The sequence below is a fragment of the Cupriavidus sp. U2 genome (genome assembly GCF_009663685.2).
Lineage (GTDB): Bacteria > Pseudomonadota > Gammaproteobacteria > Burkholderiales > Burkholderiaceae > Cupriavidus > Cupriavidus necator_C.
In genome coordinates this window covers 1-57671 of record NZ_RCOG02000021.1, presented here as the reverse complement: position 1 = coordinate 57671, position 57671 = coordinate 1, and the positions used below count along the sequence as shown (strand labels likewise).

Annotated in this window: 48 protein-coding genes and 3 pseudogenes (1 of these 51 running past the window's edge); 35 read left to right on the top strand and 16 right to left on the bottom strand. The window is 61.9% G+C overall.

Going from position 1 to position 57671, the window contains the following annotated elements; genetic code table 11:
* From arsH to D9X30_RS16200, 4 genes and pseudogenes are all read left to right on the top strand, one after another.
* Window positions 1-448, top strand: the 3' portion of a protein-coding gene (gene arsH, locus D9X30_RS16215; protein WP_153949749.1) for an arsenical resistance protein ArsH. It extends 317 nt beyond the left edge of the window; 448 of the gene's 765 nt are visible here — the last part of the coding sequence; the start codon falls outside the window, past its left edge; the stop codon is at window positions 446-448.
* 17 nt (window positions 449-465) lie between these two features.
* Window positions 466-1658: pseudogene (locus D9X30_RS16210) on the top strand (MFS transporter).
* 329 nt (window positions 1659-1987) lie between these two features.
* Window positions 1988-2179, top strand: a complete 192-nt coding sequence (locus D9X30_RS16205) for a hypothetical protein (protein ID WP_029051498.1) — start codon at window positions 1988-1990, stop codon at window positions 2177-2179.
* 66 nt (window positions 2180-2245) lie between these two features.
* A complete protein-coding gene (locus D9X30_RS16200; RefSeq protein ID WP_029051497.1) occupies window positions 2246-2872 on the top strand; it encodes a tyrosine-type recombinase/integrase in 627 nt (208 codons plus the stop codon).
* Between the two features lie 147 nt (window positions 2873-3019).
* Here the strand turns inward: D9X30_RS16200 and D9X30_RS16195 are convergent, their stop codons facing one another.
* The 4 genes from D9X30_RS16195 to D9X30_RS16180 form a co-directional block, all read right to left on the bottom strand.
* Entirely contained in the window at window positions 3020-3394 is a 375-nt protein-coding gene (locus D9X30_RS16195) for a PHA-granule associated protein 4 (RefSeq protein ID WP_153949750.1), read from the bottom strand.
* A 24-nt stretch (window positions 3395-3418) separates the two neighbouring features.
* Window positions 3419-4396 carry a Bug family tripartite tricarboxylate transporter substrate binding protein gene (locus D9X30_RS16190; RefSeq protein ID WP_153949751.1) on the bottom strand — a complete coding sequence of 326 codons (978 nt, stop codon included), beginning with the start codon at window positions 4394-4396 and terminating at the stop codon, window positions 3419-3421.
* A gap of 32 nt (window positions 4397-4428) precedes the next feature.
* Complete coding sequence (locus tag D9X30_RS16185) at window positions 4429-5289, bottom strand: NAD(P)-dependent oxidoreductase (protein ID WP_153949752.1); 861 nt, start codon at window positions 5287-5289, stop codon at window positions 4429-4431.
* A gap of 138 nt (window positions 5290-5427) precedes the next feature.
* Window positions 5428-6111: a GntR family transcriptional regulator gene (locus tag D9X30_RS16180; protein WP_153949753.1), complete on the bottom strand. Its 684-nt coding sequence runs from the start codon at window positions 6109-6111 to the stop codon at window positions 5428-5430.
* A gap of 292 nt (window positions 6112-6403) precedes the next feature.
* Between D9X30_RS16180 and D9X30_RS16175 the strand changes: the two genes are divergently transcribed.
* From D9X30_RS16175 to D9X30_RS16160, 4 genes and pseudogenes are all read left to right on the top strand, one after another.
* Window positions 6404-7045: a 4-carboxy-4-hydroxy-2-oxoadipate aldolase/oxaloacetate decarboxylase gene (locus D9X30_RS16175; RefSeq protein ID WP_153949754.1), complete on the top strand. Its 642-nt coding sequence runs from the start codon at window positions 6404-6406 to the stop codon at window positions 7043-7045.
* A gap of 88 nt (window positions 7046-7133) precedes the next feature.
* The gene (locus tag D9X30_RS16170; protein WP_228771076.1) at window positions 7134-8093 is read left to right on the top strand and encodes a Bug family tripartite tricarboxylate transporter substrate binding protein; all 960 of its coding nucleotides are present in this window, start codon (window positions 7134-7136) and stop codon (window positions 8091-8093) included.
* Between the two features lie 7 nt (window positions 8094-8100).
* Window positions 8101-8991 (top strand): amidohydrolase family protein, encoded by an 891-nt coding sequence (locus D9X30_RS16165; RefSeq protein ID WP_153949755.1) that lies wholly within the window; start codon window positions 8101-8103, stop codon window positions 8989-8991.
* A gap of 1009 nt (window positions 8992-10000) precedes the next feature.
* Window positions 10001-11447 (top strand): annotated as a pseudogene (locus tag D9X30_RS16160) (IS1182 family transposase).
* A 349-nt stretch (window positions 11448-11796) separates the two neighbouring features.
* Here the strand turns inward: D9X30_RS16160 and D9X30_RS16155 are convergent.
* The gene (locus tag D9X30_RS16155) at window positions 11797-11967 is read right to left on the bottom strand and encodes a DNA ligase-like domain-containing protein (protein WP_153949756.1); all 171 of its coding nucleotides are present in this window, start codon (window positions 11965-11967) and stop codon (window positions 11797-11799) included.
* Window positions 11968-11972: 5 nt separating this feature from the next.
* The gene (locus D9X30_RS16150; RefSeq protein WP_153949757.1) at window positions 11973-12194 is read right to left on the bottom strand and encodes a DUF2188 domain-containing protein; all 222 of its coding nucleotides are present in this window, start codon (window positions 12192-12194) and stop codon (window positions 11973-11975) included.
* Window positions 12195-12416: 222 nt separating this feature from the next.
* Here D9X30_RS16150 and D9X30_RS16145 point away from each other — a divergent pair, with 222 nt between their 5' ends.
* From D9X30_RS16145 to D9X30_RS16130, 4 genes are all read left to right on the top strand, one after another.
* Entirely contained in the window at window positions 12417-12641 is a 225-nt protein-coding gene (locus D9X30_RS16145) for a hypothetical protein (protein WP_153949758.1), read from the top strand.
* Window positions 12642-13484: 843 nt separating this feature from the next.
* Complete coding sequence (locus tag D9X30_RS16140; RefSeq protein ID WP_283780793.1) at window positions 13485-14048, top strand: chemotaxis protein CheB; 564 nt, start codon at window positions 13485-13487, stop codon at window positions 14046-14048.
* A gap of 39 nt (window positions 14049-14087) precedes the next feature.
* Window positions 14088-14255, top strand: coding sequence for a hypothetical protein (locus tag D9X30_RS16135; RefSeq protein WP_153949760.1), 168 nt, complete (start codon window positions 14088-14090; stop codon window positions 14253-14255).
* Window positions 14256-15019: 764 nt separating this feature from the next.
* On the top strand, window positions 15020-15448 hold the full coding sequence (locus tag D9X30_RS16130) for a hypothetical protein (RefSeq protein WP_153949761.1): 429 nt from the start codon (window positions 15020-15022) through the stop codon (window positions 15446-15448).
* A gap of 1659 nt (window positions 15449-17107) precedes the next feature.
* Here the strand turns inward: D9X30_RS16130 and D9X30_RS16125 are convergent.
* From D9X30_RS16125 to D9X30_RS16110, 4 genes are all read right to left on the bottom strand, one after another.
* Window positions 17108-18451, bottom strand: coding sequence for an epoxide hydrolase family protein (locus D9X30_RS16125; protein WP_153949762.1), 1344 nt, complete (start codon window positions 18449-18451; stop codon window positions 17108-17110).
* A gap of 33 nt (window positions 18452-18484) precedes the next feature.
* Entirely contained in the window at window positions 18485-18886 is a 402-nt protein-coding gene (locus D9X30_RS16120; RefSeq protein WP_061959249.1) for a cupin domain-containing protein, read from the bottom strand.
* Window positions 18887-18895: 9 nt separating this feature from the next.
* Window positions 18896-19315, bottom strand: a complete 420-nt coding sequence (locus D9X30_RS16115; protein ID WP_061959248.1) for an Ohr family peroxiredoxin — start codon at window positions 19313-19315, stop codon at window positions 18896-18898.
* Window positions 19316-19404: 89 nt separating this feature from the next.
* Complete coding sequence (locus tag D9X30_RS16110; RefSeq protein ID WP_228771077.1) at window positions 19405-20382, bottom strand: alpha/beta fold hydrolase; 978 nt, start codon at window positions 20380-20382, stop codon at window positions 19405-19407.
* A 297-nt stretch (window positions 20383-20679) separates the two neighbouring features.
* Between D9X30_RS16110 and D9X30_RS16105 the strand changes: the two genes are divergently transcribed.
* Window positions 20680-21135, top strand: a complete 456-nt coding sequence (locus D9X30_RS16105) for a MarR family winged helix-turn-helix transcriptional regulator (RefSeq protein WP_228771078.1) — start codon at window positions 20680-20682, stop codon at window positions 21133-21135.
* Between the two features lie 306 nt (window positions 21136-21441).
* On the opposite strand, the gene D9X30_RS16100 is transcribed toward D9X30_RS16105, so the two are convergent.
* Window positions 21442-22023, bottom strand: coding sequence for a DUF1294 domain-containing protein (locus D9X30_RS16100; RefSeq protein WP_153949764.1), 582 nt, complete (start codon window positions 22021-22023; stop codon window positions 21442-21444).
* 206 nt (window positions 22024-22229) lie between these two features.
* Here D9X30_RS16100 and D9X30_RS16095 point away from each other — a divergent pair, with 206 nt between their 5' ends.
* From D9X30_RS16095 to D9X30_RS16070, 6 genes are all read left to right on the top strand, one after another.
* A complete protein-coding gene (locus tag D9X30_RS16095; RefSeq protein WP_153949765.1) occupies window positions 22230-22754 on the top strand; it encodes a DUF3455 domain-containing protein in 525 nt (174 codons plus the stop codon).
* Between the two features lie 360 nt (window positions 22755-23114).
* Entirely contained in the window at window positions 23115-25376 is a 2262-nt protein-coding gene (locus D9X30_RS16090) for a DUF6603 domain-containing protein (RefSeq protein ID WP_153949766.1), read from the top strand.
* Between the two features lie 2 nt (window positions 25377-25378).
* On the top strand, window positions 25379-27949 hold the full coding sequence (locus D9X30_RS16085) for a hypothetical protein (RefSeq protein ID WP_153949767.1): 2571 nt from the start codon (window positions 25379-25381) through the stop codon (window positions 27947-27949).
* The gene (locus D9X30_RS16080) at window positions 27946-31737 is read left to right on the top strand and encodes a hypothetical protein (protein ID WP_153949768.1); all 3792 of its coding nucleotides are present in this window, start codon (window positions 27946-27948) and stop codon (window positions 31735-31737) included. The genes D9X30_RS16085 and D9X30_RS16080 overlap by 4 nt, the downstream gene beginning before the upstream one ends.
* Complete coding sequence (locus tag D9X30_RS16075) at window positions 31734-33353, top strand: hypothetical protein (protein ID WP_153949769.1); 1620 nt, start codon at window positions 31734-31736, stop codon at window positions 33351-33353. The genes D9X30_RS16080 and D9X30_RS16075 overlap by 4 nt, the downstream gene beginning before the upstream one ends.
* Entirely contained in the window at window positions 33346-35757 is a 2412-nt protein-coding gene (locus D9X30_RS16070; RefSeq protein ID WP_194946591.1) for a S8 family serine peptidase, read from the top strand. The genes D9X30_RS16075 and D9X30_RS16070 overlap by 8 nt, the downstream gene beginning before the upstream one ends.
* A 304-nt stretch (window positions 35758-36061) precedes the next feature.
* Here the strand turns inward: D9X30_RS16070 and D9X30_RS16065 are convergent, their stop codons facing one another.
* Window positions 36062-36985, bottom strand: coding sequence for a LysR family transcriptional regulator (locus tag D9X30_RS16065; protein ID WP_153949771.1), 924 nt, complete (start codon window positions 36983-36985; stop codon window positions 36062-36064).
* Window positions 36986-37151: 166 nt separating this feature from the next.
* Here D9X30_RS16065 and D9X30_RS16060 point away from each other — a divergent pair, with 166 nt between their 5' ends.
* The 6 genes from D9X30_RS16060 (at window position 37152) to D9X30_RS29865 (ending at window position 42634) form a co-directional block, all read left to right on the top strand.
* Window positions 37152-38570, top strand: coding sequence for an aldehyde dehydrogenase family protein (locus D9X30_RS16060; protein WP_153949772.1), 1419 nt, complete (start codon window positions 37152-37154; stop codon window positions 38568-38570).
* A gap of 553 nt (window positions 38571-39123) precedes the next feature.
* On the top strand, window positions 39124-39852 hold the full coding sequence (locus D9X30_RS16055) for an oxygen-binding di-iron domain-containing protein (RefSeq protein ID WP_153949773.1): 729 nt from the start codon (window positions 39124-39126) through the stop codon (window positions 39850-39852).
* Between the two features lie 416 nt (window positions 39853-40268).
* Window positions 40269-40571 carry a helix-turn-helix domain-containing protein gene (locus D9X30_RS16050; RefSeq protein ID WP_153949774.1) on the top strand — a complete coding sequence of 101 codons (303 nt, stop codon included), beginning with the start codon at window positions 40269-40271 and terminating at the stop codon, window positions 40569-40571.
* 79 nt (window positions 40572-40650) lie between these two features.
* Complete coding sequence (locus tag D9X30_RS16045; RefSeq protein WP_249640982.1) at window positions 40651-41913, top strand: type II toxin-antitoxin system HipA family toxin; 1263 nt, start codon at window positions 40651-40653, stop codon at window positions 41911-41913.
* A 95-nt stretch (window positions 41914-42008) separates the two neighbouring features.
* A complete protein-coding gene (locus D9X30_RS29870) occupies window positions 42009-42350 on the top strand; it encodes an MFS transporter (RefSeq protein WP_153949775.1) in 342 nt (113 codons plus the stop codon).
* Window positions 42347-42634, top strand: a complete 288-nt coding sequence (locus tag D9X30_RS29865; RefSeq protein ID WP_153949776.1) for a hypothetical protein — start codon at window positions 42347-42349, stop codon at window positions 42632-42634. Before D9X30_RS29870 ends, D9X30_RS29865 begins: the two co-directional genes overlap by 4 nt.
* A gap of 161 nt (window positions 42635-42795) precedes the next feature.
* Here D9X30_RS29865 and D9X30_RS16035 read toward each other — a convergent pair whose 3' ends face one another.
* Window positions 42796-43056 (bottom strand): SDR family NAD(P)-dependent oxidoreductase, encoded by a 261-nt coding sequence (locus tag D9X30_RS16035; RefSeq protein ID WP_228771079.1) that lies wholly within the window; start codon window positions 43054-43056, stop codon window positions 42796-42798.
* A 2115-nt stretch (window positions 43057-45171) separates the two neighbouring features.
* Here D9X30_RS16035 and D9X30_RS16030 point away from each other — a divergent pair.
* The 5 genes and pseudogenes from D9X30_RS16030 (at window position 45172) to D9X30_RS16010 (ending at window position 50703) form a co-directional block, all read left to right on the top strand.
* Complete coding sequence (locus tag D9X30_RS16030) at window positions 45172-45885, top strand: AAA family ATPase (RefSeq protein WP_084004148.1); 714 nt, start codon at window positions 45172-45174, stop codon at window positions 45883-45885.
* A complete protein-coding gene (locus D9X30_RS16025) occupies window positions 45885-46913 on the top strand; it encodes a ParB/RepB/Spo0J family partition protein (RefSeq protein WP_084004147.1) in 1029 nt (342 codons plus the stop codon). Before D9X30_RS16030 ends, D9X30_RS16025 begins: the two co-directional genes overlap by 1 nt.
* Before the next feature lie 1736 nt (window positions 46914-48649).
* Window positions 48650-49960 carry a replication initiation protein gene (locus D9X30_RS16020; RefSeq protein ID WP_153949777.1) on the top strand — a complete coding sequence of 437 codons (1311 nt, stop codon included), beginning with the start codon at window positions 48650-48652 and terminating at the stop codon, window positions 49958-49960.
* Between the two features lie 54 nt (window positions 49961-50014).
* Window positions 50015-50392: pseudogene (locus D9X30_RS16015) on the top strand (toprim domain-containing protein); the annotation flags it as partial.
* Between the two features lie 98 nt (window positions 50393-50490).
* Window positions 50491-50703: a hypothetical protein gene (locus D9X30_RS16010; protein WP_153949778.1), complete on the top strand. Its 213-nt coding sequence runs from the start codon at window positions 50491-50493 to the stop codon at window positions 50701-50703.
* 267 nt (window positions 50704-50970) lie between these two features.
* On the opposite strand, the gene D9X30_RS16005 is transcribed toward D9X30_RS16010, so the two are convergent.
* Both D9X30_RS16005 and D9X30_RS16000 read right to left on the bottom strand, forming a co-directional pair.
* Window positions 50971-51438 carry a hypothetical protein gene (locus tag D9X30_RS16005; RefSeq protein ID WP_153949779.1) on the bottom strand — a complete coding sequence of 156 codons (468 nt, stop codon included), beginning with the start codon at window positions 51436-51438 and terminating at the stop codon, window positions 50971-50973.
* Window positions 51439-51446: 8 nt separating this feature from the next.
* Complete coding sequence (locus D9X30_RS16000) at window positions 51447-52469, bottom strand: PRTRC system protein D (protein ID WP_153949780.1); 1023 nt, start codon at window positions 52467-52469, stop codon at window positions 51447-51449.
* Window positions 52470-53511: 1042 nt separating this feature from the next.
* Between D9X30_RS16000 and D9X30_RS15995 the strand changes: the two genes are divergently transcribed.
* From D9X30_RS15995 to D9X30_RS15975, 5 genes are all read left to right on the top strand, one after another.
* The gene (locus D9X30_RS15995; RefSeq protein WP_153949781.1) at window positions 53512-54642 is read left to right on the top strand and encodes a helix-turn-helix domain-containing protein; all 1131 of its coding nucleotides are present in this window, start codon (window positions 53512-53514) and stop codon (window positions 54640-54642) included.
* A 14-nt stretch (window positions 54643-54656) separates the two neighbouring features.
* Complete coding sequence (locus D9X30_RS15990) at window positions 54657-55295, top strand: hypothetical protein (protein ID WP_153949782.1); 639 nt, start codon at window positions 54657-54659, stop codon at window positions 55293-55295.
* A 155-nt stretch (window positions 55296-55450) separates the two neighbouring features.
* On the top strand, window positions 55451-55744 hold the full coding sequence (locus D9X30_RS15985; RefSeq protein WP_153949783.1) for an HU family DNA-binding protein: 294 nt from the start codon (window positions 55451-55453) through the stop codon (window positions 55742-55744).
* Window positions 55734-56111 carry a hypothetical protein gene (locus tag D9X30_RS15980; protein ID WP_228771080.1) on the top strand — a complete coding sequence of 126 codons (378 nt, stop codon included), beginning with the start codon at window positions 55734-55736 and terminating at the stop codon, window positions 56109-56111. The genes D9X30_RS15985 and D9X30_RS15980 overlap by 11 nt, the downstream gene beginning before the upstream one ends.
* Window positions 56047-56664: a hypothetical protein gene (locus tag D9X30_RS15975; RefSeq protein WP_228771081.1), complete on the top strand. Its 618-nt coding sequence runs from the start codon at window positions 56047-56049 to the stop codon at window positions 56662-56664. Before D9X30_RS15980 ends, D9X30_RS15975 begins: the two co-directional genes overlap by 65 nt.
* 99 nt (window positions 56665-56763) lie before the next feature.
* On the opposite strand, the gene D9X30_RS15970 is transcribed toward D9X30_RS15975, so the two are convergent.
* On the bottom strand, window positions 56764-57671 hold a 908-nt coding region (locus tag D9X30_RS15970; protein WP_502799638.1), incomplete at its 5' end, for a DNA/RNA non-specific endonuclease.

Sequence of the window (57671 nt, the reverse complement as noted above, 5' to 3'; positions counted from 1 at the left end):
TGGCACGGTGACGGCCGTCTTCAAGAACCAGATCGACTGGCTCCCGCTGGAGATTGGCGGCATTCGCCCGACCCAGGGCCGCACGCTGGCCGTCATGCAGGTGTGCGGCGGCTCGCAGTCGTTCAACGCCGTCAACACGCTGCGCGTGCTGGGCCGATGGATGCGCATGATCACGATTCCGAACCAGTCGTCGGTGGCCAAGGCGTACCAGGAGTTCGACGGCAACGGCCGCATGAAGCCGTCGTCCTACTACGACCGCGTGGTCGACGTCATGGAAGAGCTCGTCAAGTTCACACTGCTGGTACGTGACCGCAGCGACTACCTGACGGACCGCTACAGCGAGCGCAAGGAAGCCGCGCCCCCCAACGCGACGGCGCTGGCAGCGGCGGCCATGCAGCACGAGAACGAGGCCCAGACCGGCGACACCGACAGCAACGAAGTGGAATAACCAGGAACGGGACGGCCATGGAGCCAAGCAGTAGCGTGATCGCCAGGCTGGGAATTGCCCAGACGCTGGCCTGGGGTTCGACCTACTACCTGTCGGCCATGCTGGCAACGCCCATGGCAAAGGATCTTGGTGTCTCCGCGCCGACGATCTTTACTGCCTTCAGAATCGCCCTGGTGGTGTCCGAATTGCTGGGACCCGTCTCCGGGAGGATGATCGATCGGACGGGCGGCCGGTCGGTGCTCGTGGCCACGAGCCTGGTATTCGCAGTCGGACTCGCCGGGCTCGGAGTGGCCCAAGGGGCCGTGGGCCTCTTCGCCGCCTGGGTGATCCTGGGTATCGGCATGGGCGCAGGGCTCTACGAAGCGGCGTTCGCCACGCTGGTCGCGCTGTACGGCCACCATTCGCGCGGCGCGATCACCGGCATCACGCTGATCGCCGGCTTTGCCAGTACGGTCGGCTGGCCGCTCTCTGCTTACATTGAGGCGCACATCGGTTGGCGAGGCGCCTGCCTGGCCTGGGCGGCGCTACATCTCACGCTTGGGCTGGCCCTGAACCTGAGCATGCCGCGGATGGCAGCCGGAGCGAATGCGCCCAGCGAAGCCGTGCCATCAACGCGTAGGATAGGCCGCACCCGGGTGACGAGCGTTCGCAGCGGACGGCTTCCTATGCGCTGACCTTCGTTTTCGCGGCGACCTGGTTTATCAGCACAGCGATGGCCGTACACCTTCCGCGGCTGCTGCAGGCGGGTGGGGCGTCGTTGGCCATGGCCGTGATGGTGGGTGCGCTGATCGGACCGGCGCAAGTCGGTGCCCGGATCCTGGAGTTCGGCCTGCTGCGCAAGGTCCACCCCTTGCTGTCGGCGCGGATCGCGGCGGCGCTGCATCCCATTGGCGCATTGGCGTTCGGTGTGGCCGGAGCGCCCGCGGCGGCCCTGTTTGGCGTCCTACACGGGGCGGGCAACGGCATTCTCACGATTGCCAAGGGCACGCTGCCGCTGGTTATTTTCGGGCCGGGCGGGTATGGCCACCGTCAGGGCTTGTTAATGGTGCCGGCCCGCGTCGCCCAAGCAATGGCGCCGTGGCTCTTCGGCATGCTGCTCGATTCCTTGGGCGCTAGGGCGCTCTGGGTGTCGTCGGCTCTTGGATTCGCCTCAATCCTCACGCTATTTCTTCTGCACGGACAGAGGCGCACGGCAGCCGCCGCTGCATAAGCCACGGTTCGCTTGCTTTCGAACGACCGCTTTGCGGCGGTGTGCTGCCTCTGGGAGCGCAGTTGCTGGCTGGCGGGAATAGGCGGTCACCGCCCACTCATCAAGACCCACCTCCGTCCCGGACAGAAGCTCGGCGATTGAATCTCGGCAATCAGTGAATCGGCAAGATCCGAAACTGCCCCCGCACGAAAATGTTGGTCCTATGCTTGCGCTCTTCGGAGCCTGCTGTGCCCTCGCGCGCATCCTGAGAAAGATTGGCAACTCGCTGATCCATGGAGATCTCCGGCCGTCACATGCTGTAATCCCCTTTTCTGCCATGGAGATACGCGATGGATGACCATACCCAAATTCTCGTCTGCAAATGCGGCGTCACCGTCCGGATCCGCGAACTGCACTTTGAGATTGGAGGCAATCAGGCCTTGGACTGGGCGCCATGTCCACTGTGCTATCGGAAGCTCTACCAGATGAGCGTCGAAGGCGTCGTGTCAGCGGAGTTGGTTTCGGAAGCAGAGTGGGACTAGCGCCCGCCACTTGAGAGGTTCCGGCACAGGCGCAGAATGGGCTCCCATCCACTCCAGGAGTGAGTCATGACTACCTCCCAACCATCTGTAAGCCGCCGTGCCCCGTGGAACAAGGGAAGACTGACGGGGCAGAAGCCTCCTCTGAAGCTGTCCGAGATTTGGGCAATCCGTACGCGCCTTCAGCTCGCCGCTAGCACGAGAGATTTGGCGATGTTCAACCTCGCCATCGACAGCAAGCTGCGCGCTTGCGATTTGATTCGTCTCCGCGTACAAGATGTCAGCGTAGGAAGCCAAGTTGGCATGCGTGCGACGGTCATGCAACAGAAGACGCATCGACCCGTGCAATTTGAGATTACTGGACAGACTCGGGAATGCCTCCAGGCCTGGATACGCGCACGGGGATTGAGCTGCGGCGACTTCTTGTTCCCCAGTCGTTTGCGCTCGTCGCCCCATCTATCGACCCGACAATATGCCAGGTTGGTCCATCGCTGGATAGCGTCAATCGGCCTTGACACTTCCGCTTATGGGACGCATTCAATCCGGCGAACCAAGGTCTCGCTAATCTATAGACGGACCAGAAACCTGAGAGCTGTCCAACTGCTCCTCGGGCATACAAAGCTCGAGAGTACCGTCCGGTATCTGGGAATTGAGGTAGATGACGCCTTGGAGATTGCTGAGCAAACTGAAGTCTGACCATACTTCTGGCCGGCAGGCGGGCGCTTGCCGGCCAGGAACGGCCGCATCGCCCAAGCATTCCGATGACCGTTTTGGTAGAGGAATCTGCCCACTGCGCACCGACAGCGTTGTCGTTGTCGTCGGCAGCCGTCAGAGGGCTCGCCCCTAGACCCACGTTTCATTCGGCATGCCGGTCAATTGATCGATACCAAGCAGGCGGTCGCCGAGCGTTACCGCGCGACGCAGGATTCGCGTCAACTGCTCATCGGAAACCAAGCTCCATTCGAAACTGCAATAGAGGTTGCGTTGGCGGTAAGTCGATTTTGCACGGCTGAGACCTGATTCTAGGGCGGACGACGAGACGACAAGAATGTTGTCGACGCCACGCGTTAACACGCGAACGTTGCATTCCAGTCCAAGGCGGCTCAGTTCGGCCGTATCCCGCCACGCGCTGGCATAGTCCAACTCGAGATCAATGCCTCGATGGCCGCGGAGCGCTTTAATCGCCTCGGCCTTCGATCGAACGATAACGCGAGTCATGTAATCCCGTGGACCAGGCCAGGTCTACTCGACCTTCGCGCCCGATTCCTTGATGACGCGTGCCCAGCGAATCGATTCACTCTGCATGTACTGCGTGTACTGCTGAGGTGTTCCGCCAAGAATCTCCGAACCCTGGTCTTGCAGCTTCGTGCGAACCGCCTTGTCTTGCAGGGTGCGTTCAGTGGCGTCGCGTAGACGGGCGACAATGGCGTCCGGGGTCCCCTTCGGCACCAGAATTCCCTGCCAGGCACCCATCACCAGAGAATCGAGACCAGTAGCTTCTTTGATGGTGGGGACGTCAGCAAGGATCGGCGAGCGCTTGTCGCTCGTGAGAGCAAGAGCCTTCAGCTTTCCCGCCTTGATGTGGGGCGTCGCCTCATTGAGCGGCAGGAACATGAACTGCGTTGAGCCGGAGATCAGATCCGTTATGGCCGGTGCGCTCCCCTTGTAGGCCACGTGCGTGACCTGTATGTCCATCTCTTTCGCAAACAGGGCACCTCCGAGATGCAGCAGGGCTCCAGAGCCCGACGAAGCATAGTTCAGCTTGCCAGGGTTCGCCTTCGCATAGGAGACCAGGTCCTTTACGTTGTTCACCGGGAGTTTTGGGGTTGCCACCAGGACGAGTGGGATGTTCGCCGTCAGGCTGATAGGGACGAAATCATTGAACGCATCAAACTGCACGTTTTGATACAGCGATGGTGCCAGTACGATGGCCGAGGTACTGTAGAAAATCGTGTAGCCGTCAGGCGCCGAACGCTTGGCTTCCGTCGCCGCAATATTGCCACCAGCGCCAGGCTTGTTGTCCGGCACGATAGACGTCGACAATTGAGACGCCAGTCCCTGCGCCACGATGCGCGCATTGATGTCGGCCGAACCCCCTGGAGGGAATCCGACTAGCATGCGCACAGGTTTGCTCGGGTATTTGTCCGCTGCATTGGCGGACGGTGCGATGACGGCAAACGAAATGACGGCTGCCGACGCGGCGAGAAGAAGTTTCTGCATTGCTGTCTCCGGATGCTTTTGCATTTTTTCTGTTAAGCGGCCTGCTTGAGCAGCCACTGAAGGGCGTCTTCCAGCGAGGGGTTCTCACCAACTGGATGTGTGTCGATTGCTGCAGCGGTGTTGGCGAAGCGCGCTTCCACGCCGGGCAGCACGAGAGACGTCAGCCCCGCCCCCTGCAACTCCCTTTGCGCCTCTGCAACTTCATGCGTGCGTCGCTTGGCATGAATCGCGTGCGTTCGCACGAGCATGTTGATGAAGTCCTCGAGCGGACTCTCGTCGATGTCCTTCAGGACGCCATATAGCTTGTCGCGAACCCCCTGTTTTTCCGCGGCCATCAGCAATTCCACCGACAGCGCTTCCATGCCCTTGGTAAAAACACTGCGCAACACCTTCAGGGAAATTGCGTCCCCTGCAGCACCACCTTCGACAACGCGAGCGTTACCCCCGGCACGCTGAATGAGTTCAGCGAATTCGCTCGCGCCGTTGCCCGCACACAATAGCGGTGTGCGCGACAACGCCAGTGAGATGGCTCCCATCACCGCAACGTCGGCATATCCAAGGCCCTTGGCTTTGGCGCGCACGGCTGCCACGCGCTTGTCTGCCGGGCTGGCCGTGGTCAGGTCGGCGTATCGTGCGCCCAGCTTCATGTGGTCAAAGCACTGACCTGCAACATCGAGCGATACAGCGCCGAAAACGCAGGAAAGGACCCAGTCTGCATCAGCCAGCCACGGGCCGACTTCGTTGTGAACGGTCAGCTCGAACTTGCTGGCCATGTCGCGCCCGGCTTGCGAAAGATGGGAGTCGCAAAATTGAAAGGTCGTGCCCGGGATGGTTGCGAGTGCGGTCACGTAGCAGCGGCCCACTTCGCCCAGGCCAATGATTGCGATGTTCAAGACTGTCTCCTGGCTAATGAAGCCGAAGAGTACAAAATAAAAACAGTCGGAACAATATGAATTCGCGAAGTCGCGGGTAAACGCGGGTGAATCCGGGCTTCATGGCTAATGAAAGTGTCATTATCGCCACGTGTTGTTCTATTTTTGTATGGGGCCAGTTCTTGATTCAAAACTGTCCAGGCGGCGGCTCATGAATCGCTGGTTCGAAACGAGCAGGTGGACCGACATGAGTTGTTCGGCCAGGTCGCCATCGTGCAACTCGACGGCCATGGCGATGTCCCGATGGTGCTGAAGGCTGCGAAGCAGGTCGTCTTGCTCGTACAGAAAGAACGATCGGGTGATGATCGGCATATCAATCATCGTTTCCAGGATGGTCTTCAGGCGCTGCGACCCAGCCGCGTCGAGCATCAAACGGTGGAAACGACTGTTCGCCGCCTGTATTTCCACGATACCGTCATCGGAGCCGCCGGAATTCGCAATGGCGCGAGCCATTTCCTCGTTGCATTGCTTGAGTTGCGCGATGATCTCGCCATCGGCGCGCTCGGCCGCAAGCCGCGCCGCGAACGGCTCGAGCCGAATACGCAGGCGGAACATGTCCTCGATGTCCCACCTCGTCCATCCAGCCACAAACACCCCCCGGCCAGTCTCCTGAACAGCCAGCCCATCGTCGATGAGACGCTTGAGCGCGGCCCGAACAGGGGTGCGACTGACGCCCATATCCTCAGCGATGTGCTCTTCCTTCAACTGAGTACCGGCCGTGTAGTGGCCCGCCACGATTCGCTTCTTCAGCACTTCGTAGGTCTGCTCGCTGCCCTTTTTCATCGCTGTTCTTTGATTGTTTCAGTGCGTCGGCGTGGCCGCGCCTCCTGCCGGACCGCAATGAGCACGGCTCACGCTGCAATCGTACCAAACACCGGGCGCAACACTTCGATAAGTGGCACTGGAGGCAGTTTACCCCACAAATGTACTTTTGTTGTACGCGACCTCTACTTCAACCCCTCTTTTTTCCACGTATACCCGTATCGCTGTAGATTCGTCTTGCCGCCTCTTGTTTTTATTTTGTACTATCCGCACATCAAACAAGGATTTGATTCACATCGACACAGGAGACGACATGTCCGCCAACAAACAGCAACTCGAGCGTCTGAAAGCCCTCGGCACCGCAACAGTCCATGAAGCCCAAGGCCAAAAAGGCGCCTTGGACTCAGGGCTTAAGCCGCTGGACCCGACGCTGCGCATGGCGGGCCCAGCCGTCACGGTGGACATTCGCCCGAGCGACAACCTAATGATTCACTATGCGCTGACCAAGGCAAAACCGGGCGACGTACTGGTCGTGGACGCAAAAGGCTTCCTGGAAGCCGGCCCCTGGGGCGACGTCCTGACCCTGGCCGCCCTCGAACTGGGCCTTGCCGGCCTGGTCGTCAATGGGTCGGTTCGCGATGGCAACGCCATTATCGAGATGGGCTTCCCCGTGTTCTGCCGCGGGCTTTCGATCAAGGGCACCGGCAAGAACCAGCCGGGCAAGGTAAATGTGCCAGTCCACTTCGGTGGCGTGCAAATCAATCCGGGCGACATCATTGTCGGGGACCGTGACGGCCTGGTGGTTGTGTCCCCGATTGAAGTCGACAGCGTCATCGACAAGAGCGTCGAGCGCGAGCACAAGGAAGAGGGCATGCGTGTTGCCTTGAAGGAAGGCAAGACGATGGTCGAGCTTTTGAACCTGAGTGAAACACTGCATCGCTTCGGCCTGCAGTAAATGCACGCTGCGCCCGGCTGACGGGCACATCTTCCTTATTCGTTTGAGCGCTCGCAGAAGCGCCTTCCCAAACAATCGGAGACATCTCATGCACATTCTCATGCGCATGCTGGTGGCGCTCGCCATGAGCGTCACCGTATCGACTGCAGCGTCCGCTGCCGAATACAACGGTCCCATCCGTATTGTCGTGCCGTTTGCCGCAGGTGGCGCGACCGATGCACTCGCTCGCCTCTTGGCGCCAGGGCTCGCCAAGGAACTCGGTCATACCGTCGTCGTGGAAAACCGACCTGGTGCAAGCGGTCAGATCGGCACCGCTTACGTCAAGAACGCGCCGGCCGATGGCTCAGTCTACTTGCTTGCTCTCGACCACTCGGTTGTCATCGTACCGCTCATGACCCCGTCAGCCGGGTACGACGCACTGCGCGACTTCGCCCCCATAGGTACCGTCGCGCGATTCCAATGGGTGCTTTCCGTGCCCATCTCGAGTCCCGCGACCACCCTCCAACAGTTTATGGACCTTACGAAGAAAGATGCCAGCAAACGCAACTACGGCGTCCCGCTGATGGGCGGTATGCCAGACCTGATTGGTGCCAGCATAGGCGGAAAGGCCGGTGTCGGCATGGAAGCCATCCCTTTCAATGGGTCGGCGCAGATGATGCCGCAGCTAATTGGTGGACAGCTTGCCTCAGGCGTAACAGGTTCTCCCGAGGCAGTCACCATGTCGCGCGCCAGGAAGGTGCGGTTGCTGGCGGTCACGGGCGACAAGCGCTCCCCACTGCTGCCGGAAGTTCCAACCTTCGCGGAGGCCGACGTCAAGGGCTTGAACCTCAACAGCTTCAACGCGTTCTTCGCACCGAAGAATTTGCCGCCGCCCATCGCGGACAAATTCAACGCAGCATTGCGGAAGACCCTGGCCGACCCTGACGTTAGAAAGCAGGTCGGCGACATGTCTCTGGATATCGTGGAGTCATCATCGATTCCAGAAGCCAAGGCGGAACTGGAACGCACTTATCGGTTCTGGAACTCCGCGGCCGCTGCCAAACACTAATCATTCCATGAAGACAGGCAGCAATGGCAGTCTTGTGACCGTAGCCCATTCAGCAGCCAGCGATGCCCCATCGTTTGCACTACCGGCCGACGCATGCGACTGCCACATGCACGTCTTTGACCCCGGCCTGCCATTTGCTGCGAACGCAGTGCTGACGCATGGGGCGGCCACACCACAGCAATATCGGTATTTGCAGCGGCGACTTGGCACAACGCGCAACGTCGTCGTCCAACCCTCCTCATATGGCATGGATCATCGAGCCATGCTGGCAGCTCTGCGGTATTTCGGCGAATCAGCACGTGGCGTCGCCGTTGTGACACCAGATACCCCAGACGCAGAACTGGACCGGTTGGCTGAAGCTGGGGTTGTGGGAGCTCGATTGAACCTAGTCCAACGGGGGGCTACCGAGATTGCAATGGCTCGCCCGTTGGCGTCACGGCTTCGACGAATGGGTTGGCATCTGCAGGTTCATATGCTGCCGGAAGCTTTTCTCAACAACGTGGACTCGCTTCTGGCCCTCGGCATCGACGTAGTCGTCGACCACTTCGCACGGGTATGCAGCGACGAAGCGTTGACGCCTCTGATGGAGCGAGCTGTTCATGAACTGCTCGCAAGTGGACACGGATGGCTGAAACTCTCGGGCGCCTATATGGCAGTACCAGCCGGAAGCCATGACTTGCACCGACTCGACGAGTTCGTCATCTCGATTGCGCAGCAGTTTTCGTCGAGGCTCGTGTGGGGAACCGATTGGCCTCATGCAACCGAATCAGACAAGCCCGATGACACGGCCCTCACGAATCTCTTGCTGCGATGGTTTCCGGCTTCTGACGCAAGAGATCGGTTACTCGTGTCCAATCCGGCCGCGCTATACCAGTTCGACGGCGCCAGAACCCTTTAGCAGCTTGATTTTTTTTGCACGGTGTCCGTGGTGGTACTCCAAAGCGACCGGACACCGTTTTTTGAAAGAGCTCTCCACGCTTCCGTAGTACGCGGTTCAACGCAATTGGCTGTGACTGCAGTGCGCCCCTGTTCAGTCATTCCCACCGCACCAATCGTATGGCTCAAATGGGTCGGCTACGGAAGTTTGGCGCCGCGGCGCGGACAGGTTGCCGTTGGGCTTCCGATCTCGGCCATTTGCTGCCGCTCGACATCCAGTTTCTGCAGTCGGCACTATTGCGTTCATCAGCCATTCCTCGCTCCCACGGGCTTGCGGGGCGTAGGACAGCGTCGGGCATCAACATTGAGTTGCAGCGCGCACGATGTCATGAAAGGGGGGCGATCGACGCTGCCGCAAATGTGACGGTGTGCGTGCCTCGCAAGGACATTTGCTATCGGGGGTCTTTAGTCATGGACACGCTCAACATACGAAAAGTAGAGCAGTATCGGGGACTGATACTGCATATGGCGGTGTTTCAGATTGATGTCGACGATGAGCTACCCGGCCACCACAGTTGGGGATACCGCGTGGCAGTCGGCGAGCCAGCGAATGCAGAGAGTCCGTATTTATGTGGACCTTACTGTCAATCATCTCCATACCCGTCCTCCGCGGAGGCCCATACAGCTTGCCTGCAGCGAGGACATCTTGCCGTTGACCTTCTACTTGGTACTATCTGAGCTTCTCATGCCGAAGCGACGTAGTTCCGCATAGCCCAGGCGCAGACACAGCAGAGTCCGCGGGGGGCCAGTCTCCTGCACGGCAACCTCGCTATCGGGCATGCTCCTCACCGGCCGCTCAGTTGCCTAATCGGACGCAATTCGCCGAGTCGAACCAAATTTCCGCTGTATCGGCCCTCCCCTTGGCCCGTCGTAACCTGCCGCGCTACCTGCGATGACTGCGAGTGATCGAGGCTGTGTGAAAACGTCTCGATCACCTAGACTGAGTCAACGCATTCAGATTGGGGGATCGGATGAAGCGATTCATAGAGGGAGAAGATAGGAAGCAAGCCACACTGCTTCCAGAATGCCTCGATGACTTCATCGCCGAGGACAATCCAGCCAGGATCATCGACGCTTTTGTTGAGGAACTAGAACTAGAATCGCTCGGCTTCGAAGGGGCGATTCCTTCGACCACGGGGTCGCCCCTCGTACCATCCAGCGGTTCTGTTGAAGATATACATCTACGGCTACCTCAACCGTGTCCAATCCAGTCGTCGACTGGAGCGCGAATGCCAACGCAATATAGAGCTGATGTGGCTGACCGGTCGACTGGCGCCGGACTTCAAGACCATTGCAGACTTCCGCAGGGATAACGGTACAGGCATCCGAAACGTCTGCCGTCGTTTCATTGTTCTGTGCCGCGATCTCAAGTTGTTCTCACAGGCACTGATCGCGATTGACCGTAGCAAGTTCAAGGCGGTCAATACCCGGGACCGAAACTTCACAGCCGGCAAGGTCGATAAGCGCCAACAGCAGATCGAGGAAAGCGTCCAACGGTATCTCAGTGCGCTGGAAACTGCTGATCGCACCCAGTCGGAGGATATGCAGCTAAAGACCGATCGACTACAGGAGAAGATCGCACAGCTTCGGGAGCAGATGCACCGGCTTGACCAGATAAAAGACGAGCTCAAGGTGGTGCCTGATGGCCAGATATCGATGACGGATGCCGACGCGCGTTCGATGGCAACCAGTGGTAAGGGTTCGGGAATCGTCGGCTACAACGTGCAAATGGCCGTGGATGCGAAGCACCACCTGATCGTTGCTCATGAAGTCACCAATATCGGCAATGACCGCGCACAGCTCAGCTCGATGGCCCGTGCCGCTCGCGACGCCATGGAAAAGCCTCGGCTTAAGGTTGTCGCAGATCGCGGCTACTTCAGTGCACAACAAATCAAAGCGTGTGCTGATGCTGGCATCGCGGCCATCTTGCCCAAGCCAACCACATCCGGCGCGAAGGCTGAAGGTCGATTCGATAGATCTGACTTCATCTACATCGCCCGCGACGACGAGTATCAGTGTCCTGCCGGAGAACGGGCAATCTACCGCTTCACAAGAGAAGAGCATGGCCTGCAGATACGCCGCTACTGGAGTAGTGCTTGTCCTCAATGTGCGATGAAGGCGCAATGCACGCCAAGCCCTTACCGACGTATCTCGCGGTGGGAGCATGAAGCTGTGCTCGAGGCCGTGCAGCACCGGCTCGACAGAACCCCTGACGCGATGAAGATCCGAAGGCGCACTGTCGAGCATGTCTTCGGTACCTTCAAGCATTGGATGGGCTATACGCACTTCCTAACACGAAGGCTTCCCAATGTCGGTACTGAGATGAGCCTGCTCGTACTGGCCTACAACTTGAAGCGCGTGCTCCGCATTCTTGGATATGCGAAAACGATGAAGGCAATGAGCCTGGTGGGGGCGTAAGCTCCCTTTTGGAGGAGAAAATCCGCCCCAAATGCGGCTCTCCAAGCCGCTCGCCAAAATTGCGCGATCCGTCACGCTCCCCAGCCCCATCGTCTGATATCGCCGTTTGAACGAATATGGACACCTACAAGGAGGTGCTATGCAGTTCCAGCGGCGTTTCCACACGGCCTCGACCCGAAGCAGCCATCCAAAATTCTTTCTGCCACCTTTCGCTGGGAGCGACTCAGAATAACAGAGAGCGAGTTGAACTCACAAACGACACCCGACAGAACAGGCTTCGCCGTCCAGGATTGTGCCGCCCGGCATGTCGGCGACTGCGGCCGCAACCTCGGGAAACCAGCTCGTAGCGTCACCCGCCGCGGCTCTTCAGTCGGGCGGCGGACCCGGTACTGGCCAAGACGCGGTATCCGTCGTACTTGATCTCGTAGAGCCAGTCGCCCTCGCGCGGTATAGCCTTGCGCTCGACCAGCAGCATGGGAGAGAGCTGATCCAGCGTCGGCGCGGGCGTGCCGCGCGGCATGGGATTTAGCCCTTGATGTCGCACGGGTCATGACCGAAGGAATTCCGCTCACGGATCTGTCCATCGCGTCCGTGGATCAGCAGTTCGACCTTGTCGCGCTTCGCTCGTTCGGTGCCGGCAGCAATCGCTTCTTCCTGAGTGAAGAACATGGTGCGTTCGCCACCGCCCGCGACCTCGACCGGCCATTCGTTGCCGGCCGGCACGATGTGAATGTCCTTGTTTGCCATGACTGTCTCCTATGCGTTGTGGTCTGTGGACAGTTTGCTCGCTCGCACTCATGGGGATCTGTCAGCGGACGTCCGACATGGCGTTGACCGCCGCTGTACGGAACGGCTTGGATTTCGACAGGTTTGCGATTACAGCGCCGTAGTACAGTAGATCGTGTTCGGTAATGTTTCACCGAGCTTCGTTCGGCCGCGACTGACGCGGCCTCTTTTTTTGAGACCGAATTGAAGTCGTCCGATTTGCAATCGTTCTACGTGACCCGCAATGCTTCGTTACTTGAGGTGCGAATTGATGCTGCCCGAAAGCGAGTTCGTGCGCAGATCGGTATCGTCCGGGCGGCCCGCGCGGATGGCGGTGATGTCATGTTGGCCGTACGTGTTCTACAAAATCTGCGCTCTGGATATTTGGCGCTGTTGTACCTCCGGTACAAGGAGCCAGAAGCGGAATGATCGGTCTCCCCAGCGGGATAGGGAAGATCAATGCTGGAGATTTTTCGGTTTCGTCCGACCCGGCGGCGCAGGGATGTCTGGCGTCTCGTTCCGCGCCGCCAAGAGGTCTTCGTTCCAGCGAAGGGCCGCCAAGCTACGCAGCATTGAGCGCAGCACCCTTTCGGCCAGAGCACTATCGCCGGCGTCGAGGCGTATCGCTCGGATAAGCTGAATCTGCTCGCGGATTCGCCGCCGCGTATCGACGATGGCGGGGCGCTGCAGGCGCGCTTGGGCCTGGCTCCTACTGGGTTTCATAGTGGTTTTCGTCCCAGCTGGAGAAAGGGTAAGACTAAAGACTACTCGCTATTTGCTCGGCGAGGCAAAAAAAAGCCACGCATCTACTGCGTGGCGGGACGGAAAAATCGCGGGGTCAATGCGCGACTGGTCATTTTGACCACCGAAGGTGATCTTGTCGCCCCTACAGAGGCGGGGGTTAGGTTCAAATACCGCAGACAATCCGCGTCGCGCATCGCCTCAGGTATGGGAAGGTCCATCTTACCAAGCCCGTCTGTCGGCTCGCTCTCGATAACCGGCTCAACCTTTCGCTGGGAGGCCAATTCATTCTCCTTCATTGAAGTCACTGCACGTGCAGTCGTTTCTTAATCCCGTGGACGGTGAGACCTTGTCTCATGCGTGTCGCGTTGCGACGCTAGCCGAATGGGCGGTGCCGCTGCATCGAACGTTCTCACGTGTTATGAGAATTCTCAAAAAGCGTGAGAATAGATGAGAACGACCTTCCAGACCATTGGCATTTTGCTCTTCCGGAGTTAGTTCCGAGACGACCCTTCGTGCGATGTTTGCCCGATCGTCAGAGCCGTGGCCGACGAGGTCATGAAGCGCGGGCATCTCTACCTCGCGCCGCAGAAGTGCCACCTGGTCGTTTCAAGCGGCGGCACGCTGGCGTTGGATGACGGGCCCCGCGTGAACTTCGTGCGTCCGGCCGGTAACCCTCTCTTTGCCTCAGCCGCGAGCGTTTTTGGGCCGCGCGTCGTCGGCGTGGTGCTGACTGGGTGTGATGGCGATGGCGCGGCGGGGCTGCGGGCCATCAAGCGGGCTGGCGGCATCAGCATCGTCCAGCATCCCGGACAGGCCGAGGCGCCCGACATGCCAATGCATGCCCTGAATCACGTCAGTCCGGATTACCCGTCTCGCTGCCCGAACTGGGTCCCCTGCTCTATGCCTTGGCCCAAGGTCGTGACCCCCACGCACATAGAGCGTGAGGCGGGGCGGACGCCCCTCGAAGGCGCGTCGCCGGCGGCGGTCCGGTACTACCGATCGGCAAAACAGGGACGCGGCCCTGATGGCAGCGGGGCGATTCCGCACTCGCTCTTTGTCGGACATGGCGAGTTCCCGCGGGGCACGCTATAACGCAGACGAGACCCAAGTCGGCAACCGGCAGGAGAGACAATGCTTGAGGACGCAGACTTTGTGGTGTACCGCCTTGAGACGGCCATCGCGAACGCGCGCGATGGCGGCGACGTGGCGCTTGCCATGGCGACCCTCCGCTGCCTACGCCAGGCGGCGTCCACGCTCACGCAACTCAGGCGACAACTCCGCGTCCACAGCGACGCATGATGAAAGGACGGACCGGCCAGAAACCCACCCGCTCAAGCTGAGTGGGGTGGCGCAATATTTCCATTCGGCGCATGCCGGGAGTGTCGCTTGAGGGCTTAACACGTGACGGCACGCAGCCGCGGTGCGCATACTAGACTGAGGACATTCCCCGTCAAACGGCTGCCTCGCCATGTTAAGTCGAAAACGAGAACTCGAACACCTGGCGACGGCACAACGATATGTGATCCGATGCAGGCAACTGATACGCCTCCAGATCTCGATTTTACGGTTGGAACGCACACACTGTTGGGACGACCGCGTCTCGCTGCAGTTGGTTGGGGAACTGCACCATTCAAGCTGCGGCCGCGACCATCTACACGCCATCGAGCAAGCGTTTGACAGCCTTGACCGCCTCGGTCGCTGGGGCCGCCGGGTAGCGCGCCAGGTGCCTACGCACAGAGCCATGTGTCCGGCACGCCGCCTCGGTGCCCACCTGCGGTTCGCTTCTGGGGCTCCGCGGACACTGGTCATTGTCCTGTCATGGCACGGCGCCACCGCGTGTTCTACAGTAGAAGTCTCCTAGCCGACTCCCGCCCCCGCAGATGTCTGTTCGTACCCCTACCGAAGCGTTTCATCCGCACGCTGCGGGCCCGCCCCGGGCATCCGTGAGCCCTGTCCCGCCACCGCGTGACACGCGTGCCCTCGTCGACCGTTGCGAGACGCAGGCGTCCCGGGCAGCCGAACACATCGAGGCTTCGAGGTGCCGCATTCGCAGCCAGTTGGCCTTGATCCGCACGTTTCAGGCAAACGGGCATGACACCGCTGGTGCCCGCGCCGTCCTGCGACAGCAACGAACCCTGTTGGCCGCCCAGCGCGGCCACCTTGCGGCATTTCTCCGGCTTGTCGCCACGTTTCAGGCCCAGGCCGGCCGACCGCGCTTTCCCGGGCTGGCCATCACCCTGTACCGCAACGATAACCGCGCGTTGTTGCTGCCGCGTGGCACCTCTCTGGCGTCTTGCCCGGCATGCGTGCGCGACTGGCTGGGCTTTCCCACTTCCGCGGTCCCTACCGAACTGACCCCCGACACGCCCATGCCCGGCATCAACGCCATGCACCTGCGCGAGGATCTGCTGCGCCAAGGCTATTGCGCGCTGGACATGCACGGTGTGGTAAGGACATTCGGGGGGCCGAACTCGGACGGACCACCCGTATGACGTGAAAAAAATCCCCGACGCCGGGGCGTCGGGGTTGCGAGAAAATGTGCGGCACGTCAAGCCGCACTTAACTCTAAAACCGGACACCCGTTTGAAATCAGGTCCGAACGCCACTCTAGGGACGTGCGGAATCGGTCCAATCCGGACGGGGCTGCCCTTAGGTACATCCCGAATGCGATGAACCGGGGGCCGTGCTACAAGGAAATGTGGCCAAGCAGTCGGGGCCCCTTTCTGACTTGTCCGCTCGTGCCCTGCCATGAGCGTTTGTCTAGATGTCTGCCCACTTTTGCAGCTTGGACCGTTTGCACGCGCCATGCACATTGTCCTGTTCCGCCACGGCACCCGCGCGCTGTTCCTGCGTACCGGCAAACAACTTATTGATTGCCCTCGCACGTCCGCCTGTGGCTCGGGGGGCCTGTTACCGAGGACCATACGATACTGACTCTGGACACCCCGATGCCGGGAATTGAGCCGGCCGCCGTACTGCGCGAGTTCCTCGCAAAAGGCTTCTGTGCCCTCGACGAATACGGGGTGGTACACGAGTTTCAAATACCCGTGTCGCAGCGTACTGTAGAACGCAGTGCTACGGATTTTCTACACGACGAAGGTCCGAGAGACCCTTTTGGTTAAGCCAGGGTCAGGCTTACTTTGCACAGGTCCGTCGGTCCGATTTTGACGAGCGTCGTATTTCCAGTGGACATCAGCCTTGCGGAACGTTGCAACGAAAGGCCGAGATGGGTCGGCAGTCGCCTCTGGCGCCGGCGAGCCCCGCCGCCGGTAGCCCTAGGGCCGAGACCGGCCAACTGCAGCCATTGTCCATCGTGCTAAGGTGGCCATTCGAAGGGCAGCCCCGCGTCAATCAACGGACTTTCATGCTGGAGAATCGAAAGATTTATCACCCATTTCCGACACTTTTACTACAATGATCTTGGGCCGACTGCTGGACAACACGCCGACGCGGTCATTGATATCAGAAAGCTGCACTTGCGGGCAGATGCCGTTTTTTGAAGACGTGCTTGATGCCGGCCATCGCAGCGAGTTGCGAGGCACCTGGCACCGGATTGGCCCAAAGCCGATCCGCTGCCGATGGAAAGCGCCAATGGGCCACTGTTGTTGATGTAGCCTGCCGTGGCCGACAACCTTGCCTGCTCACGTTGATCGAAATTCAGACTCTTCAATCTGTGTAGCGCTCCACGATCGGCGAAGCGCGGCTGGTCGCAATAATGGGCGCGCAAGATCGATACCAGGCTGAAGTTCTCGCCGGCAGTTGAGCGAGTATTTGCATTTTGGTAGGAGCACGTGTCGCGAGAACAGGGATTCCGGTTTTCTGTCTGTACGGCAACTGCCGGGTTCAGTTCTTGCGCAAGTTTTGCTGACGATCTTCGCAATGGGCTGCAATCGCGGACCTACGCAAGCAGCCCGCCACATGGACGTGTGGGTGAGAATGTGCAGCTAACGTCCATTAGCACTTGCAGAACGATCCGATGCATCAGGAGGCGTTAGCCGCCTTCCGTGTCCGTACGTATAGTGCAAGAAAAGGCTGCGCCCGATGGCGCAGCCCAGTCTCAGCCGGTGACACGGCAACTACGGGGCTCGGACGCTGCCAAGTGATGCTTGCACCTGCGATGTCGACATGGCAACTGGTCCACAATGGAGGTGCTAACTGTCCTTGCGCATGTAACTGAATGCTGACCGCAACTCCTTGCTGAACAGCTCAGGCTCCTCCCAGGCCGCGAAATGACCACCCTTATCGACGCGGTTGTAGTAGACGAGCTTTGGATAGGTCTGTTCCAGCCAATGTTTCGGCGGTCGATAGACTTCGCCGGGGAAAATTGTAACTGCCACTGGCACTGTGACGGGCGCGCTCTTGGCGCCTGCAACACTCGTTTCCCAATAAATTCGTCCACTTGACGCCCCGGTATTCGTTAGCCAGTAGAACGTGATGTTGTCCAACAGGGCGTCTCGTCCCAGTGCCCGTTCAGGGTCTCCCCGTGTGAAAACCCAGTCCGCCTGCTTGTCGTAAATCCATGCCGCCAGTGCCACAGGCGAGTCTGCCTGACCGTATCCAACCGTCTGAGGTCGCGTTTGCATGATGGCCGCGTAGCCGAACCCCTTGTTCAGGAAATCCCTGGCCTCGTCGAGGACCAGCGTTTCTTCGGCAGTAAGATTCGCTGGGGCGGGGCCCCCGGTCTTCAATGCCATGGCTATGGGGCCCGGCAATGTGGTGCCGCGTTCGATCCGGTTGACGTGGATACCCAGCAACCCTTCAGGCGCAAGTCTTCCGATGGCATCGGAGATGATGGCGCCCCAGTCCCCGCCTTGGGATACATAGCGGTGATAGCCCAGACGTTTCATCAACGTATCCCAGGCATGTGCAATCCGCTCCGGATTCCACCCCCCGTCCATCGGTTTCTGCGAGAAACCGAAGCCGGGGATCGATGGCAACACCAGATGAAAGGCATCCTCAGCCGTACCTCCGTGGGCGGTAGGGTCGGTAAGCGGGCCGATAGTGCCCAACAGTTCAAAAATCGATCCGGGCCACCCGTGCGTCATCACGAGCGGCAAGGCATTGGCATGCCGAGAACGTACGTGGACGAAATGAACGTCCACGCCATCGATTCTTGTGACGAACTGCGGGTAGCCGTTCAGCCGCGACTCGGCCTTGCGCCAGTCGTAGCTGGTGGCCCAATAGCGCGTCAGCGACTGCATCTTGTCCAACTGGACGCCCTGTGACCGATCGGCGACCGGCCCGGCGTCGGGCCATCGCGTGGCGGCCAAGCGTCGCTTCAGATCGTTGAGCGCGGCTTGGGGGAAATTCGCCCGAAACGGACGAATATTGTCCTGAGTCGCGTCGAGGGCTGCCCGGGCAGACGCGGCGATAGCCGTGGCGCCAGGCATCATCGCCAGGGCGCCCGAAGCCATGCCACCGAGCAGCAGCCTGCGGCGCGCGCGATCCGGAGTGCCGACGAGTTCGTCGGCGATGGGGGAGTCGTAGGAAGTCATTCTGGATCCTTCAAGAGATGCGTCTCGCGCCGATTACTTCGCTGGCGTCACCAGCGGCGCGTCTTTCTGGACGATGTACGTGGCAAGCTCCGAGGCTTTCCCTTTGCCAACGTTGCGTGCGGAATGCGGCATCCCTGCCGGGATGAATAATGCGTCCCCGGCCTGCAGCGTTACGGGCACCTGGTTGCCGAGCTGGTATTCCAGCGTGCCCGCCAACACAAAGGCGATTTCCTCGCCGGGATGCACATGCTTCGGCGCAAATGCACCCACATCGAAGTCGACCTTGACTTGCACGCCCTGATGGCCAGGCAGGACGAGGTCGCGCTGGATCAGATCGGTTCGATGGATCCCGGGCGCTTGCGCCAGCCCGGGTGCCGTGTGCAGCGCGCCGGACGCCGCAAGCAATGCCGCAAAGAGAAGCCGTGTCGTTGTCATGTCGCGTCCTCAGAGGATATGGATCTGGACGTCGACATTGCCGCGTGTTGCCTTCGAGTACGGGCAGATCTCATGCGCCCGGCCGGCAAGCGTACGCGCCAAGGCGGGATCGACGCCAGGGAGGCTGACATTCAGCCGCGCAGCCAAATGGAATGCGTCACCGGCCTGAACCAGGTCGATGTGCGCTTCCACCGCTGCGTCGGCCGGCAGGGCGACGTCTGCAACAAGTGCCGCCTTGCCCATTGCGCTCAGGAAACACGCTGACCAACCTGCGCCAAGAAGCTGTTCGGGATTGGTACCCGCGCCATGGCTGCCGAACTTCGACAGCGCAACGGCAAGCCGGCCGTCCGAGCTTGTTGCGCTGCCATTGCGCCCGCCCGTGACGCGCGTGGTACCGGTATAGATAACCTTATCGTTGGAGGTGCTCATGATGGTTTGCAGGGAGTGGATGGGAATCCGCCACGGATTTTCTGAAATCGCGCCGATGTGGCGAGGCCGGCGCGACACGTTTCATGCGTTCAAGGCAATGCCGCCCGGATTTCGCGCACGGTGTGGTGTGGGTGCTGCAAGTGGGGGTAATGACCGGTTTGCGCAAGCAATTCAATCGGCGCACCGATTCGCCGCGCGAATTCGATGCCCATTTCCTTGTGGATGTAGAGGTCTTGCTCTCCCCAGATGACCTTGATCGGCGTTTTCAGCTTGTCTAGCCTCGCCTCGAATGCGTCCTGGTCGCGCGTGAAGTGCGAGTAATAGTGATAAAACGCATCTGCCGAAGTCAGCGCGCCGTTTTGCCACCCGTGCGCCAGGTCGGCCCTGTACGTGGCAGACAACTCGTAGCGCAGTGCAGGGGCGAGGCCGCGCGTGAAGGCGTTCTCAAGGATTTCGTCGCGCGTGGTGTTGAAGGCGTCGCGCACCGCCTTTGCGGACTTGGGGTCCTTCAACGCCTGGAGCCGCTCCTGCATGAACTGGGGGCGATCGAAGGGGGCAAAGTCTCCAACAATGATGGATTTGGCGATGCCAGGGTCGTCCATGGCAGCGATCAGTGCAGGCAGTGCGCCGATATCGGTGGCGTAGATCACCAGGTTGCTTTTGTCGATGCCTGCACGGTCGATATAGACCTTGAGAACCTTCGCGTAGTCCACGGGCGCGTAGGCAAACCGGTCGGGTGTCGGACGCGATGACTCGCCATACCCCGGCCAGTCGAAGGCGTGGACTTCATACTCGGCGCCGAGTGTCTGTGCAATGTCGTCCCAGGCATGCAGGGTTTCCGGGAAACCGTGCAACAGCAATACCGTCCCTTTTGGATGATCGTTGTGCGTGACCATCCTCCGAAGTTGCATATCGTCATGGATTGCCAGATGACTGATGTCGGGCCCTGCGGCGTCCGCATGCGCCGGCGACAAGAGCGCCGCAGCAAGTGTCATCCCGACGGCGGCAGCCGTACGTTTCACAGTGGCAATCGTGCCGTGCAAATTAGCCTGATGTTGCGTAGTCATATCTTTCACCTCGACATACGGCCCGGAACCGAACAGCGTATCCGTCGGAACGCTCGTAATATTGCATATGCAGCATTAAATGAAATCGATGTATCTAGCGTGTGGCATCGACGCACCCAAAACGTATCTGTGTGTATCAGAGGCTAGCTCAGTTACCGTGGCTTACAAGACTGGGCGGGGCGCCAAAGATGAGTCCTGCCTTCGGCGAGCGGCAGCACCCTGCAGAGATCTGCTCTAGACTTACGGGTGTTTGACAACTAAGCGACTGCCGAAATGAGTTCCGCTACGCGACCCTCAATGGCCCAGGAAATCCTAAAAAACTGCCTGATCACGCGAACACGGCAAATTTCCAGAGTGCTGACCGCGGTCTACGACGAGGCGCTACGCCCGTTCGGCATCAATGCCCCGCAACTGACGCTTCTAGTTTTGGTACATGAACTGGGACCTATCAGCCGGGCCGAACTGGGGCGGCGAAACCATCATGACCGATCCACGATGACTCGCAATCTGCGCCCACTGCTTGCACAGGGATGGGTGAGCGAGGGATTTCCTGAGGAAGACGGGCGGAGTCGGCCGCTTTGCATCACAAGGGCTGGAATGTCGCTGTTGGGCCGTATTGGTCCAGCATGGGCGCGTGCGCAGGCAGCGGCCAAGTCGCTGGTCGGTCAGGATGGCGCGGATGCGATCATGCAAATCGCTTCCACGCTTACCCGCCGCGGACAGGGCGCAAGCAGAGGTCCCACGATTAGATGAGTGTCACAGACTCCGTCGGGCGCACCGTTCTTCGCGCTCCCGCAAACGGCTCAATCGGGAAATGGGTAGGAGGCCTATGGCCAGGTTGTCCGTACATAGCCTCGCAATGCTGGCAGTCTTGGAAACGGCCGGAATTCTAGGCATACCAGTCGTACACACTTGACGAATTCGACGTCTCAGATGGGTCGTCATGAGACAACCAACGTCCCCCCAATTCAACGACGAACCACAAAAATGCAGGCTGTGAAGCCTGCCCTCACCGCGATGGTCGATGGCTCCGCCCCATGTCAGGCGCCTGTTTGCCCATCAAGGGGCAACGACTGCCTTCCAAAGGACAAGTGCGCCAATGTTCAGGACCACTGTCGCCCAGAAGACAACCTGAAACTCGTGCTTCCGGTTCTTATGCCGAAGCAGGTGTTGGGCGGCCAGCGCGCCTGGCCATCCTCCGCAAAGTGCAATGAGATGAAGGTTCGCTTCCGGAATACGCCAGGCCTTGCGATTTGCCCGAACCTTATCCTCGGCGTACGCGATGAAGGCTATGAAACTGGCCATCAAGCTGACAATGCCAACGAGCCGAGGAAGATAGCCCTCCAGAGCACCCAGGGAGATCGCCGCCAGTGCCACCATTCCAACGAACGCCGGCAACCAGTTCGCCCCGTCGCCAGAGCCTGGCTTTGGGGCGCCTGCAATGGTGACGTTGATCGCCTGCATGCGACCATCCTTGCCCTTGGCAAGCTCGAAACTCGCGCGGTCGCCCACCTTTGGCTGAACAACCCGCGTCCGTAGCGCACTGACGTGAAAGAACACGTCCTTGAGATCCGCGTGGATGTCGATGAAGCCATAGCCCTTGTCGGCATGCCAGGATTTGATCCGCCCCGCTTTTTTCATGTTCTTTGGGTGGTCTTCTAATTGGTGTTGCTAGTGGGTGTTGCGCTGCAGGCACGCAGTGTACGCGAAGGGCGCCGGTAGCCGGCGTAATCGCGCTCCGTTCTGTGGGCGTCGGCGCGATAAGGCGCTCCGGACGACCTGGAGCCGACTGGCGATGCGCCGCAGCACCGGCTATCCTCCTCCATGGGCCAAAGCAAGGAGCCGACATGGCAAACCCTCAGCATTTCCACGGCGAATGGCTGACTGTGCTGGGCCTGTCAGGCGTACTCGCCTCGTGTGCCACATTCCGGATAGCGGCCCCGCCCGACCTCCAACCCGCCGATGTGCGTGGAACGGTCGCCGTGCTGCATGCCGATGGGACGCAGAACTATCAGTGCAAGCGAGCCAGCGACGGCCGCTTGCTATGGACCCTCGTGGGGCCAGATGCCACCCTGAAAGATGACCTCGGACAGGTCGTTGTCAAACACTATGCAGGGCCAACCTGGGAAGCGCCGGATGGCAGCAAGATAACCGGCAAGGTATTGCGACAGCTACCGAACGCCCAGGCGCCGGATAGCATTCCACTCTTGCTGTTGCAGGCGACCAGCAGCGGTGGACGTGGCCTGCTATCGCCGACGCGTTACGTGCAACGTCTGAATACGCAAGGCGGTCAGGCTCTCCCTCAGACGTGCACCCAGGAGGGACAGGAAAATCGAGTGCCCTATCGGGCTGACTACGTCTTCCTGGAATAGCAAGGCGAATCCAGACAGAACGACAGATCAACCAGAGACTGCCGTCAATCAGACGGGTGGACCTCGACGTCCATACGCCTGAAACGTCATATTCAGATCCTGCAAGCGGCCTCCGGCCGGTCCCCCTGCACAGCCTCGCCCCTCTGCCAACCTTGCCCTTTGCCGGTTGCCAACTACGATGGAAGCGCGATGAAAATGGCGCGACCCTCAGACCTGCATCGTTTTCATTTGCCTTCGCTCGCCCCGTCATCTCAAATAAGGAGTCAACTCAGCAGGCCCTCCACGCATCGCGTGGTCGCCTGGCCGTACCGATGCCGCCGCCGGCGGACAGTTCTCACCCATGCACGCCGAGGCCCTGGCATGGCAAACAGCGAAATCGTCCGGTACGCGCTTGACCTCGGAGACAGCCTGCGGCGCGTGCTTGGGCCCGTGGCGCCCGTCACAAAGCTCGATGACCTGTCGGCCGCCGCGCAGCAACTGGCGAACGTGGCGGACAACCCGCCCTCCGTGGACGTCTGGCAGACCGCCGTCACGGCATGGGAGACTGCGCGCAACCAGCTTACCAGTGAACTTCGTCAGTACCTGCTCGAAGGCCTTCCCGACATCCCCGGCCTCTCCGATCTCGCCGGCTCGCTCGAGTGGAATAGCCCGCAGGGTATGAGCGGCACCTTGCCGCTCGGGCCGCTCACGCTGACCTTCGCGTCGTCGTCGCTCGTGCTCCAGCCGAAACTGCCGGATGGCACGATACTGCCACCGCTGACGGTCGGACCGTTTCAACCGTCGGGGATTGCGGCGTCGCTGGCCTCGCCGTTCGGCGGAAGCATGCCGGGAGGGGGTTCGATCGTACGGTTGGCGCCGGGTCCAGGTTTTGGCGGCACGCTCAACATTCCCCTCGGTGCGGTGGCGGTCAGCGCGTCGGCGGTGCTGGAGCGCATGCCCGACGGGCTGCCCTCGTTCATTGCGCTGATGGGCGTGCAGTTCAGTTCGCCAATCCAGCTTTCGTTCGGCTTCTCGCTTGACCGCGTGGGCGGGCTGGTGGGCGTGCATCGCCGCGCCGACACCGATGCCCTCGCCCTCGCCGTGCGCACTGGCGCGGCGGCCGACACGCTTTTCGCGATCCGCCCGCCCACTAACCCCAATGCCTTCATCGACAGCCTGCGCCGCTTCTTCCCGGCAATGAACGGCCGTCACCTGATGGCGCCCACCTTGCGGCTCGCGTGGCTGTCGGCAGGAGCCGACAGCTTCCTCTCGCTCGACCTCGGCGTGGTGGTGGAAATCCCCACGGGCAAGGTCGCCCTGCTCGGCGTGGCGCGGGCCGGCATTCCGGGCGCGCCCGGACTGGTGCAACTGCGGCTCGACGTACTTGGCCTTATCGATCCCGCGCAGTCGATGGTCTCGGTCGATGCGAGCCTCGTCGACAGCCATGTACTCGGCATCTTCTCGGTCTTCGGCGACGCGGCCATGCGCCTGAACTGGGGCAGCCAGGCGTACTCGGTGCTCTCGGTGGGCGGCTTCTACCCGGGCTTCAATCCCGAACCCGCGCAACTGCCGGCGCTGCGCCGCGTCGGGCTCTCGCTCGACATGCCCGGAGGCCTGATCGAGATCCGTGCCGAGGGCTATCTCGCCATCACCACCAACACCATCCAGCTCGGAGGCCGGCTCGACATCACGATCTCGATGGGCCTGAGCGCCCACGGCTTCCTGCAGGTCGATGCACTGGTGCAGTTCCGTCCGTTCGCCTTCATCGCCAGGGCCGCAGCCGGCTTCGACGTACGCGCCGGCGGCTTCAGCTTCGGCGGCGTGCGGCTCGACGGCACGCTCTCCGGCCCCGGACCGCTAGTTGTGCGGGGCCGCCTCACCATCGAGACCTTCCTTTTCGATATTTCCTGGGACGAGACCTTCACCCTCGGCTCCGGCCCCGGCGACATGGCGCCGAACCCGGGCGATCTGCTCGCCATCCTCCAGTCCGAAATCACGCGTCCCGGCAATGTGAGGGCGACTTCGGTGAACGACCCCGCCGTGGTGCTCGCGCCGCGCCCTACCCGCCCCGGCGTCGCCGCGATACCGCCCACCGGCGCGCTGCAATGGTCGCAGCGCCGCGCGCCGCTCGGTTTCCCGATCGACCGCCTGGACGGCCTGCCGCTGCCGGCCCCTGCGGGCGCACGCGTGACCACGGCCGGCGCGCCGGTGACCGAACGCTTCGCACCCGGCAACTACTGCAACCTCAATGCCGCCGAGCAACTCAACCGCCCGCCCTTCGACATGCTCGACGCCGGCCTCGTGCTCGGCAGCGGCGCGGCGCAAGCGAGCCCACCGCACGACGACTCACGCCAGGTCGACGTCATTGTCATCCTGCCCGCCAGCTTCCTCACGCTCGCTTGCAATCCCACCCTGCTCGGGCCGGCCAGCGCCTTGGTCACCGCAAGCCAGCGCCCACCGGCGCTTGGCAGCAGCGATGCGCTGATCCAGGCCACGCGCGAGACATGGGCCACGGTGCCGCCGACCAACTATCCGGCCTACGCCAGCGCCACTGCCGCGCACGCCTTCGCGCGACGCAACGATGCGGGAGGTGCGGTGCCGATGGCCGACCTGCAGGCGCCGGTCGATCTCGCGGGAGTCTGAACATGGCCAATTTCCACGCCTGGTGGGTTTCGCCGCTGCGCCATGGCGCAACCGCCAACGTGGTGGCGGGCCGCCTGCAGGCTGGCGCCACCGTCACGCTCGAAGAGATCGTTGTCGGTGCGCCCCGCACGGTCACGGCGCCCGCGCCGTACGAGCTGTTCGGCCCGGGCGACGTGCAGCGGCTTGCACCGGGTGTCATCACACGACGATTCCCCTCGCCAGGCGCCGTCGATGCCGAGGACACCAAGCGGGCGCTGGTCGAGTTTAGCCACGACGACACGCTCGACCTGCCGTGGCGCTATTCGCCCGATGCCGGCCTGCCTGGCTCAATCCGTCCGTGGCTGGTGCTGGTGGTCGGCAAGCCGGCAGACGTGATGCCGGGCCTCGATGGCCGCGTCACGCTGTCCGCTACCGCGCAGTCCGACCACCCGCTGAATCGTTCGCACCGCTGGGCACACGTGCACGAAGTCGACGGCACGCGCTACAGCCGTGTGCTGAGTCCCAAGCTATTCGAGGCGAAGACGGCCTACAACGCCGTGCTCGTCCCCGCATGGATTGTCGAGCCCGACGGCACGCTGCGCGACGCATGGCCCCTCAACGGCGGGCCGCCGGTGCGGCTGCCGTGCTACGACCAGTGGGGTTTCCGCACAGGCGAAGACGGCGATTTCGGCGACCTCGCACGCCGCCTGCGCACGCCCGCCGCAAGCGAACTGAAGGAGACGTTCGGACGGGCTGCGCTGCACTACCAGCGGCGCGGCCAGCCCGCGCCCGGCGAACCGGCGAGCGTCACATTGGCGACGGGGGGCGCACTGCAGCGTGTGACGACGGCCGGCACCGCGCCGGCACCGGTCGACGCCTGGCTGGCCGCCGAAACCGCCGCACTCGCCAGCGTCCTGCCTGCGCCCGGCGGCCGCTGGATCCTGACCTCCCCCATCTATCACGCCCCGTTCACCGCCCCCGGCACACCTGCCGCCGCCGGCTGGAGCCGCCAGTTCCTCACCGATCCGCGCCATCGCGGCACGGCCGGGCTGGGCGCGTGGGCCGGCATCGCCTGGCAGGACCGCATCGCGGCAGCCGCCGCCACGCGCGCGGGCGATCTCGCTATCGCACGCGAACGGGTCGGCAACGTCGCACTGGGCGTGGAGGTGTCGCGCTCGCTGTGGGTTCGGCGCATGCCCGCCGACGACATCGACAAGCTTGCCGTGCTCAGCGCGATGCTCGGGCGCATGCCGGCCAGTGATCAACAGACCGTCTCGATGGCACTCGACGGGCGCACGCCCGGCATGAGCCCCGCAATCTGGTCGTCGGCGGCCCGGCGGGCGCTGCGCCCCGGTCCGGCGCGCTCGGCGTGGACACGCGACGGCGTGATTCCGTGGCGCTGGCTGCTGGAAGCGGCGGCGGCCTGTCCCGACGACCCAGACGACCCGGACAACCCAGACGACGTATGGGGCGCGCCGCGCACGGGCGACCCCGCGAAGGTCGTCGGCGAGGCGCTGCGCAGGGCGCTGCGCGATGACGACGAGGCCGACGCCTTCCTGCGCCAGCTCACGCAGTCCGGCGCGCTCGCCAGTCTCGATCGCCTGGCCGGCGTCTTCAATGCCCTGACGCCCGATGTCAACGGCAATATCGACCGGGAGCGTCTGTTGCGCGTGCTGCGCAAGCCCCCCGATCTGATCGACGTGCAGAGCGTCGGCCCGTGGATAGAGCGCATTGGCGGCACGCGCCTGCCGTGCCAGCCGGTCGATCTCGGCAAGCTCGGCGGGCGCATCGCGGACGCCGTCGATCCGTTCGCAGAGCGCCCGCCCGCCGTGATCCGCGTGCTCGGCACGCTGCCGGGCATTGCCGATATCGGCCCGATCGAGATCGAACCCGAACTGGACCTGCCGCTCTGGCAGTTCCTGCGCGACGCGCAGCCGGACTGGCTGCTTCCCGGCGTGGGCGACCTGAAACCCGACCGCGTGCTTGGCCTCGCCACGCATCCAGCGTTTGTCGAAGCCTTCCTGGTCGGTGCCAACCAGCAGGCACTGGGCGAACTGCGGTGGCGCAACATGCCAATCGGCACCCGCTGGTCGCCGCTGCGCAAGTTCTGGCAGCGCGCCAGCGGCGAGATGGACATCCTGCCCATCAAGGGCTGGCCGGTCGGCACCGAACTCGGCGGCGCGGGCCTGGCCCCTGCCGGGCTCGACACCGAGGCCGTGGTACTGTTCCGCACGCCCCTGTTCCGACGCTATCCAGCCACGGTGGTCTACCTCTACAGGAATACCGACGGTTGGAAGGTGCCCGATCCAGACACGGCGCTGGACGAAGGTCGCAAGTCGTTTCCCACGTTTGCCGGGCGCATCGGCGACGACGTTACGTTCTTCGGCTTCGGGCTGGCGCCGGCGGAACTGGCCAACCACTGGGTGGTGCTGGAGGAGCCGCCCGCCGGCTATCGCTTCTACGGCATGCATCTCGGACAGGTCATGCCACCCGGCGATCCGCCCAACCCGGGCGACGGCGACGGCGCCACGTGGGGCTCGGGCACCTTCGCGCCGCCGGTGCGGGTGATGATCGGCAAGCTGGAGCTGGCATGAGCAGCGTCGAGGTCCTGGCGCCGCTGCGCATCGAAACGCGCTTCTACGCGCCAGGTCCCGGCCATGCCGGCTGGCGGCTACGCCTGCGTGTCTGGCCAGATGAATTCTCGATGGCGCGGCGCCCCGCGCCACCCTCATCCGCCGAACTGGACCTGTTCGACGACTTGCTGCGCCAATACCCCGACGATGCCGGCACGCAACTGCACGTGCTGGCCGCGCGCCTGGGCATGGAGCGCGCGCTGTGGCTGCGCCGCACGGTCGCCATCATCGCCGGCATCGACCCGCCCCGTACGGACCGCATCGCCACGCAGGACCGCAACCCGGCGGACTACCCCGACGTCCACCAGCCCTACGGCCTGCCGCCCGCCTTGCAGGTCTGGTTCGTTGCGCCCGGTGCGGGGCCCGTGCTGGCTACGACGATGTATCCGGACCGCGAGCGCATTGCCGCAGATCTCGGCCTTTCCGCCTTCGCCGGTCCCGCCGCCAGTGGCGAACTGCCACAGACGTGGTGGACCTCATTCAACGTGGCACTGGCTGCCGGCCTGGCCATCGAGATTCCGTTTGCCGATGGCGCGCCGCCGCCCGTGCTGGATGCCATTGTCGTTACGGGACTGGGCGATGCCGAACCCGCCACGCTCGCCGCGATGCACGCCGCCACCGGCCGGCTCTCTGTGCTGCGGCCCGGCACGCCCACCAACACCGTGGACGGCGAAGCCACCGCCGAGACCGGCGCCGATCCGTCCGCGTGGCAGGACGTCGATGGCAGGCCACCGGACGCGGACAGCGCGTCCGTGGCAGTGATGCAGGCGCTGGCCGGCCCCGACGCCGAGCCGTTCCGCCTGCAGGGTGGCGATGTGCCGGCGGCGGGCTACGGCCACGTTATCGTGCGTGGGCTTTGGCCGGTGCTGTGGGGGCATGCCATGCGCGATGTGACCGGCGCAGGCGAAGCCGAACCGCACCTGGCCGAATGGGCGGCCGACTGGCTCGCACCCCAGGGGCCTTATCCGGCCATCCGCGTCGGCCCGCAGCCATACGGGCTGCTGCCGGCAACGCTGCTCGCGGCGCTCGATGGCATCGACCAGGCTTCCTGGCAAATCCGCGAATGGGCCGTGCCGTGGCGCGATGCCGCTGCGCTGGACGCCGCCGCGAGTCCAGGCACCGTGGTCGGCGCCACACCTGAGCAAGCCATCGATCTGTTCGGGCAGGACGCGCCGACGCGGCGCTGGGCGCTGCGCCTTGTCTCGACGCTGCCCGTGGTCAACGCCATGCGCGCCCTGCGCGGCCTGGCGCCGCGAGCGCCGTCGGCGTGGGACGGCGACACCGCAGCCGCACTGGCCGGCCGCAAGTTGCCGCTCGCGCCGCTGGCCGCCTTCGCACGCCAGTCTGCCCTGCCCGCCAGCACCCCCGAAGCCGATTACGACGATCCCGATTCCCTGCGCCGGTTGCTGGAAACCGAAAGCGAAGCCTTCCCGCAGCGCTGGGACCGCAAGCTCGGGCTGCTTGGCCATCTGGTCTTCGACTCGCTCTGCCTGCTGCGCGCCACCGTCGGTCTGGCGCGCGACACCATCGACGCCGGCCAGCCCGTCGATCCCGCCGCGCCACTGCCGGTCCAGGCCGGCATCGATGCGCTCGTCGCGCTGGTGCGGCGTGGCCGTGCGGGAACGCCCGGCGATCCGCAGGTCGACGATCTGCTTGCTGCCGACGCGGGCGCGCAGCAGGTGGCCAAGCGCTGCATTGCCGGCCTGCAGGCGCTGCGCGAACTGGTGGAAGCCTATGCGGGCGATCCGTCCGGCGTGTTCGAAGGCGTGCTGGCCGCGCTCGATACGGCCAGCCATCGCGTGGACCCGTGGATCACCGGCCTTGCCCACGCGCGCCTGCGCGCGCTGCACGATGCCGGCGCGCGCTGGTGGCTGGGTGCCTACGGATGGGTGGACGCCCCCGCGCCCTACGATCCCGCCAACCCTGGCCACGGCTTGCCGCCCGGCCCGACGGTGGCCGGCCTGCTGCACGCGCCGTCGCAGACGCAGGCCATGACCGCCGCGCTGCTGCGCGACGCCGCCGTACGCTATCCGGGCGACACGCGCTGGCAGTTGCGCATCGATTCAGCCGGCGTGCGCGCCGCGTTGCGGCTGGCCGAGCGCGTGCGGCTCGGCCTGCATCCGTACGAGGCACTCGGGCTGGAAGTGGAACGCATCGTCGGCGACTGGGACACCGTGCGCCAGTTGCGGCAGGACTATCCGCTGCGCGCCACGCACGCAGGCCAGCGCTGCTGCGACGGCGCGCGCGTGCTGCGCCTGTTGTTCCGCCACCGACCCGGCGATCCGCCCGCGCCCGCGTTGCCGGCGGCGGTGCGCGACGCGCTGGCGGTCTGCAACGTCGCGCTCGACACCTATGCGGACCTGCTCGTCGCCGATGGCATCCACGCGCTGGTGTCCGGGCAAGGAGGCCTCGGCAACGCGGCCATGGAAGCCGCCGCCGGGCTGGGCACGCCGCCCGAACTGCGCGCCGTCCGCACGCCGCGCGAATCGGCCAGCGCGCGCGTGACGGTGTGGGCAGTACTGCCGCCCGGCCGCACGCCTGACGATGCCGCACCGCCGGCCGTCGTGGCGGACCCCGCCTTCGCCGCGCTGCTCGACCGCGAACTCGGTCCGCCATCGGCATGGACGTGGACGGTCGCAGACGCGGCCGGCGACAGCACCGTCAGCCTCGCCAGCCTCGGCCTACATGGTGCCGAAGCCCTCGCCCTTGGCGATGGCGAACTCGTGGACCGCCTGCGTACCGGCCGCGACCCGGCCGCTGCCATCGCGCCGCTCACGGGTGCCGACAAGCTCCAGCGCGCCGGCCGGCTGGCCGATCTGCTCGGCGGCGGCGACGCCAATCCGCCGGTGCCCGGCGCAGCCGACGGGCGCGACGACGATGGCGCCGCCGCCTCGCCCTTGCGCGATGCCGCGTTGGCCGACCTGTCGGCACGACTCGACCGCGTGCGCACGCGCCTGCAGGCGCTGGTGAGCACGTTCGATGCGCTCGACCTAAACGACCCGACCTCGGCCACGTGGTGCCTGAACCAGTGCCGCGCGTGGCGAGCGGTACAGGCTGACGACCTAGAGCCGCTCGCCCAGGCACGCGCCCGCTTGCAGGCGCGGCTGACGGCGGCCACGCCGGCCGGCGTCAATGGCATCCGGCAGTCCATCCGCGCGCTGGCCGGTAACGCGCGCCTGCCAGTGCTGGCGCTGGTGCCCGTGCACGTCGTCGGCACGCTGCGGGCAGCGGCGCTCGGCACCGATGCGCGCCCCGCCACCGACCGCGACTGGCTGGAGATCGTCGCCGCGGTGCGGCCACGCGTGGCGCTGCTCGAAGGCCGTCAGCTCGACCCCGCCGCCACGCCATGGCGCGCCGCCGTCCGCAATGCCGACGGCACGGCCGACCCGTGGCACGCGTCCGGCGCGGTGGTGGCGTATGGGCCGGACCCGGCCGCGCTGGCGGGCAACGTGGGCAGAGTCGCGCTCACCGTGATCGATGCGTGGCAGGATGCAATTCCCTCGACACGGCACACCACGAGTGCCGCCTTCGGGTTCAACGGCCCCAAGTCGCGCGCGCCGCAGGCCGTGCTGCTGGCTGTACCGCCGGATGCCGGCCAGCGCCTGACTGACGACCAGCTCGCGGCGCTGGTGCTGGAAACGCGCCAGTTGGCCCGCGCGCGGGCCTGCCGGCCGCACCCCGGGCATCGCGTGGCCACGCCGGGCGCGCTGTCGTCTTTCCCCGCGCAGTTCTGGAGTCCATGGACATGACCAGCCCGTTTCATTTTCGCCTTGAACCGCTGACCCCGCTGGCGGACTTCCGCAACGGCCTGCGCGCCCGCGTGGCTGATCCGGCCTGGTTTCTCGCGCGCCAGTGGCAGCTTGGCGAACTGCAGGGCGAAGACGCGTCCAGCCCGGTCTCGGTGGCCGTCAGTGTCACCCATGAACCGCTGCGCTACGCGCCGCGCCGACCCGACCTCGATCCCACGCGCACGGCCGCCGAGCCGCTGGTGGAGGCGGAGCCCGGCGACTGGTGGACCATTGGGCGCCGCGTGCGCTTGGGCCGTGCCGCCGCGCCACTGCTGGCCGCGCTGGTGCCGCCGCTGCCGGCGCAGCGGCTGGCGCTGCTGCGCTTTGGCGAACTGCCGACGCCCTACGAGGCGCTGGCGGGAGAAGTGGATGGCCGCGCGGTGTTCACCGCCGGGCTGCTTGCCGGCAACGCGTTGTGGGACGAAGTGCCATCGCCGCCCGCCGACAACTGGTCCTCGCGCCGCCTGACCCACGATGCGCGCTTCAATGCGGGATCGCGCGGGCTCGATATCCGCGATCACGATGGCGGCGATCTCGACTGGTTTTCCGCCGATGCCGGGCCCGACGTGGTGCGGCCGGTCGGCAATACGCCGGCCGAGCCGCCCCCGCCGCGCAGCGTGCTTGCGAGCCGGCTGTCTTATCCTGGCGCGCCCAATCCGCGCTGGTGGCAGATCGAGGATCAGGCGGTGGACCTTGGCGCCTTCTCGCCCGACCGCTCGCACCTGGGCACTGCACTGCTGCTCGACGTGGCGCTTGCCCATGCCGATGACTGGTTCTGGTTTCCCGTCCCGCCACCGCTGCCCGATGCGGACGGGAGCGAGCCGCCCTCGGCCGGCGTGCTCGTCACGCTGCGTCAGACCACCGTGCTCGACAGCTTCGGCGACACATGGCCCCTAGCCGCGCCGCCCGTCGATGGCCCGCAGGGCTGGTCGCTCTTCCATACCCGGGGCCTGGATGCCGGCGCCCTGCTGGTCTGGCCGGTGGCCGTGGCGCCGCATGCGGGTCCGCTGCTCGATGAGGTCTCGCTGGGCATCGACGAGGACGCAAACGCCGCCTGGGCCGTCGAACTGCGCGCCGATGGCCGCGTGCTGCTGCCCGACGACCGCAGCGACGCGGCGCTCGCGGAAACCAGGCGCACCGGCACGCGCGCGTTCCGCTACCTGCCGTCCACCACGCTGCCTATCCATTGGCACCCGTATCGGCGCGCGCAAGGCAGCGGGCTGTACGGCGACTGGCAGCAGGGCTTGGTGGCCGACCTGACCGTGGCGCTGCCGCGCCTGCGCCCGGGGCCGCTCTCGCGGCTGATCGGCGGGCCGTCCGGGCCGGGCTTCGGGCGCGGGCACGAGATCGCCGCCGAGGCCATCGCCAGCAGCGGCGTGGCGCTGCGCCGCCGCGCACGCCTGGCGCGCGATACCGACGGACGACCAGTGCTGTGGGTGGAACGCAGCCGCGCCCCGCTGGCCGGCCCGCCAGTGTCGCACCTGCGCTTCGATGTGATGGCGGAGGACTATGTGGCACCCGCAGCCGGCGATGGCAACGGCGACGGCAATGGCAATGACGGAGGCGGCCATGGCTGACGCGCTGATCGACGTGAAGCTGGTCGAAGGCTTCGTGCTGCCCTACGAGAGCGGCGCCGAACAGTACCTTGGCGATTTCAAGACAGTCTGGGACCAGTTCTTCGCCGACTATCCGGACCTGCATCTAGATCCCGCCTTTGCCGCCGAGGAAGTGCCGCTGCTTGCCGACATGGTAGACGTAGCGCGCACGCTCGACGGCGAGCCGCCCGATCCGTTCGCATGGTTCGCCGTAACGTGCGACGAGGCAGTGGCATCGACCGTTGCGGACCTGCTGTTCGGGCTGCCCTTCGTGGAGTCCGCGCATCCGCGTCCGCCGAGTGTGCCCGTCGGGCGCATTGCTTACGGCACCAACGAATACGCCGTCTTTGCCAGACAGGTGCGCGAGGCGCCAGTCGGCATTGGCGCGCGTTTCGCGTGGCGCGTGCCGGGCGGCAGCGGGCGCGGCGTCCGGGTGGCGATCATCGACCAGGGCTTCGGCCTGGCGCACGAGGACCTCGTGACGGTGCCGGTCACGACGTCGATCTTCGGCGCGGCCGACCTCGACCACAGGAATCACGGCACCGCGGCACTCGGCATCGTGGTGGCCGCCGACAACGGCGCGGGCATCGTCGGCATCGCGCCGGACGTCGATCCATATGCCGTGAGCGATACGCGCGAGGACGGCGTATCGCGGTTCCATAGCGCCTTCGGCGTGGCCCAGCGCTTCGTCCAGCCCGGCGGCGTGGTGTGGTTTCCGCTGGCCTTCCCGGTGCCGGGAGCGCCGGCGAACGCCCCCGGCGCGTATCCGATGGAAGGCCAGGACGTCATACAGGACGCGATCCAGTTGGCGTCGTTCTTCGGGATTGCCGTGGTGGAACCGGCCGGAAACGCCGGCGTCAATCTGGATACCCTGCCCGTCGCCCAGCGCCTGAACCCTGCCAGTTCGCGCTTCCACGACTCGATGGCTATCGTGGTCGGCGGCGGCCAGCGCCAGGACGATGGTACGTGGATACGCGACCCCGGATCGACCTTCGGGACACGTGTCGACTGCTTCGCCAGCTTCAGCCACCTCCAGGCGCCCATCGACAATCCCGCGAACCCGGCGGTTCCCTATACCGAGTTCGCCGGGACATCGGGCGCGTCATCGGTCATTGCCGGCGTGGTCTGCGCGATCCAGGGCATGTGCCAGGCGGCCACGAACGGACAATGCCTGCATCCGATTACGATCCGTGCCTTGCTGCGCGACCCGGCGCTCTGCACGCCGGCCGATCCGCCAGGCCGTATCGGCGGTATGCCGGACCTGCGCCGGATTGCGGCGCGCATGGGCTGGGCGCGCATCCTGCCCGCACCGGCAGCAGTGGCCGTGGCCGGCGACAGCGCCCTGCTCGTCACGACCGGCGACGACGACCAGCTCCGCTTTCGCATCTGGTCGCGCCTGACCGGCCTCGATACCGAACTCCTGCATCCCGTTTCCGACGATCGCCACACACGCTTCGACGTCCAGCCAGCCCTGCTGATGACGCTGGAAACCGCACCGCTGCTACGCACCGTGTTCGAGGTCTTCATGACCGCAGCGAACGGCTCGCTGCGCTACTACTACTGGGACACGCTCGGCAACACCGGCGACATCGAGCGCGAACGCACACCGCCTTTTACTTTCGCCCCGGGATACGACGTGGCCGCCTGCCATCCGTTGTATGAGATCACGACGATCGTCGGCACCCAGATGACCGGCAAGCTGGTGGCCGTGGACTATGACGCCACGGTGATGGGTGACCATGACTTCTCCGATCCCGTCGCGCTCGACGATCCCAGCACCTACCGCCGCGCGCCGGGTCCGGCGATGTTGAGCCGCAAGCCGCGCACGCTCGACGTGGCCGCCATCGACGACGCCGGCGCGCTGCGCTGGATCGCCGGCACGATTCCCGCCGACAGTTTCACGACGTTCTGGCGCGCGCCGGTGGCGGCGCAATGCGGCGTAGCGATGGACCCGGGCGCGAAGCCGGGCATGGCCGGCAATCTCGGCGGCGTAGCCGTGCTGGCAGTGGGCGTGGACGGGTTGCTGTATGCCTGCGGCTTCGGCCTGCAACCGGCTATGATGGAGACGCTGACGACGGTATCGCAGGCCATTTCCTTCGCCGCGCAAGGCCCGGTGGCGCTGGCGATGCTAGCCGACGATATGCTGCTGGCGGCTGCCGTGGGCGGCGACGGCCTGGTCTATGCGTCGACCCGCGCGCTGGTGATGGGCGGCCGGTGGTCGGCGATGGTGGCGGTCGATCCCGCCCAATCTGTCAGCCCGGCCGGCGGCGTCACGCTGGTCGCTCAGGGCAACGCCGCGATGCTGTTCGCGGTGCTGCCCGACGGACGACCGGGGCGAGCCGATTTTACCGTGGCAGGCGGGTGGTCGACGATGACGGCGGGTTGAGATGGGGCTCTCTCTGCTCACACCCGAGGCGGGTCGGCCATGAGTGGCCACGGGACATCGTGACGGTTGGGTCGTGCAGGCTCGCAGGGGCAGAAGCGGGCCATCATGCGTCATTAACCGTGAAAATCAACTGGACATTCCGGCGTCCGCGGCAGCCGGAACGCGGACACTCGATCGGGTCGCGTGCAAATGCGTTTCCACCTCGGTTGAGCACGCGTATCGCTGCGACGAGAAACTCTTCGGCGCAGCGTGGCGGAGGCGGTCCTGGGCCTAGCCGTCGACTTTTCTAAAGGCCATTTTAAGGTCAGCGTTTTTTCGGGGTACGCACGCCCCCGGCTGGACGCAGTTCGTGAACCAGTTCGATGAGTGCGCGCAGACGCGCGGGAACGAAGCGGCGTCCTGGATAGTAAAGCCGCAATCCGCCAAAGGGCTGACACCATGGCGTCAGCACCGGCACTAGCGCGCCTGAGGCCAGCTCCCGCTCGATAAACCATTCGGTGATAAAACCGATCCCGTGCCCCTGCAGCACTGCTTCCTTAATGGCCGGCGATTCGTTGAACGCCATCCTCACCGGCAAATCCATCTGCAGCTTCTCGCCGTCGCGCTCAAGCTCCCAATGGTAGATACCGCCGTGCGACATGCGCATGCCGATGCTCTGATGTCTGAGCAATTCGCCTGGATGTTTCGGTGTGCCATGGCGCTTCAGGTACTCGGGCGTTGCCACAATTAGCATGCGGAAGTCGCCAGTCAGCGGCACCGCAATCATGTCCTGCGGAACTGACTCGGCGAGGCGGATCCCCGCGTCAAAGCCCTCGCCGATAATATCAATCATCCGCGACTCGCCCACGATATCCACGCGCACCTGTGGGTACCGCCGCACGTACTCGCCGATCAAGGATTCCATCAGCAGAAGCGCCACGCCCTGCGGTGCGTTGATCCGCAGCGTGCCGCTCGGCGCATCCGGCCCGCTACCCGCCTCTTCACCGGCGCTTTGGATTTCTGCCAGTGCCGGCGCAATTCGCTCTACATAACGCTGCCCGGCATCGGTCAGCGCGACACTGCGCGTCGAGCGGTTGAACAGGCGGACCTTAAGGCGCGCCTCCAGCCCGGCCACAGCGCTGCTCACCGCTGTGGTGGACATGCCGAGCTCCTGCGCAGCGCCACGGAAACTGTTGCGACGCGCGACTGCTAGCACAACTTCCAGCTCCGTCATTCCTGTGCGATGCATTCGATTATCCTGATTTTCGGCATACCTCATCCAGCATAAGGTGCCTTATCAGGACAATAAACCATGCCTAGACTTCTTTCCACCCCATCCATCCCATCCATCCCCCCAACCCAAGCTCAAGCACCGTCTGCCGACGGGCGAAACGCGGGTCCCCAAAGGAGTCGAGATGCAGCGCATTGAACATATCTATATCGACGGCGAATTCGTGACGCCGCACGGCCTGGAGTGGTTCGATCTTTACAACCCGAGCACCGAGGAAGTCATTGGTCAAGTGCGGCTTGGCGACGAGCACGATGCACAGCGAGCTATCGCAGCCGCTAAGGCCGCCCTGCCGGCTTGGTCACGGACCACACGCGAAGAGCGTCTGGCTGCGCTGCGCCGCATGCATCAGGCCATCGCCACACGCCAGGATGCTCTGATGGAAGCGATCGTGAAGGAGTACGGTGCGCCCGTGACTCGCGGACGCTGGATGGCGACTTACCCGGCCGATGTGATCGCCCAGGCCATCGAGACGCTGGAGTCCTTCGAGTTCGAGGAACACGTCGGGATCGCCCGCGTGATCCTCACGCCGGTGGGCGTGGCCGGTCTGATTACGCCGTGGAACAGCAATGCGGGCTTCATCTGCAACAAGCTTGCGGCCGCGCTCGCAGCGGGCTGCACTGCCGTCATCAAGCCCAGCGAGATGAGCGCCCTGCAGACGCAAATCGTGATCGAGGCGCTGCACGAGGCTGGCTTGCCCAAGGGCGTCTTCAATATCGTCAATGGTCGTGGCGACGTGGTTGGCGAGGCAATCGCGCGCCATCCGGATGTCGCCAAGATTTCGTTCACCGGTTCGTCCGCGGTGGGCCAGCATCTGGTGGCAACCGGTGCGGCCACCATGAAGCGTGTCACGCTGGAACTCGGCGGCAAGTCGCCGACCATTGTGCTCGACGATGCCGATTTCGCCAGCATCATGCCGCTGGTGCTGAACGCCGGCTTCATGAATAGCGGCCAGGCCTGTATCGCAGGCACCCGCATCCTGGTGCCGCGCAGCCGGCTCGCCCAATTCGAGCGGGCCGTCAAAGACGCTCTCTCGCAGTTCAAATCCGGCGATCCGCGCGATCCGGAGACCGCTATCGGCCCGATGGTGAGTGCGAAGCAATGGGAACGCGTCCAGAACTACATTCGGATCGGCATCGACGAAGGCGCGACGGTGCTTGCGGGCGGCGAGGGAAGGCCCGACGGATTGCAGGCCGGCTGGTTCGTCAAACCGACGATCTTCACAAACGCCACCAACCAAATGCGTATTGCGCGCGAGGAGATCTTCGGTCCGGTGCTAACAGTGATTGCTTACGAGGACGAGGCCGATGCGATTGCGATCGCGAACGACACGCGCTACGGTCTGAACGCGATCGTGCTGGGTCGGGATGTCGAGCGTTGCGAACGCGTGGCGCGTCAGATCGATTCAGGGCGAGTGCTGATCAATACGCTTGCGCATGAACCACGCGCGCCGTTCGGCGGTTTCAAGCTTTCGGGGCTTGGCCGCGAAATGGGCAGATGGGGAATGACCGCGTATCTGGAACCGAAAGCGCTGCTGAAGGCATGAGGTGGGTCAGCCGAACTCGCGCTGCGCGTCAAACCCCCAGAGCCATGGTCATGGGACCAGGACCCCTGACAATCGTGCGTCCCACTCGCGACGAAGTCGGCCAAATCTGGGTCGGCGGCAATACGCGCATGCATGTCGAAGGCCGGCTCCACGGCCTTTGAAAACGGCCGACGAAAAAGAGGCAACTGGATGCTCGGGGTGCTGGCGACATTAAGCCGATCCCGATCGCCCCATACGCCGGATAGCTTGCTCGCAAACAGATTGCCGGCGCGACGCGACAGCATCGGATCAGCTCGATCAGCATTTTGACATTCGAAAACACACCAGGATTCTCACCACTCTTTCATGATTCGGCGGCAAGCCGGTCGGGAATTGAACTACGCGATTCGGATTTCCTCCCGCTACCGGGTCGGCCTAGGCGCCTCATCCGAGACGTCTGGCTCACGGATTTCTAAGAGGGCGTACCCGCTGTCAGCCGTGTGACCTGCTTGCAAGTCGCCTACAGTAGGGAGCAGGCGCGGAGATATCGACGCATACACAAAAGGAGCGCGGCATGGCGACACTCACCCTGTCCAGCGGCACGACGATCGACGAGATAGCAAACCAGATCTATCGGATCGCGACCCCGGTCACGCTCCCTGACGGAGACGGATTCTCCTTCAACCAGTACTTAATTGACGACGACGCTCCGCTACTATTCCATACCGGTCTACGCAAGCTCTTTCCTGTCGTTAGGGAGGCGGTCGAGCGTGTGATGCGCCTCGAGCGCCTGCGCTACATTGGGTTTTCGCACTTCGAAGCCGACGAGTGCGGTTCGCTCAATGCGTTTCTCGCTGCGGCGCCGCGCGCCGAGGCACTGTGTGGCCAGGTCGCGGCCATGGTATCGGTGAATGACTATGCCGATCGACCGCCGCGCTCGCTGGCCGATGGCGAGACCGTCTCGCTCGGGAAGCACTGCGTGCGCTGGCTGGACACCCCGCATTTGCCTCACGCATGGGAATGCGGGTTCCTGATGGAGACCATATCGGCCACCTTGCTTTGTGGCGATCTATTTACACAGCCAGGATCCCGTCATCCCTCGCTGACCACGCACGATATCCTCGCGCCAAGCGAGGCCTTTCGGCGCGGGCTGGACTATTTCTCGCACACGAAGCATGCCAGGACAATGCTAGACCGTCTCGCGGGGCTACAGCCCACCACGCTTGCCTGCATGCACGGCAGTGCATGGCAGGGCGACGGGGCGGCCTTGCTGCGCGCATTGGCAGACAGCGTCGAGGTATAAGCGCGGGCGTCCCGCGCAAATTGATGACGCCCTTCGCCAAGGCCCTCCTGCAATGAACGCAATCTCTGTACGGTCCTCCGACGCGCGACATGCGGTGCCGACTCTCGCGTTGAGACACTGAAATCCGTCGGACTGGACGCCCGCGGCCCTTCGGCAAGTGCCTCAGGCGCCATGTGGAACTGCTCTAAAGTCGGGGCCATTTGCATCCCGCTGACGCGCAGTTTAATACGTCTTAATGCATCCAATACAGGGCCTTATCCGCATATCGACACCATAATGAAGCCTTTCGGGTGCATTATGGTCTTGACAGAAAGCGCGTAGGGACGTAGTGTTCATAGCGCAGCCTATTAAGTGCATTAATGACATTTTTTGTCGATAACTCACTCTATAACGTGCACTACACTACAGCAGCGTAGATGACGACGATTCGCAACTCTTCGACGGGTGACGAGATTGCCGCAGAAATCGGCGCTCGATTACGACTTAAACGCCTAGAGCGAAACCTGACCGCCGATGAACTGGCCAAACGGGCTGGACTCGGACGAAACGCGATAGGCGATATCGAGGCAGGCAAAGACGTGCGGGTTTCCACCCTCATCAAAGTTATGCGCGCGCTCAGCATGCTAAGCAATCTTGACGCTGCTTTTCCGGATGCCTTACCTACGAGCGAAGCGCTCAACAAACGAGGTCAGGTCAGGGAACGTGCTCGCAAAACCTAGGAGATACTGATTGGCTACTGCAAAGAAGTCCGCCCAGCCAGCGCGCAAACGAGTCTCTCGCCCAGCCCCGGGAGTCTCGGTGAGTGCACAGGTGCGGATGCATGGCCAGACTATCGGCACCGTCACGGAATTTGACAGCGGGCGGATCGGGTTTAACTACGACCCCGAGTACCTCAGCACCGGCGGTACCAGCATCTCGCCTGAATATCTGCCGGCTGAAACAGGCTCGTTTGAGTTTCCCGAACTAAGGCGAACCGAGGCCTTTCTTGGCCTCCCCGGCGTATTGGCGGACGCGTTGCCCGACACCTTCGGTAATCTCATCATCAAGAAGTATTTCGCTGATCGCGGCGAGCCTGAAAAGGCGATGAGCCCAGTTCAACGACTGCTCTACATTGGCGACCGCGCCATGGGCGCGCTCGAGTTTCTGCCCCGGATCGATCGCACGCCCACAGCCAACGAGGCCGAAGCCCTCGAAGTCGGCGCCCTGGTTGAGGCCGCTCGAAAGATTGTGGCCGGCGAACAGGACGGCGCGATCGCAGAACTCATGCGTATTGGTGCGAGCGCCGGCGGCGCACGGGCCAAAGCCCTTATTCTCTGGGACCGTGAAAACAAACAGATTCGCTCTGCTTTCGTCGAGCCACAGCCTGGTGAGGAACATTGGCTGATCAAGTTCGGCGGCGTGGAGTCCGCCAACCCGAAGGACCACCAGGCACAACCGTTCAATCGGGTCGAATACACGTACGCACTCCTAACGAAAGAACTCGGCATCGACATGGCGCCAGTGGACTTTATCGAGGAGCCGAGCGGTCGATTCCACTTTTTGACGAAGCGATTCGATCGCACTGCGGATGGTGGCCGGATCCATATGCACAGTCTGGCAGGCCTCGCACATATCGACTACAACATCCCACGCGCATACAGCTACGACCAATACTTCCGCTGGATTCGCACCTTCCTGATGCCCCAGCGCGCGATCGACGAGGCGTACCGCCGGATGATCTTCAATGTTGTGGGCCGTAACCAAGATGACCACGTAAAGAACTTCGCTTTCCTGATGTCACCTGCCGGCGAGTGGAGCATGTCACCGGCCTATGACCTGACGTTCTCCGCAGGCAACGGATACACGCTGCAACATCAGATGACGATCAACGGCAAGGCGGATGACTTTACCGTCGAGGAACTGATAGCCTTCGGCGACAAATTCCAGGTCACAAAGCCGAGGCAGATCATCCAGCGAACAGTCGAGGCGTTCAGCGGCTGGGCCGCCCTGGCTGCTCAGTGGAACGTTGCCGCCAACGAGATCCAGGCGCGTGCCAGCCGCCTTCGGCTGTTTAAGACCTGACTAGCTAGATGTGACGTCGCGACGAGCAGCGTGTTCTTTCTCGCGATCCTGGTCTTCACGGTGGCGTCCCTGCTGTGCGGACTGGCCAACAACGTGTGCCACATTTCGTCGCGGCGCGGTTGCTGCAAGGCATCGGCGGTGCGATGATGGCGCCGATCGGCCGGCCGATCGTGGTGCGCAGTACCATGCTGCTTGCCACCGCACTCGGCAACCTCGGCATGAAGGCGGTGACCAGCCATATCCTGCGGCGCCGGGGCTTCAACAAATGGGCGTCGGTAGTTGATGTCATCGTCGCCCCCATCTTCACGATTCTCTGCGGGGTGTTGACGCCGGATACGCCGCTCGTCTGGAACCTGATCGTCGTCTTTGTCTACGATCTGGCCCGCGCGATGCATTTCACCACGCTGGCGTATGCCGACGTGCCCCTGCGCAGATGAGCGGCGCCAGCACGCTCTGGAGCGTGGCGGGCCAGATGATGATTGGGCTCGGGGTTGCTTTAGGCGCCGTTTCGCTGCGCCTGGCACCCGAGTTCCACGGCGAAAAACGGCATGGACAACTCGCATTTCTCGTTGCCGATTTTCGCATTGCCTTCTTGTTGTCGGGCGCGCTGACCCTGGTTTCGCTGATCGGATATCCTGGATTGGCCAACGACGCCGGCCGGAACCTGGCCGACAAGACCGGTGGGGAGCCGACCGGGACGCCGAGCAAGGCTGCGAACTGATCCCCTGCCGTTCGGGCCGGGCTCAATGAGCTCGGCCCAGCTGGGTAATTACGCCGTGGTCAGCGAGCGGGGTTCCCAATATCGCCGACCCTTTTCAAGGTGGCTCGACATAGCTGACGAGCGGGGCGAACTGGTCGCGGCCTCCTCTGCATATTTGCGGCTCACGTTAACAGCTGCCCGCCGTCGACCACCAAGGTCTGACCGGTGATCCAGCCCGCGTGTTCGCTGGCGAGGAACAGCACTGCGCTGGCGACCTCGCCGGGTGTCCCGAGCCTGCCGAATGGGACCGAACGTAGTGTCCGATCATAGAGAGCGGGATCGGAGGTCTTCCGCTGCTCCCACGATCCGCCCGGAAATTCGATCGAGCCGGGCGCCATCGTGTTGACCCGGGGCACGCGGAGCACGATTTCCTGCTCGGTCAACGCAATCGCGCTCTATAAAATGTCATGTGGGATGTTTCGCTAACTTTCACACTTGAAAGTGCTCCGGTTTTCGAAGGCTAGATTTTTCTCGCACCCGAGTCGCCTTTCATCTAGCCCTGCGACTCGTAAGCGCGCCGCGAGGCATAGTTGGCCCGCTCTCTCTTCCTCAAGGTCTCGTCGACAATGGCTCTTTGAGCTTGCTCCCGCCTGAGCAAGGCGAGGCCCGCAACGCGCGCCGGCAAGAGCGTGTGAAAACACGGACCCGCCCCGTATCTATATGGAAGGAAGGCGCGAGATGCCCTATTGAGGATGCTTATACCTAGCTATACGCGGTATAGCACCCCGGTTGGCTCTCGATAATCATTCTCGTAAGAACCGCTACGCCCTGCGGCGTAGTGCCCTAAAATAATTTGCATTGCATTTCACTCTTCCAAAGTGACCAGATCGACGTGCTGCCTGCCACTTTTCGCGGTAAAGCCTTGATTAGCAAAGGCTTAAGCGGGCTGGCGTTCCCGGGCCCAGATGTCGACTATCGCTGGCTTCCGGGTCGCATTGTCAGCCTGACGGTCGTCGTACTTGGGCTAGGTCGATCGAACAAGCGGTTGGCCCGGTCATGCCGCTACCGCATCGGAAAAGCGCGCCGCGCTTCGACCATGCCAAGGCTACCTCTGTTTCGGCATCCCGTGGCACCGCGCGCTACGGCCGGGTAAGGTCGCCTATAAGCGTATGGGGTCGGCATACTGCCAAGGTCCTATCCCGAGACTCATAGCGGAGCAAAAAGCAGGCACTGCACGCTGTGTCGTGACGAGGCATAAGCGATGTATGCGAACACAATCGAGCAGATCGTGCTGAAGCTGGATAAGTTTAGCTGGGCTCTCGTGTATCTACACCGGGCACCGGCAAAATGTGTTTTCGCCCGCCCCTTCCAAAACATGGGATGTCCGTAATGATGCTGGGGGAAGGTCAGGCGTCAGGCCGGACCAGCGGCGAAGGCTTACGCCCTCAGCGGATGGTCGACATGATTACGCCGCGCCGATAGCTGCACGACGCGACGCTGCTAAATAGCAATTTATTATTTTTATAAAATACTTACCGCAAGCTCTTCGTGAACGCTCCGCCCCGCCTCGCCGAGACTTCCGGCTCAGAATATCCCGGTCTGTATTTCGACCACAACCGCAGCGCTCGCAGACTTAAGCACACGATGATCTGGCCCGCTCGGGACTTTCACGCTTGAAAGTCGCCGGGCTCAGGCAGCCAGCTATTCCGCCGTATCGCTAGTCTCATTCGAATCCCCCGTTTGTCACCCAGCACATTGCGACAACGCAATGGCAAGTCGCTATACAGCTGCCCAAGGCCACGTCGGCCCGCTTAGCAGAGTCTGGACCTTCCTTTGTCGGGAGTAATGCCTGCCGCGCTCCGAAACGCTTTCATGCTTGAAAGGACGTAGAGTCGATTCCATTAAGAAAAACGAGACCCACGGAGTTAGCCACCCGCATACGCTTCCGTCGAGATCAACTTTCATACGTGAAAGTTGCTTAAGACCTAGTGAGCTTAAACCGATCTCCAAAAATCTCCGGAGCGGAATTTTGACTCACAGCATCGGACATTTCGAGCGCGGGAGTAAGAAACGATAGACGCGGCCACGAGACTTGCAACCATCGGAAGGTCCGCCCAGCATCCTACCCACGCAGTGGTTGTCCGGCGACGACTAACGAACCGACGCGACTTTCATGCTTGAAAGTCGCTGAGCCCGGTCTCACGCAATTTCGCGTCTCATCTAGCCGAAAACGTAACCGCTGAACGTAAGGTGGCGGCGCCAAACCCTCATGAGGCGCTGGAAATCTTTGCTCGCACAACTTCCCTTCGAACGTTGCGCGACCACAGACCTAGGGCAGTTAGCAGGTAGTCAAGCCACCGGACTTCATCCCAACAACTTTCATACTTGAAAGCCGCCCTTCAACGACGAGCCCCGGACAGAAAGAGCGTCGCAAAGCTGCAACGGCAATGTGGAGTTTTCCTTGTCTTAATGCAATGGGATGGTCTATTACCACAAAGACTCGCGTAGGACACATCAGTTGTGATATTCTATAATATATATTTTTTAGGGGGAAATTTATGGCAGCTAAGATTGTTACTGTCTTCAATCAGAAGGGCGGCTGCGGAAAAACCATGACGTGCATGCAGTTGTCGGCCGCCTTTTCGCTGCGAGGTTTTCGCACCCTGCTTGTCGATATGGACAAGCAAGGGACAAGCACAATTTGGGCAGGGCAGGGGGGTAAGGAACGCTCATTCCCCGCAGAGGTAATAAGTCTGGCCCCCCTGCGCGAAAAAATGCTCGGCGAGATCGAAAAGCGCGCCGACGTCTACGACTTCATATTCATCGATTGCCCTCCTGCGATCGAATCGTCTATTCCGTGGGCGGCGCTGAACATTTCCGATATCGCGTTGATTCCCGTCATTCCGCTGATGGACAACGTCTGGGCAAGTCGCGAGGCAAAGGAACTTGCACGCCGGGCAAAGTCGGAAAATCCGACGCTATTGACCTATTGCATTCCCTCGATGTCGCGCCGAGGGAACGTGTTCAAGGCATGCACCGAGATTCTTCAAGATGATCAAGAGATTCCGTTGCTAGATGCAGGCCTTCAGCAGCGCAATGCATATGGTGAGTCTCAAATGTTTGGGCTCAGCGTGCACGGTGTATCAGGAGCTTCGGCGGCAGTAAAAGAAGTCGAGGCGCTTGCCGACGTCGTTCTTCAAAATCTCGGATTCACGGTGCAGAAGAAGCAGAGCAAAGGCAAGACCGCAAAGCAGAAAGAGGAGGTGGTTTGATGGCAAAGAGTCGACTCGAACAGATGCGAGATCAAGCGGCTAAAGCCCTGTCGGCGGCGCCACCAGCAGATCGATTTGCGCGCGCCCAGGCACTGGTAGAGCGTCAGCCAAACGGCTTTGCTGAAAAGCGGCCTGAAGAACAGAACACGAGCGTCGCCGTAGCCCCTCCGCTTACCGCTACGGTAGTCAATTTGCACACAGTCGAAGCGGAAGCCCCAAAGGATGGTGAGCCATACTTCGAGGAAGTCGATATCGGCTTGATCGATGAGAATCCGTTTAATGCTAGACGGCTCTATCGCCCCGAACGTGTTCATGAACTCGCCGGTGAAATTCGGGCAGACGGACAGCTGGTCCCAGGGCTTGCTACCATCAGGAATGGGCGACGCGTGCTGGCCGGTGGCCACTATCGCCTTCGAGCCCTCAAGGCAGCAGCGAAGACGAAGATGAAGCTCATGATTCATCCGAATCTGACCGACCAACAGCTCTATCAAATTTCCTACAAAGAGAATGCAGAGCGCGAACAGCAGTCGCCACTGGACAATGCACTGGCTTGGAAGGCATTGATTGACGAGGGAGTCTACCCGAGCGAGTCCGCCATTTCTGAGGCCACTGGCATGTCTCTGCCAAATGTCAACAAGACTATGGCCATCCTCAAGCTGTCGGAGGGCATCCTAGATATCGTCAAAGAAAGACCCGAACCTTTCGCATTGTCGACCCTGTATCAATTGACGCTGCTAGAACGAGTAGCAGGCGTGTCGGTTGCAGCTGCCATGGCCGCTAAGGTGAAAGACGAAGAGGCAGTGTGTCGAGATGTCGAGGACGCACGTGCGCGGTATGAAAACAAGCCTGCGCGCAAGCAAAAGGAAACCTCGAGGCAGCATAAGTTGCATGCTGCTGATGGAGCTCCGCTGGGCGTTCTCAAAGACTGGGATTCGGGCAAGGTTACCTTCGAAATTACGCTCCAAGACCCAGTTAAGCGCCAAGCGCTGGTCGATGAACTGAAAGCAAAGTTTTCGGCGATGCAATGACATCGACCCGCGGCTGTATCAAACCAGCCGCGCCGTTCCTTGGCGACAGGCCAACGAGTATTCGATTTGCACGGAAGACGGACCCAGCATTTGCATCGAAGATTGACCCACCCCCGAGGGTCGTGCCTTCTGTTGAGATGGTGTTTGCTTGTCGGTTCGTTTTTCCTCCTTGGGTTGGAGCGCTGCTGCGCGCGAAGCGATAGCTGTAGTCGCCTGTCTCCGCGATGCGGCAGCGATGTGTGAGACGTCCCAGGCGGTGGCGATCTTGCCGCCACCGAACGCGGCTGCCCCCCCGCCAAAGCTCAGAATCGTCGTGATGACACACTTATGCACTCGTTGAGCTTGCTGATGGGGTGAAACAGCATGGCGTCTCCCGCCTGGCTGATTGGTGAAAGCCCAATTCGCCCAGGATCACCAGTTCCGTGCAAGTGAGTCGCGTTGCCATCTGGCCCTAGTCTCCGGTCGACTTCTCTAGCTCCGGTAGGTGTCCGGATCGACCGTCGATAAGATCCTGACTTGGCGACGATTTGTGCGCGCCACTCGCCGTGCTGAACGCAACCTGTCGTGTTTGTGGAACAGGCCGCCGATGTTTCGTGAAGGACTCTATCGGGTTGAACGGATGGGCACCGTAACGCGGCACGCATGTAATGGCGAACTGTCTTGCGCGAAGTACGCATCGGGATCTCGCGAAGCGGAGTGCCAGCTGCCTCGTCGATCACTCCGAGATCCCTCCCGTTGGGAAGGCACCTATTCCAGGCGTGGGTCAACATTCGATGCAAATTTGTCCGGTGCGGTGTCAGTGGTCGATTCCAACGGGTCTTTGTGTTCTGTTCCCCCAATCTTGTTCACCCTTTGCTAGAGATCTCTGGGAATGCACCTGACGTTTACGTGCTTTAGTAAGCACTGTAAACCCTTTAGTAAACCTTTAGCTTGTCTAAGTCATTGATTTCAATGAAATTCTAGCTCTCAAGGTGAACATCGGTGGGGATTTGGTGAACCCCTTTGGGGCGAAGGGGGTGTGGATTTGGGGAATAGGTGAAACCGTATGAGGCCAAAGGGTTGTGGATTTGGGGAAAGGGTGAAGGCGATTGGGGAGCGGGGACTACCTTAGAAATGGTGAACAGTTTTGGGGTCGCTTAAGGTGAACCTTATTGGGGCCGTCTAGTGCCTGGCGTCGCACCTCTAGTTATGAGGTGAAGATCTTTGGGGTAAAGCAAAGGTGAAACTCTTTGGGGCGTTGAGTGAGGCCGGCTCTCCGGAAGCGGCTCCAATATGCCAAGGTGAACATTTTTGAGGCGCTCATAGGTGCAAAGATTTGGGGATAGTATAGTTGGTGTGTACTTACTTACTGTGCGAATAGACTCAAAGGTGCATAGATTTGGGAACTCTCAGGTGAACGACTTTGGGGGCGTGTCCCTGGGTAACCCAGCGCTCCATAGGCCCGTCAGCATCAATCCTCAAATTGATTCACCTTTTCCCATTCACTGGCCTCAAATGAGTTGCCCTTTCCAGCGCGTTTCAGCCTTCGAACTCGAAAGGTGCATGAATTTAGGGAGCTTTCGCTGCTATCAGGTGAACGCTTTTGGGGCAGCGGCACCTTTGATCTCTAGCTGCAGCTTGCTGATTCGCAACAGTTTTTCGCGCCAGGCGCGCGTCTGAGTAGAAAACTGCATTTCCGCTTGATAGGTGAACGCGAGGAGACTAAGATTTCACCAATTCAAAGTTCGGAAACAGTGATGACGCGAGCGAAAGCGCCTTCCAAAGGGTCCCAGATTGCGCTGTTCCAGCAGCCCGAGGTGCCGGAGCCCTTCAAGAAGGCGGTTCAAGCCATCCACGTTTCACCTGTCGGGGGCGCGCTAACGCTGCAGCAGCGCAGGCTTTTCAATGCCCTGATCAAGAATGCCATCGAGCACCGGCTAAGCCAGCAAGGCGCGGTGGACACATTCCAGATTTCGATACCGGAAATGATGTCCAACCTGGCTCTCACTACCAAAGACACCGGGTATATCAAGGAAACGGCGAAGTCGCTAATGAGGACCGTCGTCGACTGGGACCAGTTGAATAGCGATGGAACAGCAACGTGGACAGGTTCGACTTTGCTGGCTGGGGCGAAGATCACTGGGTCACAGCTATCGTATTCATTTGCCCCGCAGATCCGGGAAGAGCTGCTAAACCCGGAACGCTATGCCATGATCGACATGCGCATCGCGAAGCTGTTTCGCCGCGCCCATTCGCTAGCATTGTGGGAAAACACGGTCCGCTACGAGCGGGTCGGAATCACGGCGCGAATCCCTCTGCCAGTTTTCCGGAATCTGATTCTGGGGCGCGAAGAAAGCGAAACAAAGTATAAGGAGTACAAGATCTTCAAGCGTGCAGTGTTGAATCCCTGCATCGCGGAGATATGTGACGTCTCGGATCACATGCTTGAACTCATCGAACACAAGGTTGGTAGGTCAGTAGCCGACCTTCAGTTCAAGATCACGCGGAAGGAGCAGGCTGTCACAGAGGATGACGTCGCCGGAGGCGAGCTTGTGCAAGCTATGGTCAAATTGGGACTACCTACTAGCGAAGCCCGCAAGCTAGCCAAGACTCACAGTCATGGTTCGCTGCGCGATGCTTTGGCCTATGTTCGCGCGAGGCTTGCAAAGAAAAACGCAGCGCCAGTCGAGAACGTTCCCGCCTATTTCCGAAAAACGCTAGCCGAAGCTTGGGGCCGAGGAATGGACGCCGAGGAAGTTACGGAAGAGTCGGCGAGTACCGCCGTGCCGAAGGCGAAATCCGCAGCAGAGGCAATGGAAAAGTACATCGCAGCCCGATTGCCTGTGGCCCAAGAGTACTTTGCCGAATTGTCTGCGGAAGAACAATCGACATTGATCGATCAATACAACGAGCAATGCGTTGCCATAGATCTGAAGCTGGCCGCAAACAAGCGTCCTTCGAAGCTGGCCCAGACAAGTTTCTATAAATGGCTTTCCGACCATACTTGGGGCGTTCCGACGTCGGAAGATATTCTCTCCTTCGTGCTCACGGGCAAAGTCGCAGGTTGATCATTGGAACGGTCCGAAGCAGCGCGAACGGCGAACCGGTCCAAGGCCAATCGCGGCGGAGCAGTGCGGCTCATGCCGCCACGCGACGGCGAGCTCGGCATTGCGGAAGGGCTTGAAACGGCGTACGCCGCATACATGCTTTTTGGCATCCCGACCTGGTACAGCCTGAATCGTGTGTTGCTGAGTCAGTTCGTGGTCCCGGATGGCTTTGGGATTCACACCATTCACATCTTCGCTGACTTCGATGAGATCGACGTGAAGACTGGAAAGTCGCCCGGAATGGCCGATGCGCTCAGGTTGCAAAAGCGCCTTCGCAGCGAAGGCTATAAGGTCGTACTGCATCGCCCCAAGGTTCGCGGAACAGACTTCTGCGACGAGTGGCGGACTGCATATCAGCTGCGGCAATTGTCTGAACAGGCGATCGCCGCCTAATTTCAGCCGCCGGTAACGGCGGTTCATTCAAATCTCTGCCCTGTGGGTTCTCCCACAGGGGCGAAATCCATGGTGGCAGATCCTCTCCGGAGAACGCAATGCCACAGAAAGGCTTTACTGTCATCGTCAACAAGCTGCACATCCACGCCATGCGTAGTACGGCCAATCAGGACGTCCAGGCATGGAAGTCCGATGCTCAGTTCTTTCACGTCTACCGAAAGGACGGCAGGGACACCTTCACGCTGCTGGAGAGCAACCTGTCCTTCGATTCAGCCGTGGATTTCTGCCTTGCACCTTGCACGCTTCACTGAAGCATGCCGACCTCTTGAAACACAAAGCCCAGCGATCACGCTGGGCTTTTTTCGTTTCTAGGTCGGTGATTGGTTACGCCGTTCTCCGCGCCTTGATCCCACGGTAGAAGCCGACGCAGGCCTCAAGCACACAGTAGCAAATCACGGTAGCGAAAACGAAGCGGGTGACATCGTGAGGGGTGGAAAGAAACTCAAAGAAGCGCATGGCTGTTTTCTCCTGAACGGTTTGTTATAGATTGCCACAGCAATGTTGTTCGTCAAGTCGCGTCAGTATCGGGCGAGAGCTTGAGTGAGTGCGGCGACGTCGATCCCGGCCAGCGGGTCCGCAGGCGTGTCGGCATCGGCCCGAGTCTGCGCATCAGTGTCCGCCTGCTTCGTTGTTGCCAACGTTGTCGGCGTGACGGCTGGCGGGATGACAGGCGCGATGACGGGCGCTGGTGCTGCGGGCGGTACCGATGCCGGTGCCGACGCGACTGGCAACGGTGCTGTGTCACCCGGTGACGAACGAGCATCGATGGCAAGCTGGCCCTCGAGCACGGCAGACGAGCCCGCCACCCCGAATCCAGGTATGGGCAGCCGGGGTGTGCCGTTAGCTACCGCCACGCCCATTGCCTGCAATCCTTGTCTTGCCAGCATGCGCAAAACGAAGGACCGTTCGCGAGCGGACGGAAACTGCTGCAGGTATGTGATCAGGTCGGACTCGACCAGGGTCACAGTCATCTGGAGCTTTTCCATGGAAGCCCTTACGCGGCGCGCTGTGCTTGGCGCGCTGCCGCGCCGATGGTGTAGAAGCCCCGCACATTCGCAAAGCACGGCGAGTCCATCATGTGGATCGGGTTAAGGGGAAACGCTGCCCGGATCGCCGGTGCATAGAGTTGGGCACCGCCGCCAGTCAGGATGATGGCGCGCAAGTCGTCGGTACGGCCCACGCGGGTCTGCACTTCCTTGACCGGCTGCTGGGTGAGCGCCATTGCTTCAGAGAGATACGGAGTCAGGTCGAGATTCTCCCCAAAATACACGAGTGGTTTGGCCTCGCGAATCGCCTTGTCGATACGCTCGATGCCGGCATCGGGCTGGCCGCGGTCGGCGGAGATGAGGCTCGCGACCTGCTGATAGACACGCGCAGCGCCGCCAGGAACGCCTCCGCTGCGCGTATCGTCGACGGTGTAGCCCCGGGCCACCACCCAGTCGGTCGTGAAGTAGCCCACATCGATGACCAGGTAGGCATTGTCGGGATCGTACTGCTTGCCGCTTTGCTGAATGTAATGAATGAGCGTCCCGAGCGGTTGCGGCAACGGCAGCACGCTGCCGACATGGATGTCGCCCCACCCGAAATCGTGCGTGCCGGCGAAGCGGTCCTTCAGGTGTGACGCGTACTTCTGTGTGTTATGGACGGGAAGGCCGAGCACGAGCCGGTCGACCTCCCTTGCGCCGGCGTAGTGAAGTGCGCCGGCGAGGAGGGCGGCGTAGCCCGGCGTGGATGCGAAATCCTCGGATAGCGAGCGGCCCGTATGATGCGCACCGCTGATTGAGACGTCCGGCCCCACCTCGTAGCGAGCGCCATCCACTTCGACGGTCAGAACATTGCGGCCCTTGAAGACGCCGCCCCCAAATGCGTTGAGAGAGCTGTTCACTGCTAGCGGTGCAAGCGACGGGAACATGTTCGTCGCGATCTCGGAGCCCATCGCCCAGGCGGTCTTGGTGTTGCCATATCCGACGTCGATTGCGATGGTCGGGTGCTTGATGTGGTCGATTTGTTGCTTCATTGTCAGCTACCTTTCAGATGGATTGGCTCGTTTTCGTCGATGTGTCGCGGTCGGAGCTAGTCTTTGCAAGTCCCGGTTGATGGCGCTTGGTCCCACTTAGTGGCACTTGGTGCCACTAAGTCCTTTGAACTCGGGCCAAGGGGTGGCACTTGAAGGGACTTGGTGGGACATGCTCAGGCATGGACCGACTTCGGGGCACATTGCTATCACCAACTCTACCGGCGAAAAAGCGAAGTCAAGTTCCGAAAGCTGGGCGATTTGGCGTGCGAACCGTTGCCCAACAATCGCATCCTGGTTTATTCTTGGTGCACCCACCGCGTCCCCGACGCATCGACCTCGCCGCCATCTATGCGGCAAATCCCCCCCGAATCCGTCTTACACATGGGATCGGGGCGCATCTGTCTGAGCCGCACAATGTCGCGGCATTTTTTTCAATCGGCTCAGGTACATACTGGACCACACTGAGTACCCCGTACACCGCGATACCAATTGGCTTTGCGGTCGGTTTTGGGCAATGAGCTGAAATGAGGACATGTGCAAGCCGGACACCCGGACACATTGGTACCTCGAACTATTCCACTAGCCCAGCGGCGAGAAGCGGGGTGAGCGAACGTTGAGCCCGATACACGGCGGTTCAGATGTCGCTACCTGAAGGGCAGGACGTAGGTTGATTTGATCAACCGGACGCTCCAACACCATACGAACGGCGTGCGCGGCCGTAGAACAGAACAGCGCAACAAGAGTTACGCGGGCGGCGTGGCGTGGTGCTTGCACCAAGCGGCGTTCATGCTGGGGAGCGGTTCCCCTCAGCAACCGGGTAGCCCGTCGAGCGTATTGCGCGAAGCGCAATAGGTTCGGTCGGGACAGTCATGCACGTTTCTTCCACGTGAGGGCTGACCAGCCATGGAATCGCTAAAGGACCTGGAAGAGCAGGGCCACCACTGGTGGATAAAGGGCAAAGTGGGGCGTAGATACGACACGCAGTGTTACGGGGAACACTGTGGGGATGTAGAACGCCGGACGTGGGAAATGGGAGGGAACGATGCGCCAGATGGCGGTATTCAACGTACGTGGATTGTTAGCAAAATACGAACTGCCTACTCGAATGAGGTCGGAGTTAGAGGTGGTATTAACCGACAACCTGAGGAAGATCCTCAGTCAGACGAGAGTGAGTCTGAAAAGCGCGTCGCTGAAGACGCAGGAAAGGCGAATGTACACAGTGTGCCGCTCGTTTGTGGAGTTACGTGAGCGAGGCTTCATGCTTGAGAGCCCGTACTCGCTGCGGCACAAGCACGTCCAGGCACTGGTAAATGGATGGGTGGAAGAAGGGCAGACAGGGGGGACGATCGAGAACAAGCTCAGTCACCTCAAGGCGCTCTGCCAGTGGCTTGGAAAGCACGACCTGATTCGCCCCCTGGGAGACTACACGGACAGGGAGGCGCGTGGACTCGTCCGTTCCTATGTGACGAGGAAGGATAAGTCGTGGGAAGCGAACGGCGTAGACGCTATGGCGGTGATCGCCGACATTGAGAAGGACGACCCACGAGTCGCTATTCAGCTGAAACTGCAGTCCGCATTCGGACTACGCGTTGAGGAAAGCTGGTCGCTCAAGATTGCTACGGCGCTGAAGAATTTGGACACACTAAGGGTGGTCGACGGTACGAAAGGGGGGCGGAAACGAGAGGTGCCCATTCGGCTTCAACTTCTGGTGCTTGAGCAGGCCGCCAGGCTCGTTGATCCGCTGAGCGGCTCGACAACGCCATCGTCTTACAACATCAAGCGATGGAGAAGCCGTTACAACTCAGTGCTCCGCAAGCACGGCGTGTACAAGAAGGGGTTGGGCGTTACTAGTCATGGCTTGCGTCATGGGTGGGCGCACCAGATGTATGAGGAGTTGGCCGGCGTCCCTGCGCCCATTAAGGGCGGCGAGGCGCCTGATCTGGAGGCCCATCGACAGGCTATTCAGGCGATCGTGCTTGCCGCCGGCCATAGCAAGCCGTCCAAAAGTGGTGCTTATCTTTCAACGTTCGCAGCCATGGCTGCGGTCGATAGGCCACAAGTCTCAAAGGAAGATGTTATGGCGGCTCTCCGTCGGCATGGAGGGAACAAGAGCAAGGCAGCTGCAGAGCTGGGAATAACGCGCCAGAGTCTTTACCGACGAGTTGCCAACTGAGTGAAGGAGTTCACGTGCACGAAAACAAGGAATACACACAGGCGGAATTGGGAGCGATTGTGAAGGAAGGCATTTCCGTGGCAGCTATAGACCGTTGGCCTTTTATCAAACTTCCTGAATCGCTGAGCACGGTAGCACGCGCTACCTTAATGGAAGATCCTGACGACGCGAGCGCTCAGGAGGAGCTTGATCGTGCCCTACTCCCTCGGCACGGCCTACGTACCGCCTGGGGCTGTATCGTGGTGGAGTTCTCGGCGTCCGACTTGACGGACGGTACAGTGATGGTTGAAGTGTCCGGATACTTGAATGAGGATCCGTACTTGCAGCTATCTCATTTGCGACAGGGCGTCGAAGAGGTGGGGCTGTTCCTGAGTGACGTTGCGAACGCGATGTTGGAGTCTGAAGCAGAGCTATCGATGTGGGACTGCGATCTGGAATGGCAGGACAACTACACTACGAGCCAGCTTTTTAATCTGTTGGGGTTCATTGGCGTTGCCGACAATGTCGCTTTCATGAGGGCCGGCGGCCAGATCGGTGATTGGCTTGCGAAGACTGACATACATGCGATCTTGCATGCCTGCCGTGATCCGAAACTGCTTTCCTCTCTTGACGACGAGTCTCGCCTTCCGATTACTCGGAGCATCGTCGAATAGTCGTCAACTGACAGCGCGTGATTTTGAGCGGTTTTCTTGAGCGTGCTCATGATAAAAACCCGGAAAGCTCGCGGTTTTGTACCGTCATTCCGGGTGACTTGCCGATGTGGGCATGGTTGAATCGGAATTTCCAAGACCAGTACGGAGAAACTTGCATGACCAAATCTGAACTAATTGACGCTATCGCTGCTGGTGTCGAGGGCCTGTCCAAGGCCAAGGCAGAGCACGCCCTGAACGCCACCCTCAATGCCATCATGGATGCCGTGGCCAAAGGCGACACGCTCACGTTGGTCGGCTTCGGTGCTTTCAGCAAGGGAGAGCGAGCTGAGCGGACTGCGCGCAATCCGCGCACCGGCGAAGAAATCACTGTTCAGGCCGCCAAAACGGTGAAGTTCAAGGCCGGTCAGCGATTCAAGGATGCCGTAAACGGTGACGCCGGTGCAAAGTGACCAGACGGGCGCGGCCTCGCCGCATTACGTGCCAGTCGCACAGCTGCTCGCCGATACCACGGAGCTCCCCCAACGCATCGACGCAACGGTCGTGCGATATCGGGGCGTCACGTGTCACGTTTATGGAGTTCTCCACGGTCTGACCGGCGGCACCAACCGGCAATACAAGGCCCTGGTGGAGCAGGCCATCGAAGATGCCCCGGGCGAGCTAGTCTTTGGCGAGACGAAGTTCGGGAAGCTCTATCGAGGCATCCAGGTGGAGATGGACGACTGGACCGAGATTCCGCTGCGCGACGCCTCGGATGCAATTCAAGGCGGCGCTGACGCCGATGCGAATGTTCATGGTGGCCGCCGGCATGCGTCGTGAGCGCCGAACTGAGGTTGACCGCTTTGGAACGGGCGGTGTTCGTCGCCTGCAGGACATCGGCGGCTCCGCGGCCTTCCATGCCTTGTCGCCCGATGAACGTCGCAGGCTTGCCGGATTTCCCGATCCTTACTCGTACCTGGTGGAGAACTGCCGTCGCCGCGCGGGCGGTGGTGACCGCAACGGACCTGTGTTTCCCGACCCGGATTGGCGTTGGCTCGCGATGATCGAGCCGGAGCTCAACATTCCGTTGCGCAGCGTCTTTATGTTGGAGTTCGCCGTGGAGCGCGCTCGAGTACTCGGGGGCAGCGAGATCTCGATTTTTGTGGGCGAGATTCACAATTCGGACATGGCCTGGCTGGCGGGCTTCGACGAGACCCTGTTGGACCAGTCGGTCCTACGCACGGTGAACGACGTTCGGTCGCGCGCCATAGAACTCGCCCGTGCGCGAGGCCGGCCATCACGCCTCAGGTTCGCCCTCGCCGCCCTGGCGGGAGCCAGCATTCCACTGTCGATCTATTTTGGCTTTGGTATGTGGCTCTGGGCCAACCGGTAGACCAGAAAACCGGTATCAAGAACGCGAAAGGCACGTCTACGGGCGTGCCTTTCGTCCTTTTTGAAGGGAACATGTTCCTTCGACTACTTGTCCGGTGGGCTATCGTGCGTAGGCCAGAAGCAAGGTAGCCAGGGCGCCGGCGTCGCCTACGAGTCGATGGATCGAGCCTGCGGGAGATTTGTCTGCCAGTGATTCGCCCGACACCAGCCAAGAGAACTTCACGCGGCGGGACGGCTTTTCGCCGGGATGAGGCGTGGGCGCGGGAAGATCAATGGGCTGCGACCGCTGCGCGCGAGTGAGCGCGGGGAAAGGATCGACGCCCGTGAAGTGCGTCAGTTCATCGATGCTGATAGCGCTGTAAGCGGGCGTCGCATCGTTGCGGACAACGTAGGCGGCCGCGCCGACACCGGGCACATAGATGGCCTTCCAAAGGAAGTCGGGAATCCGAACGCGGCTGTTGAGGGTCGCGCTGGTCTTCGAGAATGCCGGACCCGTGACGACCTGGATGGCGCCGTATTGGCGAGCCAGCCGGCGTGTCGACGTCTCGATGTGGCTCCAGGTGCGACGGTTGGAGAGGCTGTTCTGCGGAACAACGTTGGCCAGGCTGAAGCTTTCGGCTTGCGATGCCTTGTCTGCGACATCCCCACTTGGGGCAAGGTGCCCACGGTCCATTCCAGATCGGCTGAAGTCCTGCAGGTGTGCGCGGTCGGCGGCCGGAAGGCGTTCCTCCTCGTAGAAATCGCTGTCGCGCGGCAGCGAGCGTGCGGCTTCTACGGATTCCCTCGTGAGCCGCTCGGCCGACCAAAGCGCGGTGCGAGTCTGGGCGGAGTAGAGGACGGCGTAGGCACGGTAGCAGAGCAGCTGGGTCCTGCCTGCTGGTTGGCTAAGGGCTGGTTGACCGTTGCCCAGTACGTGGGCGCATTCTGCGGGTTCTTTCGCGCTGGCAGTGGCTGCGACAAGCGCGAGGCTGAGGGCGACTACGAAGTGGCGAGTCATGGCTGAAGGTC

Excerpts from the sequence above, each read along its gene's own strand:
- D9X30_RS16205 (WP_029051498.1), top strand. The coding sequence starts at position 1,988 with ATGGATGACCATACCCAAATTCTCGTCTGCAAATGCGGCGTCACCGTC.
- D9X30_RS16200 (WP_029051497.1), top strand. The coding sequence starts at position 2,246 with ATGACTACCTCCCAACCATCTGTAAGCCGCCGTGCCCCGTGGAACAAG.
- D9X30_RS16195 (WP_153949750.1), bottom strand. The coding sequence starts at position 3,394 with ATGACTCGCGTTATCGTTCGATCGAAGGCCGAGGCGATTAAAGCGCTC.
- D9X30_RS16190 (WP_153949751.1), bottom strand. The coding sequence starts at position 4,396 with ATGCAGAAACTTCTTCTCGCCGCGTCGGCAGCCGTCATTTCGTTTGCC.
- D9X30_RS16180 (WP_153949753.1), bottom strand. The coding sequence starts at position 6,111 with ATGAAAAAGGGCAGCGAGCAGACCTACGAAGTGCTGAAGAAGCGAATC.
- D9X30_RS16175 (WP_153949754.1), top strand. The coding sequence starts at position 6,404 with ATGTCCGCCAACAAACAGCAACTCGAGCGTCTGAAAGCCCTCGGCACC.
- D9X30_RS16170 (WP_228771076.1), top strand. The coding sequence starts at position 7,134 with ATGCACATTCTCATGCGCATGCTGGTGGCGCTCGCCATGAGCGTCACC.
- D9X30_RS16165 (WP_153949755.1), top strand. The coding sequence starts at position 8,101 with ATGAAGACAGGCAGCAATGGCAGTCTTGTGACCGTAGCCCATTCAGCA.
- D9X30_RS16155 (WP_153949756.1), bottom strand. The coding sequence starts at position 11,967 with ATGCCGCGCGGCACGCCCGCGCCGACGCTGGATCAGCTCTCTCCCATG.
- D9X30_RS16150 (WP_153949757.1), bottom strand. The coding sequence starts at position 12,194 with ATGGCAAACAAGGACATTCACATCGTGCCGGCCGGCAACGAATGGCCG.
- D9X30_RS16135 (WP_153949760.1), top strand. The coding sequence starts at position 14,088 with ATGCTTGAGGACGCAGACTTTGTGGTGTACCGCCTTGAGACGGCCATC.
- D9X30_RS16125 (WP_153949762.1), bottom strand. The coding sequence starts at position 18,451 with ATGACTTCCTACGACTCCCCCATCGCCGACGAACTCGTCGGCACTCCG.
- D9X30_RS16120 (WP_061959249.1), bottom strand. The coding sequence starts at position 18,886 with ATGACAACGACACGGCTTCTCTTTGCGGCATTGCTTGCGGCGTCCGGC.
- D9X30_RS16115 (WP_061959248.1), bottom strand. The coding sequence starts at position 19,315 with ATGAGCACCTCCAACGATAAGGTTATCTATACCGGTACCACGCGCGTC.
- D9X30_RS16110 (WP_228771077.1), bottom strand. The coding sequence starts at position 20,382 with ATGACTACGCAACATCAGGCTAATTTGCACGGCACGATTGCCACTGTG.
- D9X30_RS16105 (WP_228771078.1), top strand. The coding sequence starts at position 20,680 with ATGGCCCAGGAAATCCTAAAAAACTGCCTGATCACGCGAACACGGCAA.
- D9X30_RS16100 (WP_153949764.1), bottom strand. The coding sequence starts at position 22,023 with ATGAAAAAAGCGGGGCGGATCAAATCCTGGCATGCCGACAAGGGCTAT.
- D9X30_RS16095 (WP_153949765.1), top strand. The coding sequence starts at position 22,230 with ATGGCAAACCCTCAGCATTTCCACGGCGAATGGCTGACTGTGCTGGGC.
- D9X30_RS16090 (WP_153949766.1), top strand. The coding sequence starts at position 23,115 with ATGGCAAACAGCGAAATCGTCCGGTACGCGCTTGACCTCGGAGACAGC.
- D9X30_RS16085 (WP_153949767.1), top strand. The coding sequence starts at position 25,379 with ATGGCCAATTTCCACGCCTGGTGGGTTTCGCCGCTGCGCCATGGCGCA.
- D9X30_RS16080 (WP_153949768.1), top strand. The coding sequence starts at position 27,946 with ATGAGCAGCGTCGAGGTCCTGGCGCCGCTGCGCATCGAAACGCGCTTC.
- D9X30_RS16075 (WP_153949769.1), top strand. The coding sequence starts at position 31,734 with ATGACCAGCCCGTTTCATTTTCGCCTTGAACCGCTGACCCCGCTGGCG.
- D9X30_RS16070 (WP_194946591.1), top strand. The coding sequence starts at position 33,346 with ATGGCTGACGCGCTGATCGACGTGAAGCTGGTCGAAGGCTTCGTGCTG.
- D9X30_RS16065 (WP_153949771.1), bottom strand. The coding sequence starts at position 36,985 with ATGCATCGCACAGGAATGACGGAGCTGGAAGTTGTGCTAGCAGTCGCG.
- D9X30_RS16060 (WP_153949772.1), top strand. The coding sequence starts at position 37,152 with ATGCAGCGCATTGAACATATCTATATCGACGGCGAATTCGTGACGCCG.
- D9X30_RS16055 (WP_153949773.1), top strand. The coding sequence starts at position 39,124 with ATGGCGACACTCACCCTGTCCAGCGGCACGACGATCGACGAGATAGCA.
- D9X30_RS16050 (WP_153949774.1), top strand. The coding sequence starts at position 40,269 with ATGACGACGATTCGCAACTCTTCGACGGGTGACGAGATTGCCGCAGAA.
- D9X30_RS29865 (WP_153949776.1), top strand. The coding sequence starts at position 42,347 with ATGAGCGGCGCCAGCACGCTCTGGAGCGTGGCGGGCCAGATGATGATT.
- D9X30_RS16030 (WP_084004148.1), top strand. The coding sequence starts at position 45,172 with ATGGCAGCTAAGATTGTTACTGTCTTCAATCAGAAGGGCGGCTGCGGA.
- D9X30_RS16025 (WP_084004147.1), top strand. The coding sequence starts at position 45,885 with ATGGCAAAGAGTCGACTCGAACAGATGCGAGATCAAGCGGCTAAAGCC.
- D9X30_RS16020 (WP_153949777.1), top strand. The coding sequence starts at position 48,650 with ATGACGCGAGCGAAAGCGCCTTCCAAAGGGTCCCAGATTGCGCTGTTC.
- D9X30_RS16010 (WP_153949778.1), top strand. The coding sequence starts at position 50,491 with ATGCCACAGAAAGGCTTTACTGTCATCGTCAACAAGCTGCACATCCAC.
- D9X30_RS16005 (WP_153949779.1), bottom strand. The coding sequence starts at position 51,438 with ATGGAAAAGCTCCAGATGACTGTGACCCTGGTCGAGTCCGACCTGATC.
- D9X30_RS16000 (WP_153949780.1), bottom strand. The coding sequence starts at position 52,469 with ATGAAGCAACAAATCGACCACATCAAGCACCCGACCATCGCAATCGAC.
- D9X30_RS15995 (WP_153949781.1), top strand. The coding sequence starts at position 53,512 with ATGCGCCAGATGGCGGTATTCAACGTACGTGGATTGTTAGCAAAATAC.
- D9X30_RS15985 (WP_153949783.1), top strand. The coding sequence starts at position 55,451 with ATGACCAAATCTGAACTAATTGACGCTATCGCTGCTGGTGTCGAGGGC.
- D9X30_RS15975 (WP_228771081.1), top strand. The coding sequence starts at position 56,047 with ATGCAATTCAAGGCGGCGCTGACGCCGATGCGAATGTTCATGGTGGCC.